Origin of the sequence: Microbacterium sp. Leaf288 (assembly GCF_001422925.1) — a bacterium.
In the GTDB taxonomy this organism is placed as follows: domain Bacteria; phylum Actinomycetota; class Actinomycetes; order Actinomycetales; family Microbacteriaceae; genus Microbacterium.
Genome location: NZ_LMNI01000012.1, coordinates 742,753 through 800,423, shown reverse-complemented (window position 1 = coordinate 800,423; position 57,671 = coordinate 742,753). Strand labels below are relative to the sequence as shown.

The 57,671-nt window shown below is 71.0% G+C and carries 48 protein-coding genes (2 of these 48 only partly in view); 32 read left to right on the top strand and 16 right to left on the bottom strand.

Annotated features, from left to right (window positions below; all coding sequences use genetic code 11):
* From ASF40_RS17135 to ASF40_RS17115, 5 genes are all read left to right on the top strand, one after another.
* Nucleotides 1–661, top strand: partial view of a carbohydrate ABC transporter permease gene (locus ASF40_RS17135; protein ID WP_056371181.1) — the 3' portion only. It extends 293 nt beyond the left edge of the window; the window shows 661 of its 954 coding nt (coding positions 294–954); the start codon falls outside the window, past its left edge; its stop codon occupies nucleotides 659–661.
* Entirely contained in the window at nucleotides 658–1,617 is a 960-nt protein-coding gene (locus ASF40_RS17130; RefSeq protein ID WP_200919514.1) for a carbohydrate kinase family protein, read from the top strand. Before ASF40_RS17135 ends, ASF40_RS17130 begins: the two co-directional genes overlap by 4 nt.
* Nucleotides 1,618–1,705: 88 nt before the next feature.
* On the top strand, nucleotides 1,706–2,671 hold the full coding sequence (locus tag ASF40_RS17125; RefSeq protein ID WP_056371179.1) for a family 43 glycosylhydrolase: 966 nt from the start codon (nucleotides 1,706–1,708) through the stop codon (nucleotides 2,669–2,671).
* An 85-nt stretch (nucleotides 2,672–2,756) separates the two neighbouring features.
* Nucleotides 2,757–4,775 carry a glycoside hydrolase family 32 protein gene (locus tag ASF40_RS17120; RefSeq protein ID WP_200919513.1) on the top strand — a complete coding sequence of 673 codons (2,019 nt, stop codon included), beginning with the start codon at nucleotides 2,757–2,759 and terminating at the stop codon, nucleotides 4,773–4,775.
* 229 nt (nucleotides 4,776–5,004) lie between these two features.
* The gene (locus tag ASF40_RS17115; protein WP_235560270.1) at nucleotides 5,005–5,766 is read left to right on the top strand and encodes a hypothetical protein; all 762 of its coding nucleotides are present in this window, start codon (nucleotides 5,005–5,007) and stop codon (nucleotides 5,764–5,766) included.
* Between the two features lie 9 nt (nucleotides 5,767–5,775).
* Here ASF40_RS17115 and ASF40_RS17110 read toward each other — a convergent pair whose 3' ends face one another.
* Nucleotides 5,776–6,720: a Ppx/GppA phosphatase family protein gene (locus ASF40_RS17110; protein WP_056371177.1), complete on the bottom strand. Its 945-nt coding sequence runs from the start codon at nucleotides 6,718–6,720 to the stop codon at nucleotides 5,776–5,778.
* Nucleotides 6,721–6,800: 80 nt separating this feature from the next.
* The gene (locus tag ASF40_RS17105) at nucleotides 6,801–8,288 is read right to left on the bottom strand and encodes a peroxidase family protein (protein ID WP_056371619.1); all 1,488 of its coding nucleotides are present in this window, start codon (nucleotides 8,286–8,288) and stop codon (nucleotides 6,801–6,803) included.
* 171 nt (nucleotides 8,289–8,459) lie between these two features.
* On the opposite strand from ASF40_RS17105, the gene coaA reads away from it, so the two are divergent.
* The 9 genes from coaA (at nucleotide 8,460) to ASF40_RS17060 (ending at nucleotide 16,681) form a co-directional block, all read left to right on the top strand.
* Complete coding sequence (gene coaA, locus ASF40_RS17100; protein ID WP_056371175.1) at nucleotides 8,460–9,413, top strand: type I pantothenate kinase; 954 nt, start codon at nucleotides 8,460–8,462, stop codon at nucleotides 9,411–9,413.
* A gap of 92 nt (nucleotides 9,414–9,505) precedes the next feature.
* Complete coding sequence (gene glmS, locus ASF40_RS17095; RefSeq protein ID WP_056371173.1) at nucleotides 9,506–11,356, top strand: glutamine--fructose-6-phosphate transaminase (isomerizing); 1,851 nt, start codon at nucleotides 9,506–9,508, stop codon at nucleotides 11,354–11,356.
* Nucleotides 11,357–11,456: 100 nt separating this feature from the next.
* The gene (locus ASF40_RS17090) at nucleotides 11,457–11,837 is read left to right on the top strand and encodes a holo-ACP synthase (protein WP_056371172.1); all 381 of its coding nucleotides are present in this window, start codon (nucleotides 11,457–11,459) and stop codon (nucleotides 11,835–11,837) included.
* Complete coding sequence (alr, locus tag ASF40_RS17085) at nucleotides 11,834–12,958, top strand: alanine racemase (RefSeq protein ID WP_200919512.1); 1,125 nt, start codon at nucleotides 11,834–11,836, stop codon at nucleotides 12,956–12,958. Before ASF40_RS17090 ends, alr begins: the two co-directional genes overlap by 4 nt.
* 104 nt (nucleotides 12,959–13,062) lie before the next feature.
* A complete protein-coding gene (gene tsaE / locus ASF40_RS17080) occupies nucleotides 13,063–13,509 on the top strand; it encodes a tRNA (adenosine(37)-N6)-threonylcarbamoyltransferase complex ATPase subunit type 1 TsaE (protein WP_056371615.1) in 447 nt (148 codons plus the stop codon).
* 220 nt (nucleotides 13,510–13,729) lie between these two features.
* On the top strand, nucleotides 13,730–14,389 hold the full coding sequence (gene tsaB / locus ASF40_RS17075) for a tRNA (adenosine(37)-N6)-threonylcarbamoyltransferase complex dimerization subunit type 1 TsaB (RefSeq protein ID WP_056371170.1): 660 nt from the start codon (nucleotides 13,730–13,732) through the stop codon (nucleotides 14,387–14,389).
* Nucleotides 14,386–14,871, top strand: a complete 486-nt coding sequence (gene rimI, locus ASF40_RS17070; protein WP_056371168.1) for a ribosomal protein S18-alanine N-acetyltransferase — start codon at nucleotides 14,386–14,388, stop codon at nucleotides 14,869–14,871. Before tsaB ends, rimI begins: the two co-directional genes overlap by 4 nt.
* Nucleotides 14,868–15,935 carry a tRNA (adenosine(37)-N6)-threonylcarbamoyltransferase complex transferase subunit TsaD gene (gene tsaD, locus ASF40_RS17065; RefSeq protein ID WP_157549738.1) on the top strand — a complete coding sequence of 356 codons (1,068 nt, stop codon included), beginning with the start codon at nucleotides 14,868–14,870 and terminating at the stop codon, nucleotides 15,933–15,935. The genes rimI and tsaD overlap by 4 nt, the downstream gene beginning before the upstream one ends.
* 329 nt (nucleotides 15,936–16,264) lie before the next feature.
* Nucleotides 16,265–16,681: a hypothetical protein gene (locus ASF40_RS17060; protein ID WP_235560269.1), complete on the top strand. Its 417-nt coding sequence runs from the start codon at nucleotides 16,265–16,267 to the stop codon at nucleotides 16,679–16,681.
* 6 nt (nucleotides 16,682–16,687) lie between these two features.
* On the opposite strand, the gene ASF40_RS17055 is transcribed toward ASF40_RS17060, so the two are convergent.
* On the bottom strand, nucleotides 16,688–17,875 hold the full coding sequence (locus ASF40_RS17055; protein ID WP_056371158.1) for a class I SAM-dependent methyltransferase: 1,188 nt from the start codon (nucleotides 17,873–17,875) through the stop codon (nucleotides 16,688–16,690).
* 186 nt (nucleotides 17,876–18,061) lie between these two features.
* On the opposite strand from ASF40_RS17055, the gene ASF40_RS17050 reads away from it, so the two are divergent.
* The 4 genes from ASF40_RS17050 (at nucleotide 18,062) to ASF40_RS17035 (ending at nucleotide 23,374) form a co-directional block, all read left to right on the top strand.
* Nucleotides 18,062–19,309: a hypothetical protein gene (locus ASF40_RS17050; RefSeq protein ID WP_056371156.1), complete on the top strand. Its 1,248-nt coding sequence runs from the start codon at nucleotides 18,062–18,064 to the stop codon at nucleotides 19,307–19,309.
* Between the two features lie 116 nt (nucleotides 19,310–19,425).
* Nucleotides 19,426–19,656, top strand: coding sequence for a hypothetical protein (locus ASF40_RS17045; RefSeq protein ID WP_056371155.1), 231 nt, complete (start codon nucleotides 19,426–19,428; stop codon nucleotides 19,654–19,656).
* 116 nt (nucleotides 19,657–19,772) lie between these two features.
* Entirely contained in the window at nucleotides 19,773–21,749 is a 1,977-nt protein-coding gene (locus tag ASF40_RS17040; protein WP_082497131.1) for a dynamin family protein, read from the top strand.
* A complete protein-coding gene (locus tag ASF40_RS17035) occupies nucleotides 21,746–23,374 on the top strand; it encodes a dynamin family protein (protein ID WP_327037411.1) in 1,629 nt (542 codons plus the stop codon). Before ASF40_RS17040 ends, ASF40_RS17035 begins: the two co-directional genes overlap by 4 nt.
* A 467-nt stretch (nucleotides 23,375–23,841) precedes the next feature.
* Here the strand turns inward: ASF40_RS17035 and ASF40_RS17030 are convergent, their stop codons facing one another.
* The 3 genes from ASF40_RS17030 to ASF40_RS17020 form a co-directional block, all read right to left on the bottom strand.
* Entirely contained in the window at nucleotides 23,842–24,702 is an 861-nt protein-coding gene (locus ASF40_RS17030; protein ID WP_056371153.1) for an IniB N-terminal domain-containing protein, read from the bottom strand.
* Between the two features lie 109 nt (nucleotides 24,703–24,811).
* Nucleotides 24,812–27,451, bottom strand: coding sequence for a helix-turn-helix transcriptional regulator (locus ASF40_RS17025; protein WP_056371152.1), 2,640 nt, complete (start codon nucleotides 27,449–27,451; stop codon nucleotides 24,812–24,814).
* A 33-nt stretch (nucleotides 27,452–27,484) separates the two neighbouring features.
* Nucleotides 27,485–29,365 carry an Hsp70 family protein gene (locus tag ASF40_RS17020; RefSeq protein WP_056371149.1) on the bottom strand — a complete coding sequence of 627 codons (1,881 nt, stop codon included), beginning with the start codon at nucleotides 29,363–29,365 and terminating at the stop codon, nucleotides 27,485–27,487.
* A 413-nt stretch (nucleotides 29,366–29,778) separates the two neighbouring features.
* Here ASF40_RS17020 and groES point away from each other — a divergent pair, with 413 nt between their 5' ends.
* Together groES and rarD are read left to right on the top strand one after the other, a co-directional pair.
* Complete coding sequence (groES, locus tag ASF40_RS17015) at nucleotides 29,779–30,075, top strand: co-chaperone GroES (RefSeq protein WP_045275440.1); 297 nt, start codon at nucleotides 29,779–29,781, stop codon at nucleotides 30,073–30,075.
* A gap of 383 nt (nucleotides 30,076–30,458) precedes the next feature.
* Complete coding sequence (gene rarD / locus ASF40_RS17010) at nucleotides 30,459–31,373, top strand: EamA family transporter RarD (protein WP_056371611.1); 915 nt, start codon at nucleotides 30,459–30,461, stop codon at nucleotides 31,371–31,373.
* Nucleotides 31,374–31,376: 3 nt separating this feature from the next.
* Here the strand turns inward: rarD and ASF40_RS17005 are convergent, their stop codons facing one another.
* The 3 genes from ASF40_RS17005 to ASF40_RS16995 are packed head-to-tail and all read right to left on the bottom strand — an operon-like array spanning nucleotide 31,377 to nucleotide 34,218.
* The gene (locus ASF40_RS17005; protein WP_056371148.1) at nucleotides 31,377–31,706 is read right to left on the bottom strand and encodes a metal-sensitive transcriptional regulator; all 330 of its coding nucleotides are present in this window, start codon (nucleotides 31,704–31,706) and stop codon (nucleotides 31,377–31,379) included.
* 11 nt (nucleotides 31,707–31,717) lie between these two features.
* Nucleotides 31,718–34,012 carry a heavy metal translocating P-type ATPase gene (locus ASF40_RS17000; protein ID WP_056371146.1) on the bottom strand — a complete coding sequence of 765 codons (2,295 nt, stop codon included), beginning with the start codon at nucleotides 34,010–34,012 and terminating at the stop codon, nucleotides 31,718–31,720.
* Nucleotides 34,009–34,218, bottom strand: a complete 210-nt coding sequence (locus ASF40_RS16995; RefSeq protein WP_056371143.1) for a heavy-metal-associated domain-containing protein — start codon at nucleotides 34,216–34,218, stop codon at nucleotides 34,009–34,011. The genes ASF40_RS17000 and ASF40_RS16995 overlap by 4 nt, the downstream gene beginning before the upstream one ends.
* A gap of 307 nt (nucleotides 34,219–34,525) precedes the next feature.
* Between ASF40_RS16995 and ASF40_RS16990 the strand changes: the two genes are divergently transcribed.
* Nucleotides 34,526–35,806 (top strand): ABC transporter substrate-binding protein, encoded by a 1,281-nt coding sequence (locus ASF40_RS16990; RefSeq protein WP_056371142.1) that lies wholly within the window; start codon nucleotides 34,526–34,528, stop codon nucleotides 35,804–35,806.
* Between the two features lie 177 nt (nucleotides 35,807–35,983).
* On the opposite strand, the gene ASF40_RS16985 is transcribed toward ASF40_RS16990, so the two are convergent.
* From ASF40_RS16985 to ASF40_RS16970, 4 genes are read right to left on the bottom strand one after another with little or no spacing between them, the layout of a single operon-like run.
* Nucleotides 35,984–36,724, bottom strand: a complete 741-nt coding sequence (locus ASF40_RS16985; protein WP_056371140.1) for an ABC transporter ATP-binding protein — start codon at nucleotides 36,722–36,724, stop codon at nucleotides 35,984–35,986.
* Entirely contained in the window at nucleotides 36,721–37,725 is a 1,005-nt protein-coding gene (locus ASF40_RS16980) for an ABC transporter ATP-binding protein (RefSeq protein WP_056371137.1), read from the bottom strand. Before ASF40_RS16980 ends, ASF40_RS16985 begins: the two co-directional genes overlap by 4 nt.
* Nucleotides 37,715–38,695, bottom strand: a complete 981-nt coding sequence (locus tag ASF40_RS16975; RefSeq protein WP_056371135.1) for a branched-chain amino acid ABC transporter permease — start codon at nucleotides 38,693–38,695, stop codon at nucleotides 37,715–37,717. Before ASF40_RS16975 ends, ASF40_RS16980 begins: the two co-directional genes overlap by 11 nt.
* A 9-nt stretch (nucleotides 38,696–38,704) precedes the next feature.
* Entirely contained in the window at nucleotides 38,705–39,997 is a 1,293-nt protein-coding gene (locus ASF40_RS16970) for a branched-chain amino acid ABC transporter permease (RefSeq protein WP_056371133.1), read from the bottom strand.
* Between the two features lie 306 nt (nucleotides 39,998–40,303).
* On the opposite strand from ASF40_RS16970, the gene guaB reads away from it, so the two are divergent.
* The gene (gene guaB, locus ASF40_RS16965; protein ID WP_056371131.1) at nucleotides 40,304–41,806 is read left to right on the top strand and encodes an IMP dehydrogenase; all 1,503 of its coding nucleotides are present in this window, start codon (nucleotides 40,304–40,306) and stop codon (nucleotides 41,804–41,806) included.
* Between the two features lie 75 nt (nucleotides 41,807–41,881).
* Here guaB and ASF40_RS16960 read toward each other — a convergent pair whose 3' ends face one another.
* Nucleotides 41,882–42,988, bottom strand: coding sequence for an FAD-dependent oxidoreductase (locus ASF40_RS16960; RefSeq protein WP_056371129.1), 1,107 nt, complete (start codon nucleotides 42,986–42,988; stop codon nucleotides 41,882–41,884).
* 138 nt (nucleotides 42,989–43,126) lie between these two features.
* Between ASF40_RS16960 and ASF40_RS16955 the strand changes: the two genes are divergently transcribed.
* A complete protein-coding gene (locus tag ASF40_RS16955) occupies nucleotides 43,127–43,750 on the top strand; it encodes a TMEM175 family protein (RefSeq protein WP_056371127.1) in 624 nt (207 codons plus the stop codon).
* An 18-nt stretch (nucleotides 43,751–43,768) separates the two neighbouring features.
* Here the strand turns inward: ASF40_RS16955 and ASF40_RS16950 are convergent, their stop codons facing one another.
* Nucleotides 43,769–45,235 carry an MFS transporter gene (locus tag ASF40_RS16950; protein ID WP_056371125.1) on the bottom strand — a complete coding sequence of 489 codons (1,467 nt, stop codon included), beginning with the start codon at nucleotides 45,233–45,235 and terminating at the stop codon, nucleotides 43,769–43,771.
* A gap of 87 nt (nucleotides 45,236–45,322) precedes the next feature.
* On the opposite strand from ASF40_RS16950, the gene ASF40_RS16945 reads away from it, so the two are divergent.
* The 9 genes from ASF40_RS16945 to ASF40_RS16905 all read left to right on the top strand — a co-directional run bounded on the left by ASF40_RS16945 (nucleotide 45,323) and on the right by ASF40_RS16905 (nucleotide 55,006).
* Nucleotides 45,323–45,997 carry a TetR/AcrR family transcriptional regulator gene (locus ASF40_RS16945; RefSeq protein WP_082497128.1) on the top strand — a complete coding sequence of 225 codons (675 nt, stop codon included), beginning with the start codon at nucleotides 45,323–45,325 and terminating at the stop codon, nucleotides 45,995–45,997.
* Between the two features lie 60 nt (nucleotides 45,998–46,057).
* A complete protein-coding gene (locus ASF40_RS16940; RefSeq protein ID WP_056371121.1) occupies nucleotides 46,058–46,342 on the top strand; it encodes a DUF2277 domain-containing protein in 285 nt (94 codons plus the stop codon).
* A gap of 101 nt (nucleotides 46,343–46,443) precedes the next feature.
* Nucleotides 46,444–48,132 (top strand): ABC-F family ATP-binding cassette domain-containing protein, encoded by a 1,689-nt coding sequence (locus ASF40_RS16935; RefSeq protein WP_056371120.1) that lies wholly within the window; start codon nucleotides 46,444–46,446, stop codon nucleotides 48,130–48,132.
* Between the two features lie 253 nt (nucleotides 48,133–48,385).
* A complete protein-coding gene (locus ASF40_RS16930; protein ID WP_056371118.1) occupies nucleotides 48,386–49,504 on the top strand; it encodes a GuaB3 family IMP dehydrogenase-related protein in 1,119 nt (372 codons plus the stop codon).
* An 80-nt stretch (nucleotides 49,505–49,584) separates the two neighbouring features.
* Nucleotides 49,585–50,370: an SURF1 family protein gene (locus ASF40_RS16925; protein WP_082497179.1), complete on the top strand. Its 786-nt coding sequence runs from the start codon at nucleotides 49,585–49,587 to the stop codon at nucleotides 50,368–50,370.
* Nucleotides 50,371–50,380: 10 nt separating this feature from the next.
* Complete coding sequence (locus tag ASF40_RS16920) at nucleotides 50,381–50,881, top strand: DUF3817 domain-containing protein (protein WP_056371116.1); 501 nt, start codon at nucleotides 50,381–50,383, stop codon at nucleotides 50,879–50,881.
* On the top strand, nucleotides 50,878–52,461 hold the full coding sequence (gene guaA / locus ASF40_RS16915) for a glutamine-hydrolyzing GMP synthase (RefSeq protein ID WP_056371114.1): 1,584 nt from the start codon (nucleotides 50,878–50,880) through the stop codon (nucleotides 52,459–52,461). The genes ASF40_RS16920 and guaA overlap by 4 nt, the downstream gene beginning before the upstream one ends.
* Before the next feature lie 94 nt (nucleotides 52,462–52,555).
* Nucleotides 52,556–53,992, top strand: coding sequence for a glycosyltransferase (locus tag ASF40_RS16910; protein WP_056371112.1), 1,437 nt, complete (start codon nucleotides 52,556–52,558; stop codon nucleotides 53,990–53,992).
* A 27-nt stretch (nucleotides 53,993–54,019) separates the two neighbouring features.
* Nucleotides 54,020–55,006, top strand: coding sequence for a helix-turn-helix domain-containing protein (locus ASF40_RS16905; protein ID WP_056371110.1), 987 nt, complete (start codon nucleotides 54,020–54,022; stop codon nucleotides 55,004–55,006).
* A 17-nt stretch (nucleotides 55,007–55,023) separates the two neighbouring features.
* Here the strand turns inward: ASF40_RS16905 and ASF40_RS16900 are convergent, their stop codons facing one another.
* Nucleotides 55,024–57,671, bottom strand: the 3' portion of a protein-coding gene (locus ASF40_RS16900) for a S8 family peptidase (RefSeq protein ID WP_056371108.1). It continues 1,054 nt past the right edge of the window; 2,648 of the gene's 3,702 nt are visible here — the last part of the coding sequence; its start codon lies off the right edge, out of view; it ends in the stop codon at nucleotides 55,024–55,026.

Here is a 57,671-nt window from a genome sequence, read left to right as displayed (position 1 = left end):
GTTCATGTTCAACTCGGTGCTCGTGACGGTGCTCACGGTGGGGCTCGGGCTCATCGTCAACTCGATGGCGGGCTTCGCGCTGTCCCGGCTGGCGTGGAAGGGCCGGATCGTCGTGCTCGCGCTGATCATCGCGACGCTGATCGTCCCGTTCGAGACGATCGCGGTGCCGATGGTCTACTGGGTCGCCCAGCTTCCCACCCTCGTGATCGAGGGCGGCGTGCCGAAGTACGACTTCGGCTGGCTCAACACCTACGAGGTGCAGATCGTGCCGTTCATCGCGAACGCGTTCTCGATCTTCCTGTTCACGCAGTACTTCTCGACCATCCCGAAGTCGCTCGACGAGGCGGCCCGCATCGACGGCGCGAGCTGGTTCACGATCTACCGCCGCATCCTGGTGCCGCTGTCGGGCCCGGCCTTCGCGACCGTGGCGATCCTGACTTTCCTGCCGGCGTGGAACCAGTACCTCTGGCCCCTCATGGTGGTGCAGAAGGAGGAGCTGCGTCCGGTCATGGTCGGCATGCAGTACTTCTTCCAGCTGAACACCGCGTGGGGCGAGGTGATGGCCTACACCTCGCTCATCACGATCCCGGTGCTCATCGTCTTCCTGGTGTTCCAGCGGGCGTTCGTCAGCAGCATCGCGGCGAGCGGGGTGAAGGGATGACCGAACGGATGCCGCGCATCGTGGTCGTCGGCGAGGCCCTGGTCGACATCGTCCATCGTGCCGACGGCGCTGTCGAGGAGGCGCCCGGCGGCGGCCCCGCGAACACCGCGCTGACGCTGGGCAGGCTGGGGCGGCGCCCGACGCTGATCACCCGCCTGGCGGAGGACGACCGGGGTCGCGGTGTGCGACGGTGGCTCGGGGAGTCCGATGTCGAGGTGGTCGCCGTCGCGTCGGCGCGCACATCGACGGCCACCGCCCACCTCGATGCCGGCGGTGCCGCCTCGTACGACTTCGACCTCGAGTGGGACCTCGGGGCGGACGCCGCGAGCCTCGAGGCGCTCGTGAGCGCGGCCGATGTCGTGCACGTCGGCTCCGTCGCGGCGGTGCTCGAACCCGGCGCGGACCACGTCCTCGCACTCGTGCGGTCCGTGCGCGGACGGGCGATCGTGACCTATGACCCCAACATCCGGCCGTCGCTGGTCGACGACCCGGACCGCGTCCGGGAGCGCGTCGCCGGGCTGATCGAGCTCGCCGACGTCGTGAAGGCGAGCGATGAGGACATCCGGTGGCTCCACCCCGGACGGGACGTCCGGCAGGTCGCACGGGAATGGGTCGCTCGGGGCCCGCGACTCGTCGTCGTCACCCTCGGGTCGGAGGGTGCGATCGGCGTGACCGCCGACGGCGAGGTCGCCGTGCCCGCCGTCGTGACCGAAGTGGTCGACACCGTCGGGGCCGGCGACACGTTCATGGGCGTGCTCATCGACAGCATCGTCGGCAGCGACGAACTGCGGGCATCGCTCCGGGCGGCGGGTGGCAGCTGGGGCCGTGGGGACCGTTCGTCCGTCGTCGAATCACTCCTGCGGAGATCCGCCTACGCGGCGGCGATCACCGTCTCGCGGCCAGGCGCCGATCCTCCCCGACGTGCCGAACTCGCCGCGCCGGCGACGGCACGGTAAGCCGCATCTGACACTCGCACTCCCCGCCCGCCGGGCGGAGGGGCTCACCATCGCGCGATTCCCGCGCACGACTCTTGAAGGAACTCTCGTGTTCGACCTCCCCGATTCCTGGGTATGGGACTACTGGTTCGCCGACGACGGCGAGCGTTACCACCTCTTCTTCCTGTACGCCTCGCGGGCGCTCCACGACCCCGAAGCCCGCCACTACCGCGCCTCGATCGGGCACGCTGTCTCGACGGACCTCGTCGAGTGGACGCGGGTGGCCGATGCGCTGGTGCGCAGCGACGCCCCCGCTTTCGACGAGCTCGCCACGTGGACCGGATCTGTGGTGCGTCACCCGGACGGGACATGGTTCATGTTCTACACCGGCGCGACTCTCGCTCCCGGCGGTCAGAACGTGCAGCGGATCGGCTACGCCACGTCGCCGGACCTCTTCACGTGGACCAAGGCCGACGGCCCGGTGCTCGAAGCGAACGGGCCGTGGTACGAGAAGCTCTCGAGCGGCGCGTGGCACGACGAGGCCTTCCGCGACCCGTGGGTGTTCGCCGACCCGGGCGGGGACGGCTGGCACATGCTCATCACGGCCCGCTCTCCCGAGGGACCGGTGGACGGACGCGGTGTCATCGGGCACGCCTGGTCGGCGGACCTGCGCACATGGGAGCTGCGCGAACCGCTCAGCGCGCCGAGCGTCGAGGGATTCGGGCAGCTCGAGGTGCTGCAGGCCGAGATCGTCGACGGGCGCCCGGTGGTGATCTTCTCCTGTCTCAAGGAGCAGAGCACCGAGTCCCGGCGCGCCGCTGCGGCCGGCACCTGGGCGGTTCCGGCGGAGAGCCTGCTCGGACCGTTCGACATCGACGCCGCGTATCCGCTGACCGACGAGCACCTGTACGTCGGGCGCCTGCTGCAGCGCCGTTCGGACGGCGAATGGCTGCTGTTCGCGTTCCGGAACATCGGCGAGGACGGACGGTTCGTGGGCGGCGTCACCGACCCGATGCCGGTGCGTTGGGATGGCGGGCGACTCGTCCGCCATGAGGCGGTGGCTGTCTCCGCCTGAGGTTCGAGGCCGGGGCTTCGCGGACGAGCCCCGGCCGGCCCGCCTCTCGGCGGGCGGTGTCCGCGCCGACAGAAGGATGACGATGATGTCAGTTTCGAAGCGACGCTCCGCGCGTCTGACGGCCGGCGCGCTGGCCGTGATCGCGGTGGGGATCGGCGGAGGGGTGGCGGGAGGCGTCGGCGATGACGCCGCGGCTGCCGATTCCGCCGCCGACTACCGCGCGCAGTACCACTTCACGGTGCCCGACCATTGGAAGAACGACCCCCAGCGGCCGGTCTTCGTAGACGGCAAGTTCCACTACTACTACCTCTATAACAGCGACTACAACGCGGACCCGACGGCGAACTTCGGCACGGAGTGGCGGCTCGCGACCTCGTACGACGGGGTCGTGTTCGCCGATCAGGGTGTCGCCGCACCCAAGAAGACGAACGCGAACTACGACCTCTGGTCGGGGTCGACCGTGGTCGACGAAGCGAACACCGCCGGCTTCGGGGCCGGCGCCGTGGTGATGCTCGTGACGCAGATGGACCATCCGACACCGGCTCAGCAGGCGAACGCCTCAGGGCCGCAGGCGCAGTTCCTCTGGTACTCGACGGACGGCGGCCGCAACTTCCGGCCGTACGGCGATCAGCCCGTCATCCCGAACGGCGGACGCGCGGATTTCCGCGACCCGAAGATCGTGTGGGACGCCGAGCGCGGCCGATGGCTCGCGCTGATCGCCGAGCGCGACCGGGTGAGCTTCTACACGTCTCCGGATCTGAAGACATGGTCCCGCACCTGGGAGTACGTGAACCCCGGCATCGGCACGATCGAGTGCCCGGATCTGTTCCGGATCCGCGCCGACGACGGCACGATGAAGTGGGTGTTCGGCGTCAGTGCGAACGGGTACGCCACCGGAGAGCCGGCGACGTTCGCGTACTGGACGGGCGCGTTCGACGGCACGTCGTTCACCTTCGATTCGAGCGCCCCGCAATGGCTCGATCACGGGTTCGACTGGTACGGCGCGGTCACGTGGGAAGACCCCTCCGCGCCGCTGGACCGCCGCTACGCCGTGGGCTGGATGAACAACTGGGACTACGCGCACTCGACCCCGACCTGGACCGCGGCCGGCTTCAACGGCACGGACTCGATCACCCGAGAGCTGCGCCTCACGCGTTACGGCTCCGCGTTCAGCCTGGTGTCGCAGCCGGTGGCGGCCCTCGCCGACATCGCGACGGCTCGGACGGAGCTCGGCGACGTGACCGTGGACGGCTTCCTGCCGCTCGCCTACGAGGGCGACGCGTACCAGGTCGAGGCGGACGTGACGTGGGAGACCGCGACCAACATCGGCCTGCAGCTGCGGCGCTCCGCCGACGGGACGCGTCACGCCGATGTCGGTGTGACCGGCACCTACGCCTACCTGAACCGCGGTCAGACCGGCTACCCGGCCGGAACCTGGAAGACCGAGAGTCGCACGCCCTTCGCCGGCGGTGCCGGCACCGTGCACCTGCGCATCCTGGTCGACCGCACGACGATCGAGGTCTTCGTCGACGACGGAAGATACGTCCATTCGAGCCAGGTGTTCGCCCCGCCGGGTGACGACGGCATCGCTCTCTACTCCTCGGGCGGCCCGGCTGTGTTCCACGATCTGACGATCACCGAGTTCGGCAGCGTCGTGCAGCGGCCGGCCCGGGTGATCGCCGATTTCGAGGGCGACACGTGGGGTCAGGGGTGGACGGCGACGGGGGGCTTCATCGGCGCAGGACCGAGCGCGGCCGACCTGCGCGGACGAGTCGGCGCGCGGGTCGCCGACACCTTCGCGGGCGGGGGAGACCCGGCCACCGGCACGATCACCTCGCCGGCGTTCACGATCGACAGGAACTTCCTGCACTTCCTCGTCGGCGGCGGGGATCATCCGCTGGGCGTGGAGCCCGCCACCTCGGTGCAGCTGCTCGTCGACGGACGGCCGGTGCGCACCGCGACCGGCGCGGACTCGGCGGACCTGCGGCACGTGCAGTGGGACGTCCGCGATCTCGCCGGGCGCTCGGCGCAGTTCCAGATCCTGGATGACGCGACCGGACAATGGGGTCATCTCATGGTCGACCAGGTCGTCCTCTCAGACTGACAGCGGTCTGATGGCCGCGCATTCTCGAGTCGACTTGAGATATGAGACTCCTAGTCTCTAGTCTGGAACGCGTGCACGAGTCGGGGGGCTCATGCACGCCGATCTTACCGGCGGCCCCATGCCGTCGTGTTCGATCTAGTCGGTGCCGGGTTCTGGGGACCCGGCACCGCGAGTTTCTGCGGAGGCGAAGGGGCCTACCGGACAGCGCGCCGAGGACGATAATCGAGTGGTGGAGCAACCCGAATCCCGATCGCGGCGGCCTGCCGGCGAGACGCGAGCCCTCATGCTGGCGGTCGCGGTCGACCGCGTCAAAGAGGAAGGTCTGCTGCTCGACTACGCCAACATCGAGCTCGAGGACCTGATCCGTACGGCCGGCGTGCCGCGCTCGACCGTCTTCCGCATCTGGCCCGACCGCGTGGCGTTCGTCGCCGACCTGGTGCGGGCCCTGTTCGAAGCGGATCCGGGCTTCGACAAGGGGTTCGACGGCGAAACGCTCCGTCACCTCGAGGACGCGGTGGCCGGCGACCCCCAGGTGATGAGCACTCCCGTGGGGCGGCAGATCGCGCTCCGCGAGGCTCTGCGGGTCACCGTGTCGCACAACATGACCGCCGTGGAGCACACCGTGGCCTTCCGGGCCTATCGCGCCATGTCGGCTGCGCTCTCCAGTGGCGACGCCGTGCCCGGCGGGGAGGAGGTCCGTGCGCTGCTGTCCGAGATCGAGGACCGCTACCTGACCCACATGGCCGAGACGTACCGGGGGCTCAATGCCGCCTTCGGGCTCCGCATGCGCGACGGCGTCGACGAGCGCGACCTCGCCGTGGCCATCATGGCGATGGTCGACGGCATGAGCGACCACCGCCGCATCAACCCGGCCATGGTCGACGCGCCTCGTGTCACCGCCCTCGGGCCCGAGGGTCCGCGCGACTGGCACCTCGCCGGCATCGCGGTCTACGGCATCTACACCGCGTACACCGAGGCGATCGAGGCGTAGCCCGCAGGCTCAGGCGCTCGGCGCGCTCCAGCTGAGTGACTCGATGTAGCGCAGCAGCACGCCTTCCCGGAGGGCCCACGGCGAGACCTCGAGCTCGTCCACGTCCATCGCGCGCATGGCCTCGTGCAGCACGACGGCACCGGCGACGATCTGGAACGTCCGGTCCGGCGTGATGCCGGGCAATTCCTGACGCGCCGACGCGGGGATGCGGGCCAGGCGCGGGATCCACGAGCCGAGTGAGGCGCGGGGGAGCAGCATCCGTTCGATTCCCGACCAGCCCGGAACCGGATAGCCGACGAGCTTCGCCAGCGAGCGGATCGCCTTCGACGAGCCCACCACGTGGTCGGGGTTCGCGAGCGAGCCGAACGACGCGGCGACAGGGGCGAGGGTGGCGCGCGCGTGGTCGCGCAGCTGCTCGACGGCGGCTTCGCCCGGCGGGTCGTCGGGAAGGAACTGCACCGTCATGCGCCCCGCGCCGAGAGGGACGGATGCTGCCTGCTCGGGAAGTTCGTCGGCTCCGGCCGCGATCTCGAGCGAGCCGCCTCCGATGTCGAACAGCAGGATCTGCCCTGCCGCCCACCCGAACCAGCGGCGCACCGCCAGGAACGTGTACCGCGCCTCGGTCTCGCCGCCGAGGACCTGCAGCGGCTGGCCCAGCGCCTCTTCGATGAGCGCGATGACCTCGGGCCCGTTCTTCGCCTCCCGGACGGCGCTCGTCGCGGTGGCCAGGAGTTCGTCGACCGATTCGGCGGACGCGATCTTGCGCGCCTCGGTCACCGCGGCGACGAGCGCCGTGACTCCCTCCTCGGTGATGGAGCCGTCGGGAGCGAGGTAGCGCATCAGCCGCAGCACCGTGCGCTGACTCGTCGCGGCGAGCGGCCGGCCGCCGGGGCGGACGTCGGCGACCAGCAGGTGGACGGTGTTCGAGCCGATGTCGAGAACTCCGAGGCGCACGCAAGAAGAGTAGCGGTACCGGACACACGGATGCCTCGGCCCGGCCGGAACGGCCGGGCCGAGGCATCCGTGTCCCGTCCTTACGCGACGCCCGCGTAGCGGAGCAGGTCGATCATCAGGAAGTCGTCGCCCGTGCGACCGGGGTCGATCGTCGGGAGGGACGGCTGCCAATCGGGATCCTGCGCGAGGTACGACGCGCGGTCGCCCTGCAGGAGGCCGAGGAACACCTCGGCGACGATCCGCGCGCCGACCGGGCCGAGGTGCTCGCCGTCTTCGACGATGTCGGCCTCGCGGAGGATGTAGAACCACAGCGGCGTGCGGTCGTCCATGCCGTACTGCTGGAGGTCGTCGAGGTCGCGCCGTGCGAGCTCGGGCAGATTCATCGCCCGGGCGACCCGCTGCCCCGACGGCAGCGAGAACGTCAGGTGCCGCAGCAGGTTGCGCTGCGCGAGCGACGCCGGATTCGTCGTGGCGTCCGGGCGGGCGACGACCGAGCCCGGCAGCGCGAAGAGCGCCGACGAGAGGGTGGTGTCGATCTTCTTGTTCGGGCGGACGTTGCCGTCGCCGAAGTCGAAGAACGTCGGCCAGTCGATGAAGCGGCGCGGGGCGCGGCATCCGCCCGACAGGTCGTCGGGGTCGCCCGCCGGGCCCCCGGCCGGAGTGAAGATCATGCCGAAGAACGGCGTGCCGCCCGGGTTGCCCGTGAAGTTCGCCCGGTAGGACGGACGGATCTGGCTGTGGCCGAACCGGTAGGCCGCGACCGAGAACTCGACCGGGATGAACGGCTCGTTGTGCCACGCGTAGAACCTGCGCCCCTTCTGGAGCACGTCGTCGACGACGGCCGACCCGCAGAGCTTGCGGAGGAAGTGCTGCACGACGATCCACTGGTAGTGCCAGCGGACGATGCGCTGCGTCTCGGCGAACAGCTCGCCCGGCGCCGTGATCCCGAGGTCGGTGCGGACGTGCTCGGCGACGGCGTTGTGGAACCTCAGCATCGCGGTCTGCAGCTGCGACACGATGAGGTTCTCGTCGTTGCGCGGATCGCCGATCAGTGCGACGCCCTGCGCGTTGCGGGGGAGGTCCGACCTGCCCGGCGTGCCGCACTCCTCGACCAGCATCGTGACGCCGTGACCGGCCTGCTGGTCGTAGAGGAACGGCGACGCGTTCGGGCCGGACCCGTACACGTTGTCGAGGCCGAGGCTCGGGGTGCGGAAGTTCGAGATGTATTCGGGATCCGCCTGGCGCTCGAGGCTCGACGTCGGATCGAACGTGATGTCGTGGTCGATGAACTGCCCGAGGAACGTGTCGCCGGCGACATGCGTCGTGCTGTTGCGGTTGCCGTGCGACAGGGCGGGATCGACGATGAGCTGCACGGGACCTGCTGCCAGGTCGTCGCGGGCGTCCATGATGCCCTCCGGCTTGCCGATGTCGAGCAGGGCCGCGCGCACCTCCGGAGTGTCGGCGGCGAACGGTGGCAGCTTGCCGAACATGCGGCCGAAGCGTCCCGAGTCGTAGTACTTCGACCGGGGCGGCACGATGTCGACCGGATACGAGCCGTGGCGGGTCATGATCATCTCCTTCGAACGGACTCCCCCTGCGCGCGAACACGCACTCTGGGAGAGCGGTCTCCGTCGACGTGAGATACATCGGCACCACGGATGCTGCGCGCCGGCGCCCGCGCGGAGCGCCTGTGGACGCAGCATCCGTCATCTCCCGCGCCAGCGGTTACGATGGGCGCGATGTCCGCCGACGAAGCGACCGCTGTCGCCCCCGCACTCTCGCTGTACCGCGAGATCGACCGCGCCGACTGGGCCCGCCTGGCGTCGGGCCTGACGCAGCCGCTCACCGAGACCGAGATCGTGCAGATCCGCGGGCTCGGGGACCGCCTCGACATGGCCGAGGTCGCGCAGGTGTACGTGCCGCTGTCGCGCCTGCTGTCGCTGTACGCGGAGTCGACCAAGCGCCTCGGCCAGGAGGAGTCCGGGTTCCTCGGCGAGGCGGACTCCACCACCCCCTTCATCGTCGGCGTCGCGGGCTCGGTCGCCGTGGGCAAGTCGACGATCGCGCGCCTGCTGCGAGAGCTCACCTCGCGCTGGCCGGGAACCCCCCGCGTCGAGCTCGTCACGACCGACGGGTTCCTCTACCCGAACGCCGAGCTCGAGCGCCGCGGCCTCATGGAGCGCAAGGGCTTCCCCGAGTCGTACGACCGTCGCGCGCTCGTGTCGTTCCTCACCGAGGTGAAGAGCGGCGCCCCCGAGGTGAAGGCGCCGTTCTACTCGCACATGCGGTACGACATCGTGCCCGACGCCGTCATCACCGTGCGCCGCCCCGACATCGTCATCGTCGAGGGCCTCAACGTGCTGCAGCCGCCCCCCACCCCGAACGACGTCGCCGTCAGCGACCTGTTCGACTTCTCCATCTACGTCGACGCGGATGCCTCCCATATCGCGCAGTGGTACGTCGACCGCTTCCTCGCCCTGCGCCGGGCCGCATTCAGCAACCCGAAGTCGTTCTTCAACGTCTTCGCGCAGCTGTCGGACGAGGAGGCGGTGGAGCGCGCGCTCGGCTTCTGGAACTCGATCAACTTCCCGAACCTCGAGGAGAACGTGCTCCCGACGCGCCACCGCGCGAACCTCGTGCTGCAGAAGGCGGCCGACCACACCGTGGAGACAGTGCTCCTGCGCAAGCTTTGACGCGTGTCGGTGGAGCATCCGTTTCCCGCCGTGAACGGGGAGTGCGGATTCGTAAGGGTTCCTAGCGAAACCCGCCGCCTACCATTGACGGCATGTGTGGAATCGTCGGATACGTGGGCCCGCGGCAGAGCCAGGCCGTCCTGATCTCAGGCCTTTCGCGCCTCGAGTACCGCGGCTATGACTCCGCAGGCATCGCCGTGATCGACGGCGACGGCGGATTGGGGATGCGCAAGCGCGCTGGAAAGCTGAAAGTGCTGCGCGACGACCTCGCCGCCCACCCGCTCGCCGACGGGACGACTGGCATCGGCCACACCCGCTGGGCGACGCACGGCGGACCGACCGACGGCAACGCGCACCCGCACCTCGCCGACGACGACAAGCTCGCCGTGATCCACAACGGCATCATCGAGAACTTCTCCGAGCTCAAGGACGAGCTCCTCGCCGACGGGTTCACCTTCCGCAGCGAGACCGACACCGAGGTGGCCGCCGTGCTCCTCGGCCGCGAGTATCAGCGTGCCGGCGACCTCGTCACGGCATTCCGCGCGGTCGTGTCCCGCCTCGAGGGTGCCTTCACGCTGCTCGCGATGCACGAGGACCAGCCGGGCCTCGTCGTCGGCGCCCGCCGCAACTCGCCGCTCGTGATCGGCCTCGGCGAGGGGGAGAACTTCCTCGGTTCGGACGTCGCCGCGTTCGTCGAGCACACCCGCAAAGCCCTCGCGATCGGCCAGGACCAGATCGTCGCGATCACGCCCGAGGCCGTCACCGTCACCGACTTCAGTGGCAACCCGGTCGAGGTCGAGCCGTTCGAGGTGACGTGGGACGCGTCCGCCGCCGAGAAGGGCGGCTGGTCGTCGTTCATGGCCAAGGAGATCTCGGAAGAGCCCGAGGCCGTCGCCAACACGCTGCGCGGCCGCGTCCGCGACGGCGAGGTCGTGATCCCCGAGCTCGACGGACTCGACGAGCTCTTCGCCGGCGTCTCGCGCATCATCGTCATCGCCTGCGGCACCGCGGCGTACGCCGGCCAGGTCGGCAAGTACGCGATCGAGCAGTGGACGCGCATCCCCGTCGACGTCGAGCTCGCGCACGAGTTCCGCTATCGCGACCCGGTGATCGGCCCCGACACCCTCGTCGTCTCGATCAGCCAGTCGGGCGAGACCATGGACACGCTCATGGCCGTCAAGTACGCCCGTGAGCACGGCGCGAAGACGCTGTCGGTCTGCAACACGCAGGGCGCCACGATCCCGCGCGAGTCCGACGCGATCGTCTACACGCACGCCGGCCCCGAGGTCGCGGTCGCCTCGACCAAGGCGTTCGTCGCGCAGATCACCGCGCTGTACCTCATGGCCCTGCACATCGGTCGCGTCCGCGGCACGATCAGCGCGGCCGACGCCGCCGACCACGTGCGCGAGCTCGAGGCGGTCCCCGGCAAGATCGCGCAGATCCTCGAGCGGGAGCAGGCGCACATCGAGCAGTTCGCCGGCTGGATGGCCGACACCCGCTCGGTGCTCTTCCTCGGTCGCCACGTCGGCTACCCGATCGCGCTCGAGGGAGCGCTCAAGCTCAAGGAGCTCGCGTACATCCACGCCGAGGGCTTCGCCGCCGGCGAGCTCAAGCACGGTCCGATCGCGCTCATCGAGCCCGGCCAGCCCGTGTTCGTCGTGGTCCCGTCGCCCCGCAAGTCGTCGGAGATGCACAAGAAGGTCATCTCGAGCATCGAGGAGATCCGCGCCCGCGGCGCCCGCGTCATCGCGATCGCCGAAGAGGGCGACGCGGCGGTGCTGCCCAAGGCCGACGAGGTGCTCCGCATCCCGCTGGCCGGCCCGTTCTTCGAGCCGCTCCTCGCCGTGGTGCCGCTGCACATCTTCGCGATGGGCCTCGCCACGGCCAAGGGCCTCGACGTCGACCAGCCCCGCAACCTCGCGAAGTCGGTCACGGTCGAGTAGCAGCATCCGTTCCTCCTGCCGTGCGCTGCGCGGCAGGCGGCGGTGACGCGCCCGCGCGATAGGGTGGCGGATGCTGCGGCCGCAGCACGCAGGAGGACACATGATCGTCGGTATCGGCGTCGACCTCGTCGACATCCCTCGGTTCGAGCGGACGATCGAACGCACCCCGCAACTGCTGCGGCGCCTCTTCTCGGAGGCGGAGCAGCAGCTCAAGCCGCACTCGCAGGCCGCGCGGTACGCGGCCAAAGAGGCGCTCATCAAGGCGCTCGGCGGCTCCCACGGGGTGCACTGGGCCGAGATCGAGATCGCGTCCGAGGCATCCGGTCGTCCCGTGTTCTCCCTGTGCGGATCGACGGCCGCGGTCGTCGCGGAGCGCGGCATCACGGCGCTGCACCTCTCGCTCTCGCACGACGCGGGCCTCGCGACCGCGTACGTCATCGCCGAGGCGGTGCCCGCCGGCGAGTCCGAGGAGAGAGCGTGAGCCGCCTGCCCGCCGGAGCCCTGCGTGAGGCCCTGATCGACGTCGGCGCGATCGAGGACAACGTGCGGCACCTCCGCCGGCTCACCGGGTCCGAGATCATCGCGGTGGTCAAGGCCGACGGATACGGACACGGCGCGGTGCGCTCGGCGCTCGCGGCACTCGCCGGCGGCGCGTCGCGGCTCGGCGTCTCCGACATCACCGAGGCGCTGGGCCTCCGCCACGCCGGCATCGACGCGCCGATCGTCGCGTGGCTGCACGCTGCGGGCGCCGACTTCGCCGAAGCCGCCGCGCGGGGGATCGAACTCGGCATCTCGAGCCTCGACCAGCTGCAGAAGGCGGCGGCCGCAGCATCCGCCGATCGTCCCGTCGGGGTGCACCTCAAGCTCGAGACCGGGCTCTCGCGCAACGGCATCGCGCCCGAAGACTACCGCGTGGTCTTCGCCGAGGCGGCGCGCCTCGAGCGGATCGGCCGCGTCCGCGTCATCGCGCTGTTCAGCCACCTCTCGAACGCATCGACCGAAGACGACCGCGCGGCGCTGCGCGCCTTCGAAGACGGCGTCGCCGCCGCCGCCTCGCTCGGTCTCGCGCCGCCGCTGCGGCACATCGCGGCGACGCACGCCGCGATCGACCTTCCCGAATCACGCCTCGGCTGCGTGCGGATCGGCATCGGGATCTACGGACTCTCGCCGTTCGACGACCGCGCCTCGGCGGATCTCGGCCTGCGCCCGGCGATGACCCTGCGCGGCGCGGTGGCCGCCGTGCGACGCGTGCCCGCGGGCAAGGGCGTGTCGTACGGCTACGACTACCGCGCCGAGCGCGAGACGACGCTCGCGCTCGTGCCCCTCGGCTACGCCGATGGGGTGCCGCGCCAGGCGTCGGGTGCCGGGCCCGTCGTGATCGGCGGGCGTCGGTTCACCGTGGCGGGCCGCATCGCGATGGACCAGTTCGTCGTCGACGTGGGTGACGCTCCCGTTGCCGTGGGCGACACGGCCGTGCTGTTCGGAGACCCGACCCTCGGGGCGCCGTCGGCGACCGACTGGGCGGAGGCCGCGGGCACCATCAACTACGAGGTCGTCACGCGCATCGGAGTCCGCGTGCCCCGCCGGCAGGTGTCGGAGTGAGCGGGAAGGAAGGCGACGCCTCCGGTGTTGCACGGGGCGTGGACACCACGGCACAAGGATTGGACGCCCTCGTCGGCACGCGCGAGATCACCTCGCCGGACGCGATGGAGGCACTCGGCGAAGAGATGGGACAGATGCTGCGCCCCGGCGACATGGTGGTGCTCACCGGTCCGCTCGGCGCGGGCAAGACCACCCTCACCCGCGGCATCGGCCGGGGGCTGGACGTGCGCGGACCCATCCAGAGCCCGACGTTCGTGCTCGCCCGGACGCACCCGTCGCTCTCGGGCGGAGCGCCGCTCGTGCACGTCGACGCGTACCGCCTGGGCTCGGCGGCCGAGCTCGACGACCTCGACATCGACTTCGACGGCTCCGTCGTGATCGTGGAGTGGGGCCGCGGTCTGGTCGACGGCCTGCGCGAGCAGTGGTGGGAGGTCGAGCTCGAACGCGAGTGGCACGGCCGCGGCGTCGACAACGCCTGCGGCACCGTCGCCCATGAGGCCGACCTCGACGCCGACACCCCTCGCCTGGTGAAGATCACCCGGCACCCCTAGCCGACGTCGGCTCGCGACATCCATCCCCGCCTCCTCAATTGAGGATGTGTGCCGAGGTGACAGGCGATCGGTCCCCAGCCCCGCCTCCTCATCTGAGGATGTGTGCCGAGATGCGGATCGCACCACCGGTTCAGCTCCTCGACTCGGCCCTCGTCCTCAAATGAGGAAGCGGGGAGCGTCGGGCGGAGAGGCTCCCGTGGCGCCCGACTACCCTGGAAGGGTGATCCTCGGCATCGACACGTCCCTCGGCTCCGCGGTGGCGGTGGTCGAGCCGGACGGCGTGATCCGCTCCCAGGTCGAGAGCGCAGACCCGCGCGGGCACGCCGAGGTCATCGGCACGCTGATCGAGCGGGCGCTGGCGGAGGCATCCGTCTCCCCGTACGATGTCACGCATGTCGCCGCGGGTATGGGACCCGGCCCGTTCACCGGGCTGCGGGTGGGCATCGCCGCCGCGCGCACCTTCGCCCTCGGGCGCGGTGTGCCGGTCGTGCCGGTCGCGAGCCACGACGCGGTCGCCCTCGAGCTGCTCATCCACGACGCGCTGACGGGCGGATACGAGGATGCCGTCGACGAGACGTTCGCTGTCGTCACCGACGCGCGCCGCCGCGAGTTCGCCTACACGCTCTACCGCGGGCTCGACGACGACGGCCTGCCCGTGCGCGTCACGGAGCCCGCGCTCGCGCCGCGCGACGATCTCGATGCGGTGCTCGCGAACGTCGGTGCCGCGCGCCGCGACGCCGACCGCATCCCCGCGGGCATGCTCGGCCTCGCCGCGGCCCGCGCGCTCGCCGCCGGACGCACGATCGGCCCCGCCGACGCGCTTTATCTGCGCTCGCCCGACGTGACGCTCCCGCACGCTCCGAAGCGGGTGGGCTCGTGACCCTCCGCCCCGCGACCGGCGAAGACCTCGCCGCCATCATGACGCTCGAGCGGACCTCGTTCCCGACCGACGCGTGGTCCGAGGCCATGATGCGCGAAGAGCTCGCCTCGCCGCACGGCTGGTACGTCGTCGACGAGGAGGCCGGCCGTCTCGTCGGGTACGCGGGACTGCGCGCCGTCGCCGGGGCGCGGGATGCCGACGTCCAGACGATCGCGATCGCCGAGGTGTCGAGGGGCCGCGGCCGCGGTCGCGCGATGCTGCGTGGACTGCTCGAGGAGGCCGCCCGCCGCGGGGTGACGGACGTGTTCCTCGAGGTGCGCGCCGACAACCCGGTCGCGCAGGCGCTGTACGTATCGGAGGGCTTCGCCGAGATCGGCCGCAAGCCCCGCTACTACCAGCCCGACGACGTCGACGCCGTGGTGATGAAGCTCGACCTGCGCGGGTGGGCCCGCCGCGACGCGGACGGAGGGGTGTGCACGTGAACCGTGCCGAACCGCTGGTGCTCGGTATCGAGACGAGCTGCGACGAGACCGGGATCGGGATCGTGCGCGGCCGCACCCTGCTGTCGAACACGATCGCGAGCTCGATGGACGAGCATGCCCGCTACGGCGGCGTCGTGCCCGAGGTCGCCGCGCGGGCGCATCTCGAGGCGCTGCAGCCGTCGATCGAAGCGGCGCTCGCCGAGTCGGGCGTCGCGCTCGCCGACCTCGACGCCGTGGCCGTGACGTCCGGGCCGGGGCTCGCCGGCGCGCTGATGGTCGGCGTGGGCGCCGCCAAGGCGCTGTCGGTGTCGCTCGAGAAGCCGCTCTACGCCGTCAACCACCTCGTCGGGCACATCGCCGCCGACATCCTCGATGCCGACGCGCCGCCGCTCGAGTACCCGACCGTCGCGCTGCTCGTCTCGGGCGGGCACACCTCGCTGCTCCTGGTCCGCGACCTCACCACCGACGTCGAGCTCCTCGGTGAGACCATGGACGACGCCGCCGGCGAGGCCTTCGACAAGGTCGCGCGCCTGCTCGGGCTGCCGTACCCCGGGGGTCCTGAGATCGACCGGGCCGCAGCATCCGGTGATCCGAAGGCCATCCCGTTCCCGCGCGGGCTGTCGCGCGCGTCGGACATGGCGAAGCACCGCTACGACTTCTCGTTCTCGGGGCTCAAGACGGCGGTCGCCCGCTGGGTCGAGCAGCGCGAGGCGGCGGGTGAGCCGGTGCCGGTCGCCGACGTCGCTGCGAGCTTCCGCGAGGCCGTCGTCGACGTGCTCGTCACCAAGGCCCTCGCCGCGTGCCGCGACCACGGCGTGCCGCGCCTGCTGCTGGGCGGCGGCGTCATCGCCAACCGCCGGCTGCGCGACGTCGCTCTCGAGCGCGGCGCCGCCGAAGGCGTCACCGTGCGCATCCCGCCGCTGTCGCTGTGCACCGACAACGGCGCGATGATCGCGGCGCTGACCTCCGAGCTCATCATGTCGGGCCGCGCGCCCTCGACGCTCGAGTTCGGCGCCGATTCGACCCTTCCGGTCACGGAGATCCAGGTCGCGGAGTCGGCATGACGGACGAACGGATGCCGCAGCCCGGCGACGCCGGGAAGCCCGAGGTCGCGACGCCCGGGACTGATCAGGCCGATCTCGACCCGGCGCCTGCGGATGCGGCAGGCGTTTCGACTGCGGGCGCCAGAGCGCCCTCCGCTCAACGAGCGGGAACTTCGGATGGAGTGGATGGACCCGACGCCGCATCCCGCTCGTCGAGCGAGCCTGCGAGTCCAAACGCAGAGACGACACGCCCCGAGGATCCGGGCGACCTCGACTCGGCGACTTCGGAGACCTCAGCGTCTGTTCCGCCGGAGGCACCGGCCCGGCCGGCCGGGCCGACGGTGACGTCCGTGTCGCCCGACGTCGACATCGCGCAGGACGCGTCGCCGCTGCCGGGGGCTCACCGCGGAGGGTTCCTCCGGCTGCCGACGGCGCCGGTCGCCGTCACGGTGGAGACCGCACCGGCGGAGCCGGGTGGCGAGTTCGCGCCCGACGCCACATCGTGGACGGCATCGGACTCGGCGTTCCACCGCGGGCTGGCGGGCTGGGCGCTCGGATTCGCGATCCTCGGACTCCTCGTGTCGATGTTCGTCGGCTGGGGCTTCCCGATCGGGCTCGTCGCGATCGTGTCCGCGATCATCGCGCTGCGCCGTCCGCTCGAAAGCCGCGCGGTGGCCGTCTGGGCGATCGTGCTCGGCACGCTGTCGATCCTCTACAGCGCCGGCTGGCTCCTCTACGCCGCGGCGCGCGCCGACATCATCGGCTGATCCGCGTCAGACACGGTCGGCGAGGATCGCGGTGCGGCGGGTGCCGATCCGCGTGAGGACGAGGGTCGCGGCCGCCGAGCCACGGAGCTTCAGGCGTGTGCGGAGGGCGGCGGGGTCCACGTCCACGCCCCGCTTCTTGATCTCGAGGCGGCCGATGTCGCGCTCACGCAGCGCCTTGCCGAGAGCCTTCTCGTCGGCGGGCAGCACCTCTCGCACGCGGAACGTCGAGACGAACGGCGACGTGAGGGCGGCGTCCGAGGTGAGATAGGCGATGTGCTCGTCGAGCATCCCCGCTTCGAGCGTGCGTGCGACGTCGCCGATCAGGCGCGCGCGGATGACGGCGCCATCGGGCTCGTGCAGGAAGGCGCCGAGTTCGCGGGCGGGTTCGTCCGCAGCATCCGTCTCCGCCGTCATCTCGTGAGCCTGGTCGCCGCGGATGACGAGCGCAGCGCGGCGCACGCCGGGGCGCGCGAGCGCGCCCGACCACAGCACGAGCTCGATCGTCGAGCCGTCCGCGCTCACCCACTGGGCCTCGACGTCGTCGGGGATGAGATCGCGGTCGAGGCCGGGGCCGAGCTTCACGCCGACGGGCATGCGGCGCGCGAGGTCGAAGACCCAGTCGAGCGAGGGCGACCAGTCCTGCGGGCGCGTGCGCGCGGTCTCGGAGTGCCCGGCGGTGCGGCGTGCCGGGTCCAGCCACACGGCCTCGATGCCGTCGAGGTCGGCGTCCTCCGCGGTGCCGAGACGCACCTCGGCGTCCGCGCCGAAGGGCGCGAGGTTGTAGGCGGCGATGCCGGCGGTGACCTCGTCGGCGTCGACCGCGGTCACGCGCAGACCGAGCCCCGCGAGCCCGAGGGCGTCCCCGCCGATGCCGCAGCCGAGGTCGGCGACGCGCGCGAAGCCCGCGGAGCGGAACCGCGCCGCGTGGCGGGCCGCGATGCCGAGCCGCGTCGCCTGCTCGAGCCCGGCGCGGGTGAACAGCATCCGCGCCGCCAGCTCGCCGAACTTCGCCCGCGCGCGCGTGCGGAGGCGTGCCTGGCCGACGACCGCCGAGACGAGGTCGGGCGAGTGGCCGTCGCGGCGCAGCCGCGTCACGGTGCGCGCGACATCGTCGGAGGAGTCCACCGGCGGCATCGCGTCGAGCAGGCGCAGGCCCTCGGGTGTCAGGAGCGCTTCGAGTTCGGACAGTTCCACCCGCCGAGCCTACGGCGCGGGCGCCCGCGCGGGCACCGCGGACCCCGCAGCGCCCCCCCCGGAACCCCCGTCCGAATCCCCCTCTCATCGGGGGCAAGCCCCGGGAACACCCCCGATGTGCGGGTTCGCCCTCCTCGGGACACTCATCTGGAAGCGGTTTTTCGGCACTCTGAGAGAAGGAAGATCATGGCCGACGACAACAACAACCTGCTGGGGATCCAGACCGTCACGGACGACATCCTGTCGAACAACGATCTCCTCTCGAACAACGACAACTCGACCGACATCGGAGTCGGCATCACCGACTCGTTCAACGACAACTCGGACAACTCCGACAACTCGGACAACTCGGACAACTCGGACAACTCCGACAACAGCGACAACAGCGACAACTCGGACAATTCCGACAACAGCGACAACTCGGACAACAGCGACAACTCGGACAACTCGGACAACTCGGACAATTCCGACAACTCGGACAACTCCGACAACTCCGACAATTCCGACAACTCCGACAACTCGGACAACTCCACCCACATCGACGTCGACATCGAGGACGCGTTCAACGACAAGTCGGTCCACGACTCGGCCAACGACTTCTCGGTCAACGCCGGCGTGCGGCAGTACAACGTCGGATTCGAGGACCTCAACATCATCGGCTCGACCGGCGACGGCGGCGGTGGCGGCGGCGCGGGCTTCGCGGCTCTCGACGACGGCGGCGGCGCGTTCAACCTGTCGATCGACAACCGCTCGACGAACGTCGACAACTCCGTCAACCAGAACATCACGACGGCGTCGGGTTCGGGTGGAGCGGCGTGGGCGATCGGCGCCGACGGCGGGTCCGGCACGGGCGGCCTGGGCACTGGGGGTTCAGGCGGCTCGGGCACGGGCGCAGCCGGCGGTGCGGGGACGGGCGGTTCAGGCTCCGGCGGGACCGCGACGGCCACGGTCGGTCTCGGCACGGGTGCCGACGCTGCGGCCAACGGCACCGGAGGCTCGGGCACGGGCGCGGCAGGAGGTGCCGGGACGGGCGCAGCCGGCGGTGCGGGCACGGGTGGCGCGGGCTCGGGTGGCGCAGCCGGCGACACCGGCGCTGCCGGCGGCTGGGCCACGGGTGGCAACGTCACGCAGGTGTTCAGCAACGACAACGTCGTCGCCTCGGGGGACGGGTCGGCTGCGGCCGGCGGAGACGTCAACATCGACAACTCCACGTTCGAGGTGAACGTCGGCGACGTCGCGATCGGCAACACGACCGACTCGTACAACGACGACTACGACTACTCCGACAACTGGACTGTCGACGTCAGCGATGCCTTCAACGACAACTCGGTCGACAACTCGTGGGAGGACGACCACTCGGTCGATGTCGACGTCGAAGACGTGAACCTGCTCAGCCCCGGTGCTGACGCGAACGACTTCGATCTCGACCTCTGACACCCGAGCGACAGGCCCGGCCGCCAGTTCGGCGGCCGGGCACGTCGCACTTCACCGGACGCCCCGCCGAGACGGGGCGAGGCTAGAGTCGGAGCGGCGCGAGAGAGGTGCATGGCATGACGGACTGGCGGATCCCCGGCGACCCGACGCCGGACGACTCCGTGCCGTTCGAGCCTGACGCCTGGACAAGCGCCGCGGAGCCCGCGACGGACGGGCTCGCGGATCCGGTGTTCGCCGATCCGTTCTCCGATGAGATCGCCGACGTCGACGGCTCTGAATGGGATGCCGACCTCCTCTGGGGGCCGGATCCCCTCGTCGACGGCGGCGATCTCGACCTCCCGCTCTGAGCCGGTCATCCGATCCGCGCCGACCGGCGCATCGCACCCGGTGCATCCCGCCCCTCGCTCTGCCAGCATGGGGTGGGGAGAGGCGCTGACGCACGCGACCTTTTGAGGAGGCCACGATGGCCGAGACCCCGGAACCCGCAGGCCACCCGAACGCCCCCGCACCGGCAGTCCGCCGCACGACGGAGCTGATCGAGGTGGCCTCCGGCGTCGAGAAGATCGCGTCCGAGACCGGGCGGGCCGACCTGTTCCGCCGTCTCGAGCAGACCCGGGCGCGCCTGCTCGACCCGGATGTGCGTGTCATCATCGTCGGCGAGTTCAAGCAGGGCAAGAGCAAGCTCATCAACGCCCTGGTCAACGCCCCCGCCTGCCCCGTCGACGACGACATCGCGACGAGCGTGTCGACCTCCGTCGGCTACGCGGCGGAGCCGTCGGCATCCGTGCTCATCAGGGAGACGGATGCTGCGGACGCAGTCGAGCGGCGCACCATCCCGATCTCGTCCGTGGCCGAGTACGTCTCCGAACGGGGCAACCCGGGGAACGAACGCCGCATCGTGTCGGCCGAGGTGCTGCTGCCGCGCGAGATCCTCAAGGGAGGGCTCAAGCTCGTCGACTCGCCCGGCGTCGGCGGCCTCGAGTCGTTCAACGCCCTCAGCACGCTGTCGGCCCTGTCGACCGCACATGCGGTGCTGCTCGTCTCGGATGCGTCGCAGGAGTACACCGAGCCCGAGATGCAGCTGCTCAAGCACGCGATGCGCATCTCGCCGAACGTCGCCGCCGTGCTCGCCAAGACCGACCTCTACCCGTCGTGGCGCGAGATCGAGTCGATCGACAAGGGGCACCTCGAGGGAATCGGCGATGTGCCGCTCTACTCGGTGTCGAGCGACCTGCGCCTGCTCGCCGCGGAGCTCCAGGACGGCACCCTCAACGCCGAGTCGGGCTTCCCGGCGCTCGTCGCGCACCTGCGGCGCGACGTGCTCGCCCAGGCGGAGCTCATCCATGAGCGCAGCGCCGTGCACGACCTGACCTCGGTCGTCGAACAGCTCGCGATGTCGCTGCGCACCGAGCTGAGCACGATCCTCAACCCCGAGGGCACGCCGCAGATGATCGCCCAGCTCGAGGAGGCGAAGGCGCGCGCCGACGAGTTCCGCAGCCGCTCTTCGCGGTGGCAGGTCACCCTGACCGACGGCATCGCCGACCTCATCGCCGACATGGAGCACGACCTTCGTGATCGGCTGCGCAAGGTTCAGCGCGAGGCCGAGAACGCGATCGAGGACGGCGACCCCGGGCCCATCTGGGACCAGTTCTCGGAGTGGCTGAGCCAGCGGGTGGTCGCGGCGGTGTCGGAGACCTTCGTCTGGACCGACGAGCGCTCGAAGTGGCTGTCGGAGGAGGTCGCGCAGCTCTTCGCCGAGGGGGAGCTCTCGCTGCCGCACATCGACGTGGGCGACACGCGGGGCGTGATGGATCCCGTCGAAGAGCTCGCGGGCCTCGACCCCGGACGCATGAACGCCGCCGAGCGCATCTACATCGGCGTGCGCGGCTCGTACGGCGGCGTGCTCATGGTGGGCCTGGCCACAGGCCTCGTGGGCCTGTCGCTCATCAATCCCTTCTCGCTGCTGGCGGGCGTGCTCGTCGGACGCCGCGCCTACCGCGAGGACATGTCGGCGCGGCTGTCGCGCCGGCAGCACGAGGCGAAGACCCTCGTGCGCCGGTACATCGACGAAGTCAGCTTCCAGGTCGGCAAACAGCTCAAGGACCGCCTGCGTCTCGTCCAGCGCGCGGGACGCGACCACTTCGGCGCCATCGCGGACGAGCTGCACCGGTCGCTGACCGACGCCCTCAACGCGGCGAAGCAGTCCGCGGTCACCTACACCTCGCAGCGTGACGAGCGCGTCGCCCAGCTGCGCGCACAGCTCGGGCGCCTCGAGACGTTCGGCAGAGCGATCCCACCGCTGCCGAAGGGCGACGCGCGGGCGGCGACGCCCCCGCCACCGCCCCCGCCGCCGCCCGCGGTGACGCCCGCGGCGCCGGGACCCGCCGTGACGCCCGCGGCGCTGCCGCACGCGCCGCAGCCCGCGGCGGCCGACCGGTGAGCACGTCGATGCGGGAGGACGCACGGGCGCTCTTGGCCGAGGCGCGCGACGCGTACGCCGGTGATGCGACCGCGCTGAGTGTGCTCGACGAGCTCGACCGGCGTCTCGCCGAGCCCCTGCGGCTCGCGCTCGCCGGCATGGTCAAGGCGGGCAAGTCGACGCTCCTCAACGCGATGCTGGGCGAGCAGATCGCCCCCACCGATGCCGGGGAGTGCACGAAGGTCGTCACCTGGTACCGCTACTCGATGACGCCGACGATCACGCTGCACCTGCGGAGCGGACAGACCCGTCGGATGCCGGTGCGTCGCGATGACGGCCGCCTCGTCCTGGACCTCGGCGACACGGTCGCGGAGGACGTCTCGTGGATCGACGTCGGGTGGCCGTTGGATGCCTTGAAATCCGTGATCCTCATCGACACACCCGGCATCGCCTCGCTGTCGGCCTCGACCTCCGCGCGCGCGGCGACCTTCCTCGCGCCCGAGGAGTCCGCCTCCGGCGCGGACGCCGTCGTCTACCTCCTTCGCCATCTGCATCCGTCGGACGTGAAGTTCCTCGAGGCCTTCCGCGACACCGCCGCCGGCGCCGCGCAGACGATCTGCGCCGTCGGCGTGCTGTCGCGCGCCGACGAGATCGGGTCGGGCCGCATCGACTCCCTCCTCTCGGCCGGGAAGGTCGCGCGGCGTTACGCGCGGGACAGCTCGCTCGCATCGCTGCTCCTGGGGGTGATCCCTGTGGCGGGGCTCCTCGCCGAGGGCGCGCGCACGCTGCGCGAGCGGGAGTACGCCGCGTTCCGCGAGCTCGCCGGTCTCGAACGGGCCGACCGGGAGCGGCTCCTGGTGTCGGCCGACCGGTTCGTCCGCGACACCGCCCTCACCACCCTCGGCGCCGACGAGCGCGCCGCCCTGCTGGAGCGGTTCGGCATCTTCGGCGTGCGGCTGGCGACCGCGCTCATCCGGGGAGGGGCGCGGACGTCTTCCGACCTGTCGCGCGAGCTGGTCGAGCAGAGCGGCCTCATCCCGCTGCAGCAGTTCGTCCACGATCAGTTCCGCACCCGCGAGGCGACGCTCAAGGTCCGCGGTGTCCTCCTCGGGCTCGAGCGGCTCATCGACGAGCGCCCCGTCGCCGGTGCCGTCGTCATCCGCGCCGGCATCGAGAGGCTGTCGGCCGGTGCCCACGCCCTGCGCGAGCTCTCGCTGCTCGCGACGGCACGCGCCGAAGGACTCCCGCTCGCGGCGCCCGACGCGGCGCAGGCCGTCGCGATCATCGGCGGCGACGGGACGCCCGCGACCACCCGGCTCGGGCTCCCCGAGGACGCGGGAGCGGAGGCCGTGCGACAGCGCGCCCTCGCGCAGCTCGACCACTGGCGGCGGCTGAGCGACTCGCCGCTCACCGACCGCGCCGCGGTCGCGGTGTGCCGCGTCGTGATCCGCAGCCTCGAGGCGATCGTGTCAGAAGTCCCCGAGGGTGGGGGAGTCGGCTCCGTGGCGGACGTCGTGACGCCGGGCGGACCAGGCGATCGCTCGGGGGAGCGCGCTGATGAGGAGAGCGAGCACGACGAGTCCGCATTGTCCGGCGAGCACGGGAAGGAGCGGCTCGCCGCGCTCGCCGATCGCGACGACCTCTGACGCCAGCAGCACCACGATCACCTGCAGCAGCAGGGTGCCCAGCTGCCACCACCGCACGTGCGGCTTGCGGCTCATGAACGACACGAGCAGCGTGACCTGCGTCAGCAGCACCGCCACCAGCGTGCCGAAGACCGACCAGAAGATGATGTCGGCCGCCGTCTCGTAGGTCTCGTCGCTGCGCCCCTCCGCGACGCCACGCACCACGTCGGCCATCAGGGGAAGCTGCGTCTCGCGGATCACGAACATGTAGACGATCGCGAACGCGCCGACCGCGAAGCTCAGGATCCAGCAGAGCTGGCTCAGCCTCACCGAGAACGGCGGCGTCAGCTTCACGATCACCGGCGCCGTGCTCGGTCGGGCGACAGGTGGGCGCTCCGGCGCGGGTCTCGCCGGATAAGAAGCGGGCGGGGACGACGCCGCGGGTGCACCGGGCGGAGGCGTCGTGGGGTCGGTCACGGCCGGATTGCTCATTGATCCTCGAGCGGCTCGTCGGGATATGCCTCGGGCTCGGGCGGCGTCAGCGGCTCCGCGGCGTCGACGCCCGATGTGTCCGTCATGTCCGCCATGAGCGGTGCCGCGTCCTCCGCGGGTGCGGGCTCGGCGGGCGCCGGCGCCTGCGTCGCAGCGGTGGCAGCGGCATCCGCTGCCGTGTCCACCGCGTCGGTCACCTGCGACAGGCCGTCGTCGAGCACGGGATCCGCGAGGACGGATGCTGCGGCATCCGTGTCCGCCGCGTCCGCGTCCGGGTCCGCGACCTCGGCGTCGACGGGCGCGTCGGCCTCGTCGTCGGCGTCGCCGGTGGTGGTGGTGTTGTGGCTGCCGGTGGTGTTGCCGACCGCGACGTCGCCGACGCCGATCGTCGTCTCGGACTCGTCGACCAGGACGTCGTCGCCCGCGGCCACGGATCCGTCGCCCGCGGCGACGACCGCGCTCTGGTCGAAGATCTGGGTGAGGTCGCCGCCCTGCGTCCAGATGTTCTGGTTCGTGGACTGGTCGACGATGGTCGAGCGCGCGTCGATCGTCGTGAACTGGTTGATGATGCGCGAGATCTCGCGGACCACCTCGGGATCGGTGCTGCGGGGGGTGGGATCGGGGACGGACTCTCTGACGACCGTCTGCTGGCTCGCAGGCCGCGGTGCCACCGACGGGTGGTCGACGATGACAGGAGCGACGCTGCGGACGTCGGCGGCGCACGCGCCCTGGATGCCGCGCGCGGCCATCGCGCCGTCGGGGTCGTCGTTGAACTCCTCGACCGCGTGGGGATCGCGCAGCAGGCTCAGGATGAACGCGATCAGCGCATCCGCGACCGTCTCGATCGGCGTAGTCATGGTCCCCTCCAGCGTCGGGTGCTTGCGGCACAGGTGTCCGCAATACTGAACGTGTTGCTCACGGTATTCAGATGTCGTGGGGTCGGCATCGGGGCTAACCCCTATGGCGTCACGCGGTCCGATGGGGGTCCGCGTCGGTCTCCGTGCCCGGTGCGTCCGCCGCCGAGGCGGTTTCGCTCATGAGCAGGCGCAGCTTCGCGATCACGTCCGAGCGCGACGTCGCGCCCAGGCGACGGCGGATGTGTGCGATGTGGTGCTCGGCGGTGCGCGGCGAGATGAAGATGGCCTCGCCGATCTCGGCGTAGGTCTTGCCCTGCAGCACGAGCCGCGCGACCTCGCGCTCGCGCTCGCTGAGCACCTCGGCGGCGGGCGACGCGTCGCTGTCGGCGCGGGCGGCCGCGGGCTCTCCGGCGGCGGGCGCCGTGGTCCGCTCCAGCTCGATCGGGTGCAGCTCCCGTGCCCGGGCCAGCAGCCGCGCGCTCACGCGCCGATCGGTCGAGCGTGCGGCTCCGTGACCGGCCAGGCGCGCAGCATCCCATGCCATCCCGAACGAGGCGAGCTGCTGGGCGGCCGTTTCCACGGCGTCGGGATCGACGGTGCCGGCGAGCACCGACGTCCAGATGCGGCCGGCCTTCGCCATCGCGGCGGCCACGGCGCTGCGATGGCCCGCGGCGACGAGGGCGTGCGCATGCGGGATCAGCTCATCCGGACGACCGAGAAGGATGCTGCGCTGCACGCCCGCCCATCGCACGGCGGCCGTCCACAGCGGCGAACCGCCCAGTCCATCGGCGACCTCGAGAGCCCGCTCCAGCGCCTGCGCGGCGCGATCGGCGTCGCCCGCCTTCGCGGCCGCGGACACGAGTTCGGTCACGGGCAGGAAGAGGAAGGCGTCGACGTCGACGCGCAGGAGCGCGGTGTGGGCGGTGCGCCAGGCGGCGGCGAGATCGGCGGCGTCGCCGTATCGGCGTGCGAGCGCCACCTCGACCGCCCGCGCGAGGAGCCGGTCGCGGGGTGAGCGCACGCCGGGCTGCGCGTCGGCCTGTGCCAGCGCGAGGCGGGCGTCGTGCGGGCGCACGCGCTGCACGGCGATCCAGGCACGCCACAGCAGCAGCCGCGGGCGCGCCCACTGCCCGCCGTGCCCGCCCGCGATCGCATCGTCGACGATGGACTGCGCCGTGACGGTGTCGCCGAGGTTGAGCGCGACGATCGCGGCGATCACCGCGGGCGGCTCGGCGATCGGCGCCGACGTGCGTGCGGAGGTGTACATCTCGGACGCCCGGATGAGGTCGACGAGCACCGCGTCCGTCGCGTCGGCGGCGAGCGTCGCGCGCAGGCCCCGGTCGACGAGGTTCATCGCGGTGCCGAGGGTCGACGGCATGGCGGCGAGCTCGTCGGGCTCCGTCTTCGCAGCGGCGAGGACGGTGCCGTCGCCGACGCCCAGCGCCGCGATGGTCGCGCGGGCCGATGCGGCCGCGGTCCACGGTGGCATCGCGCGGTAGGTCGCAGCGCTCTGGGCCAGCATGCCCCGCGCGGCCCAGACGGCCGCGGCGAGGTCGGTGAGACGGTCGGCATGCTCGCGGGCGCCCGCGTCGCCGGTACCGGGCTCGTCGTCCGCCCGGGTGCGTGCGGCCTCGGTGAGGACCGCGGCCTCGTCGAGATCGCCCACGGCCCAGGCAGCCTGAGCCCGGCGTTCGAGGAGCGCCGTCGCCTGCAGACCCGCGTCCCACGCCGCCTGGTACAGCTCCCGCGCGCGCTCGGGGTGGCTGTCGAGCAGCCGGTCGCCCTGGTCGGCCAGCGCGGCACCGAGCCCGGGCGTGTGCAGGCGCGACAGCATCGCGGCGTAGTCCGGGTCGTCGCTCGCGACGGCGAGCGTGAGGCCGTCGCCGAGCTCCGCCGTCAGCAGGGCTATGGTCTGCGCCGACGCCGCGGACCGCACGGCTGAGCGCACCGCCGGCGCCGCGCGTCCGCCCCGCAGCAGCAGCCCTTCGGCGTACGCGCGGAGAGCGAGTTCGTCGTCCCCCTCGCGGTCCGCCGGCGCAGGGCCGTGGGCCGCGACGAGGCAGCGACGCTCGACGAAGGTGCGGATGTCGGCGTCGACGGTCTCGAGCCGGTGCGCGACGCGGTCGTCGAGCACGCGCGACAGCGCGCGATGGGAGGCGTCGTCGACGCAGTCGCGCTCGTCGTGGGCGGCGATGGCCTCGGCGACGAGCCACGACACCCCGTCGGTGAGCGCGAGGACGCGATCCACGCACGCCGTCGGGATCGACAGTCGACGCGTCTCCAGATCGTCGAGCACGTCCGAGCGCGAGACATGCCCCAGGACGATCGCGGGCTGCGTGTGCTCGAGCAGGCGCGCGATGGTGACCGTGGCGTCCGTCGTCGGCCACGGCCTGCTCGCGACGATAAGGCCCGCGTCGGGGTCGTCGGCCCGACGGCGCACGGCGGCGAGCAGTTCCGGTCGCAGCAGGTGCAGGTCGTCGACGAGGAGCACGTGCGCGGCGGGAAGACGCACGATCTCACCCGCGGTGTCCGGCATCACCGCGACGTCGCGCTCGCCGGCGACGAACGCGTCCTCCAGTCGCTGCAGCAACGTCGTCTTGCCCGAGCCTGCCGTGCCCACCACCAGTGCACGCGGTGCGCGCTCTGCCCGGGCGGCCAGCGCGTCCACGACGGGCCGGAGTCGCCGGGGGAGGCCGGGGGCGCCGCTGCGAGCGGCCATGGCGGCCGGGCGATCTGTCGCGAGGAGCATGTCGAACCCTTGCGTGTCGTGTGCGTCACCCGCTCACTGCGGGATCGGCACGTCCGTCGGTTCGGGGCTCGGGGCGGGCTCGCTCGGGGCGGGATCGGGGGGAGGGTCGCTGGGGGCCGGGTCCGCGGGCGGGTCCGCCGGAGGATCGGTCGGGGTGGGGTCCGCCGGCGGGTCGGTCGGCGTCGGATCCGCGGGCGGATCGCTGGGCGTCGGGTCCGCCGGTGGGTCGGACGGAGGGGGATCGGCGGGCGGGTCGGTCGGCGTCGGATCGGCCGGCGGATCGCTCGGCGTCGGGCCGGCGGGCGGATCGTCCGCCGTCGACCCGCCGGGAGCGGTGCTCGTCGCAGGGCTGGTCGACGCGGAGTTCGACCCCGACCCCGACCCCGAACCGGACCCCGAACCGGACCCCGAGCCCGTTCCCGAACCGGACCCCGACGACGGCGACGCGGCCTTGGCGGCCTGGCTCGGACTGGTGGCGGGAGTGCGCGCGTCCGACTCCGCCATCGCCTTGGTCGCGGTCGCCTTGCGGGGGTTCGCCGACTTCGGCGCGGGCGTGGTGGTCTGCTCCTCGACCGGCGAGGCGGCGTGCTCGGCGAGGGGCGCCGCGGCCGACACCGGTGCCGCCTTCGGCAGCGCCGCGGGCGGGGCCGACGACGGTTCCTCCTCGTCCGCCGTGCGGGTGGGCGCCGGGCGCGGATCCTCCGCCTCGGCCAGCGACCCGGCGGCCATCGTGCCGGCGAAGACGAGGCCGCCCGCCACCGCCACCGCGGCGGCGCTGATCAGCAGTGACAGTCCGCGCTTCGCAGCGTGCTCCGGTCGCGCTGCGGCGCCTGCTGCGCGCGGCGGAAGAAGATCGAGCCCGTGTGCGGCCTGTGACACGAGGTCGTCGAACGTCGCCGGCGTCTCCGGAACGATAGCGAGCGCGCGCTCCTCGAGGCGCGCGAGCGCCGTGCGCGCGGCGCCGAGCGAGATGGATGCCTTGGGATCGGCGTCGATCGCCACGGGGCGGTCGAACCTCTCCGACAGCTTCTGGGCGACCAGCGGGATGCGCGACGAGCCGCCGATGAGCACGAGCGCCGCGAGCTGACCGGGCGCGAGGTCCGCCGAGTCGATCGTCCGATCGAGGGCGTCCACCGTGCGCTCCAGCGCCGGCTCGATCATCGCCTCGAACTCCGCCCGCGTCACCCGGATACTCGAACGTGCGCCTCCGACGAACACCGGGATCACCGCATCCGAGTCGAACGAGAGCGCCTCCTTCGCCTCGACGCAATCGCGTCGCAGCTGCTGGAGCGCGAGGCGTGTGTCGGGGTCGTCGAGCGACAGCGCGCTCGCCGCGATGCCCGAGACCGTGAGGGCGTGGCGCAGCACCGCGTCGTCGAAGTCGGCGCCGCCGAGGTCGTCGATGCCTGCGGCCTCGCCGCGCACCGCGAACGCCGATCCGCCCCCCTGCTGGAGCACGACGGCGTCGAACGTGCCGCCGCCCAGGTCGTAGACCGCCAGCGCCTGGCCGGCCGCGAGCGGGCGCGTCGCGCCGTAGTGACGGGCCGCGGCCTCCGGCTCGGGGATGAGCTCGACGTCACGGATGCCGAGACCGCCGAGCGATTGCGTGACGAGGGCGAGCCGGTGCGGTCCCCACGCCGTGGGATGCGTCAGCGCGATCGCCGCCGGGGGAGCGCCTTCGCGCTCGCTCACGGTCTGCACGACCGCGGCGAAGGCGCGCGCGAAGAGGTCCTCGGATCTGAGCGAGCGTCCCCCCACCGCGATCGGGACGTCGTCGCCCACGCCGCGTTTGAACTCGCGGATCAGGCGTTCGGGCTGACTCAGGCCGCGGCGCTCGCCGGCGTCGGCGAACAGGAGGTCGCCGTCGTCCGTGACGAAGGCGACGGAGGCGACGTTGTCGCCTCTTCGGCCCAAGGGCACAGGTGTGACCGTTGTTTCGCCGCTGGATCCGGTTCGGGCCGTAGCGGCGGCCGTTCTACTCGTGCCGACATCGACCGCGAGTGCGTACTCATGCGAAACCATCGCTGAAACTCCCCCAAAGAGTTCAGGACGAGTCTCCCCCCGGCCACTGGTCTACCACCGCGGGTGCGCCAGCGCGAGGGGGTGCTCGCAAAACAAGGACACATCCACGGAGACGCCCGGCGCGATTCTGATACATCGTCGTGCGAGTCGGCGTCCGGTTCGGCGCAACGGCGGGGCGCAGCATCCGTGTGACGACTCATTGGCACTCACGTTGCATGAGTGCCAGCCGGTTGCCTAGACTGACGTAAGCACTCTCAACGTCAGAGTGCTAACGAGTCTTAGTCTCAAGAAAGAAGAGGTAGACCGTGTCGGTTTCCATCAAGCCGCTCGAGGACCGCATCGTCATCAAGCAGGTCGAGGCCGAGCAGACCACGTCCAGCGGTCTGGTCATCCCCGACACCGCCAAGGAGAAGCCCCAGGAGGGCGAGGTCGTGGCGGTGGGCCCGGGTCGTATCGACGACAACGGCAACCGCATCCCGCTCGACGTCGCCGTCGGCGACCGCGTGATCTACAGCAAGTACGGCGGGACCGAGGTCAAGTTCGGCGGCGACGAGTTCCTCGTCCTGTCGGCTCGCGACGTCCTCGCGGTCGTCGTTCGCTGAGTTCTCGCGCACCACGCGCACCCCGAAAGGGTCGGATGCTTCGGCATCCGGCCCTTTCGTCGTCTGCGTGCACGACACGATGTGCTCCGCAGTCACAAAGGGTGGGAGCCGGTGGCCCGCAACGCACCAGAAGCGACTGCGGAGCAGCGAGGCGAGGCGAGGGGAGGGGAGGAGCGGGTCGTCCGACGGTGGCAGGAATGACACCATGGACGACGGAGAACGGATGCTGCGTCCCTTCGGCTGCGGGCCGCGCCCCGGCGGTGCGGGCGTAGGCTGACCCGGTGAGTCACGAGCAGTCCGCCCTTCCCGATCGCGACGTGGTGGACGGGCTCGACGACTCGACGGCGCTCGACCTGGGCGTCACCACCGGGACCCGCAGGGCCGTGTCCGATGCGGCCGCGGCGAGGGAGCGCCGGCTCGGCGGGGTCTTCACGTTCTCCGCGTACCTGCTGTGGGGCTTCCTGCCGCTGTACTTCCTGCTCCTGGCGCCCACCGGGCCGTGGGAGATCGTGGCGTGGCGCATCCTGCTGTCGCTGGTCTTCTGCGCGCTGCTGCTCACGGTGACCCGCACGTGGCCGCGGCTCGCAGCGATCTTCCGGCAGCCGCGCGTGCTCGGCCTCACCGTGATCGCGGGCCTCTTGATCTATGTCAACTGGCAGGTGTTCATCTACGGGGCCTTGAACGGTCACGTGATCGAGACCAGCCTGGGCTACTTCATCAACCCGATCGCGACGGTCCTGCTCGCCGTGCTCGTGCTGCGCGAGCGACTGCGGCCGACGCAGTGGGTCGCCATCGGCATCGCCGCGGCGGCGGTCGCAGTGATCGTGATCGGCTACGGCGCCTTCCCGTGGATCGCGCTCACGCTCGCGGCATCCTTCGGCGTCTACGGCCTCGTGAAGAAGAAGGTCGGCCCGTCGGTCGACGCCGTGAGCGGGCTGACCCTCGAGACGCTGTGGCTCACGCCGATCGCGGTGGTCGTGCTCGTGATCGTCGGCGCGACCGAGGGGCTCACGATGGGCGCGGACGGCTGGCAGCACACGGTGCTCCTCAGCCTGACCGGCGTCATCACCGCGGTGCCGCTGCTGCTGTTCGCCGCGGGCGCGCGCCGCGTCTCGCTCACGACCATCGGGCTGCTGCAGTTCGTCGCGCCGGTCCTGCAGTTCCTCGTGGGCTGGCTCGTACTGGGTGAGCCGATGCCCCTCGAGCGCTGGATCGGCTTCGGGCTCGTGTGGGTCGCGCTCACCGTGCTCACGGTCGATTCGCTCATCCACGCCCGCCGCAGCCGCGTCGCGGCGTAGCGCTCAGCGCACCAGGCGGGCGATGGCCTGCGTGGCCTCGGTGATCTTGGCGTCGGCCTCGGCGCCGCCCAGGCGCGCAGCATCCACCACGCAGTGGCGCAGGTGGTCGTCCAGCAGACCCACGGCGACGGCCTCCAGTGCGGAGGTCAGCGCGCTGATCTGCGTGAGGATGTCGATGCAGTACTTCTCGTCCTCGACCATCTTGTGGATGCCGCGGGCCTGCCCCTCGATGCGCTTGAGGCGATTGAGGTACTTGTCCTTGTCGGTGATGTAGCCGTGGTGGGAGTGCTCGCCGGAGTCGGAGTGCGTGTGCTCGAGGGCGGTGTCGGTCATGTCGGGCTCCTTCAACGGTGAGCGGTCGAGAGGCTGCGGAAGCGACGCAGGCGCAGGCTGTTGCCCACGACGAAGACGCTCGAGAAGGCCATCGCCGCTCCGGCGATCATAGGGTTCAACAGGCCCAGCGCCGCCAACGGGATCGCGGCAACGTTGTACGCGAAGGCCCAGAACAGATTGACCTTGATCGTGCGGAGGGTCGCGCGCGAGAGACGGATCGCGTCGGCCGCGCTGCGCAGATCCCCGCGGACCAGGGTGATGTCGGATGCCTCGATCGCAGCATCCGTCCCGGTTCCCATCGCCAGACCGAGGTCGGCCTGCGCGAGGGCGGCGGCGTCGTTCACGCCGTCGCCGACCATCGCGACGACGCGGCCATCGCTCTGGAGCTCGGTCACGACGGCGACCTTGTCCTGCGGAAGCACCTCGGCGATCACGCGCTCGATGCCGACCTCGTCGGCGATGGCCTGTGCCGCGGCGGCGTTGTCGCCGGTGAGGAGCACGGGCGCGAGACCGAGGGCCTTGAGCTGCCGCACCGCCTCGCGGCTCGTGGGCTTGACCTGGTCGGCGACGACGAGGAGGCCCTGCACCGCGCCGTCCCAGGCGGCGAGGACCGGTGTGCGTCCCAGCGCCTCGGCCGCGGCCTTGGCGACAGCCAGGTCGTCGGGGAGGGTCAGCGCCCAGTCGGTGAGCAGGGCCTCGCGGCCGACGAGCACCGCGTGCCCCTCGACGACGCCCGAGACGCCCTTGCCCGGCACGTTCTGGAACGACTCGACCGGCGGCAGCTCTCCGGACTCGGCGGTCGCAGCGCGGGCGATCGCCTGCGCGATCGGGTGCTCGGAGGCGTGCTCCAGGGCGCCCGCGAGACGCAGCAGCTCGGCGCGAGCCGCGGACGCCTGGTTCGTGTGCGGGTCGGCGGATCCGGTGATCATGACGTCGATGAGCGACATGCGTCCGCTCGTGACGGTGCCGGTCTTGTCGAGCACGACAGTGTCGACCGTGCGCGTGGACTCGAGCACCTCGGGGCCTTTGATGAGGATGCCGAGCTGCGCACCGCGGCCGGTGCCGACGAGCAGGGCGGTGGGGGTCGCGAGCCCGAGCGCGCACGGGCACGCGATGATGAGCACCGCGACGGCCGCGGTGAAGGCCATGGAAGCCGGGGCGCCGGTGAGGAGCCAGGCCACGAGCGTGCCGAGCGAGATGAGCAGCACGATCGGGACGAACACGCCCGAGATGCGGTCGGCCAGGCGCTGCACCTTGGCCTTGCCCGACTGGGCGTCTTCGACGAGCCGCGCCATCTGCGCGAGCTGCGTGTCGTCGCCGACGCGCGTCGCGCGCACGACCAGCCGGCCGCCCGCGTTGACGGTGGCGCCGACGACCGCATCGCCGGGGGAGACCTCGACGGGGACAGATTCGCCCGTCACCATCGAGGCGTCGACGGCGGAGGTGCCGGAGGTCACGACGCCGTCGGTGGCGATCTTCTCGCCGGGTCGCACGACGAACTCCTCGCCGACGCGGAGGTCGGTGACCGGCACGCGCACCTCGGCGACGCCGTCGCCGGAAGCGCGGAGCACGGCGACGTCCTTCGCGCCGATCTCGAGCAGGGCCCGCAGTGCGGCACCCGCGCGGCGCTTCGACCGCTGCTCGAAGTACCGGCCCGCGAGCACGAACGTCGTGACGCCGGCGGCGACCTCGAGGTAGATGTCGCCTGCGCCGCTCTCGGGTGTGACGGACCACTCGAACGTGTGCGTCATGCCCGGCATGCCCGCGTGGCCGAAGAACAGCGCGTACAGCGACCACAGGAACGCTGCAGAGACGCCGAGCGAGATCAGCGTGTCCATCGTGGCCGCGCCGTGGCGCAGGTTGATCCAGGCGGCCCGGTGGAACGGCCACGCGCCCCACACCACCACCGGCGCCGCGAGCGCCAGCGACGCCCACTGCCAGTAGGTGAACTGCAGGGCCGGGATCATCGCCAGGACGATCACCGGGACCGACAGCACGATCGACCCGATCAGTCGCTGCCTGAGGCTCGTGAGCTCAGGGTCGGCGGGCTCCTCAGCCGTGGGCTCTGTCGCCGGCGGTGCGGGGAGAGCAGCCGTGTACCCGGTCTTCTCGACCTCCTGGATGAGCGCCTGCGGGTCGAGTCCCGCGGGAGCCGTGACGGTCGCCTTCTCGGTGGCGTAGTTGACGGATGCCTCGACCCCGTCCATCCGGTTCAGCCGCTTCTCGATCCGCGCGGCGCACGACGCGCACGTCATCCCGCCGATCTCGAGTTCGAACCGGGCGGCGGGGGTCGAGGTCTCGCTCATGCGCGGACCGCGCTGTACCCGGCCTCGTCGACGGCCGCGATGACGGCGTCGTCGGCGAGCTCGGCGGCGGAGACGATCTTCAGCGTGCCGGCGGCCGCGCTCACCTGGACGTCCTTGACGCCCTCGAGCTTCGACACCTCGCCGCGCACGGACGCCTCGCAGTGCCCGCAGCTCATTCCCGTCACCGTGTACTCGGCCTCAGCCATGATTTCTCCTCTGGGTCGTGAGGATACCCCTCAGGGGTACCCAGTCGCTCCAGTGTATACCCACAAGGGGTATGGGAGGCCGGCGCCGGCCTCGGAATCGGTTCCGGCGGTGCGCGCGAACAGGCCGACGAGTTATCCACAGCGGAGGAACCCGGCGAGCGTCTGGAATTACGGTCCGATCACGGTTTTCAAGCTGTTACAGATCGTTAACGAAAGGCAACATTGGCGACGCTTGACGGCGATTAGGTTTAGTGCACTGGGTCGGCGCCCGAGCCGTTCCCGTTGTAATCGCACAGCAAGGAGCAACATGAGCGTCTTCACCCGCTCGCGCACGACCACCGTCCTCGGTGGCATCGCGCTCATCGGCGCCAGCGCCCTCGTCCTCGCCGGTTGTTCCGGCGGCGGTGGCGGCACCGGTGGCGAGGCCAGCGAGAGCGCAGGTCCCGTCGAGGAGCTGAGCCTCAAGATCGGCACGGCACTTCCCCAGACGGGCAACCTCGCGTTCCTCGGCCCGCCCGAGGAGGCCGGCGTCGCGTACGCGGTCTCGCAGATCAACGAGGCGAGCGCCGACACCGGACTCAACCTCGACGTCGTCTACGGCGACTCCGGTGACACCGACAACAAGGCCTACGAGACCGAGATCCCGCGCCTGCTCGGCGAGGACGTCTCCGCCATCCTCGGTGCGGCGTCGTCGGGAACGTCGCTGCAGTTCATCGACCAGGTCACCGGTGCCGGGGTCATCCAGTTCTCGCCGGCGAACACGTCCGACGCGTTCACGACGTACGACGACAACGGACTGTACTTCCGCACCGCTCCGTCGGACGTCCTCCAGGGCGAGGTGCTCGGCAACCTCATCGCCGAGGACGGCCACCAGACGCTCGGCATGATCGTGCTGAACGACTCGTACGGAACCGGTCTGGCGAAGTACGTCACCGAGGCGTTCGAGGCCGCCGGCGGCGAGGTCGTCGCGGCTCCCACCTACAACACGGGTGACACGAGCTTCGACGCGCAGATCTCGGAGGTCCTCGCGGCCGACCCCGACGCGATCGCCCTGATCACGTTCGAAGAGGTCAAGACGATCCTGCCCAGCCTGTTCGGTCAGTACCCCGCGGAGGACCTGTACTTCGTCGACGGCAACCTCGCCAACTTCGGTGACCAGTTCCCGGCGGGCTCGCTGACGGGAGCGAAGGGAACGTTCCCGGGCCTGTCGCTCGACGCGATCACGGACTTCACCGACGCGCTGCAGGAGTTCAACGAGGGCGAGGGCAACGCGCCGCTCACCGAGTTCACCTACGCTGCGGAGTCCTACGACGCCACGATCCTGATCGCGCTGGCCTCCCTGGCGGCGAAGTCGACCGACGGAACCGCGATCGCCGAGAAGCTCGTCGAGGTCTCGGGCGGCTCCGGCGAGGGTGAGAAGTGCACCACGTACGCCGAGTGCGCGGCCATCATCGTGGGTGGCGGTGTCGCCGACTACGACGGCATCTCCGGCCCGATCACGTTCGACGAGGTCGGCGACCCGACCGAGGCGTCGATCGGCATCTACCAGTTCGGCGACGACAACAAGTACGTCCCGTACGAGGGCTGATCGTCCCCAGATGTGAACGGCCCCGGGTCCTCGGACCCGGGGCCGTTCCTCTTCTGGTTCGGGGGCCCGCTCGGCTTCCCGTCACTCGCAGGGCACGTGGTCGGCGTTCGCACAGGGAAGAAGGAGGGGACCGGATGCCGCGGCATCCGGTCCCCTCCTGCTGAGGCGCTGTGACAGCTACTTGCCGAGCGTTCCCAGGTAGAGCTCCGTGACCTTCGGGTCGTTCAGCAGCTCGCGGCCGGATCCCGTGTAGGCGTCGCGGCCCTGATCGAGCACGTAGCCGCGGTCGCAGATCTGCAGGCAGCGGCGGGCGTTCTGCTCGACCATGATGCACGTCACGCCGGCGCGGTTGATCTCCGAGACGCGGATGAAGGCCTCGTCCTGCCGGACGGGGGACAGGCCCGCCGACGGCTCGTCGAGCAGCAGCACCTTCGGGTCCATCATCAGAGCGCGGCTCATCGCGACCATCTGGCGCTCGCCGCCCGAGAGCGATCCGGCACGCTGCTTGAGGCGCTTGCCGATCTCGGAGAAGATCCCCGTCACGAACTCGAGACGCTCCTTGTAGGCACTGGGGCGCTGGTAGAGCCCCATCTGCAGGTTCTCCTCGATGGTGAGGCTCGGGAACACGTTGTTGGTCTGCGGGATGAACCCGACACCACGCGCCACGAGCTTGTTGGCGCGCAAGCCGGTGATGTCGTCGCCTTCGAGCGTGATCGTGCCGCTGCGGACGTGCACCTGCCCGAAGATCGCTTTCAGCAGCGTCGACTTGCCGGCGCCGTTGGGACCGATGATGCCGATCAGCTCGCCCTGGTGGGCGACGAGGCTGCAGCCGTTGAGGATGTTCACCCCGGGCAGATAGCCGGCGTGGACATCGTCGATGACGACGACGGGAGTGCCCGTCGCGGTGGGAGCGGTCATCTGCCGTCCTCCTCTTCCTCTTCTTCGGCCACGCCCTCGTCGACGAGCGCTGCGGCGTCCGCTGCGGCCGAGGCATCGGCATCCGTCGTCGGGTCGGCCTGGACGACATCGATGCGGCCCGTCACGACGCCCAGGTCGAGTTCCTGATGGGCGCCGAGGTACGCGTCGATCACCGCGGGATTCTTCATGACCGTATCGGGGTCGCCCTCGGCGACGATCTTGCCTTCAGCCATGACGACGACCCAGTCGGCGATGTGGCGCACCATGTGCATGTCGTGCTCGACGAACAGGACGGTCATGCCGAGGTCCTTGAGGTCGAGGATGTGGTCGAGCAGCGACTGCGTGAGGGCAGGGTTGACGCCTGCCATCGGCTCGTCGAGCATGACGAGCGTCGGCTCGGTCATGAGCGAGCGCGCCATCTCGAGCAGCTTGCGCTGGCCCCCCGACAGGCTGGCGGCGAAGTCGTCGGCCTTGGCATCGAGTTTGAACTTCTCGAGCAGCACCATCGCGCGGTCTTCGAACTCCGCATCCTGCGATCGCCACAGCGCGGGGATCAGGCTGCCCCAGAACTTCTCGCCGCGCTGGTTCTTCGCGCCGAGCTTCATGTTCTCCATCACCGTGAGCAGGCCGAGGGCCTTGGTGAGCTGGAAGGTGCGGACCAGCCCCATGCGCGCGACCTTGTAGGCGGGCACGCCCGAGAGCGATGTGCCGTCGAAGGTCCACGTCCCATGGTCGGGTCGATCGAACCCGGTGAGCAGGTTGAACAGTGTCGTCTTGCCGGCGCCGTTCGGCCCGATGAGGGCCGTGATGGCGCCACGCGGGACCTCGAGGTGGTCGACGTCCACCGCGTTGACGCCGCCGAACGAGCGGCGCACGTCGTCGGCGATGATGATCGGGTCGACCTTCGCGACGCCGGGGGCGGCGTCGCCGACATGGAGGCCGGTGGTCTTCGGGCGGGCGACCGGCGCGCCCCCGGTCACCGGGGCGGTTTCACTTGACAAAGGTCAGCTCCTTCTTGTTGCCCAGGAGGCCCTGCGGCATGAAGATCACCAGCAGCATGAGCGCGACGCCCACGAGGATGAACCGGAGCGTGCCTGCCTGGATCTGCGAGAGGCCGAACAGCAAGCCGGCTTCGGCCATCGCCGGCAGAACGTTGGACAGGAACGTCTGCAGCGCCCAGAAGATCAGCGAACCGAGGATCGGGCCGAACACCGTTGCGGCACCGCCGAGGAGGAGCGCCGTCCAGACGAAGAACGTCAGCGACGTCACGTAGACGCCGGGGCTGACGGCTGAGGGCAGCGCGTACACGATGCCGCCCGCGGCCGCCAGGACACCGCCGAGCACGAGCGCCTGCATCTTGTAGGAGAAGACGTTCTTGCCGAGCGAACGGACGGCGTCTTCGTCCTCGCGGATGCCCTTCAGTGTGCGCCCCCACGGGCTGCGCATGAGCATCCACACGACGAGCACCGCGATCGCGACGGTGATGATGCCCGTGATGCGCACCCACCACCCGGTCTCGTTGTAGACCCAGGGGCCGAAACCGTACTCCCCGGGCGGGATCGGATTCGACGCCCGGAAGCTCTCGTGGTAACCGCTGAGTCCGTCGGCTGAGCCTGTGACGCTGTCGAACGCTGTCGTGAGGAACATCAGCCGGAGCACTTCCGCGGCTGCGATCGTCACGATGGCGAGGTAGTCGCCCCGAAGGCGCAGAGTCGGGATGCCCAGGATCAGCGCGAAGATCGCCGCCGCGGCCAGACCGATGAGGGCCCCGGCCCACCAGGGAAGGCCGAACGAGAGGATCGAGATCGCGTAGCCGTATGCGCCCACGGCCATGAAGCCGGCGATGCCCATGTTGATCAGACCCGCGTAGCCGAAGTGCACGGCGAGGCCGAGGGCGGCCAGTGCGTAGCCGATCGTTGCGGGGCTGAGGATCGAGGAAAGGGTGTTGGAGAGAATCTGCAACCAGTTCATGCGCGTGCCTTAACCAATCCGCTCTCGTCTGCCCAAGATGCCCTGTGGTCGGAACAGCAGGATGACGATGAGGATGAACAGTGCGCTGGCGTACTTGAGGTCGGCCGGGATCCACAGGCTCGACACCTCCACCAGGATTCCGACGATCAGCGCGCCGATGAGCGCGCCGTACGCGGTGCCGAGACCGCCGAGGACGACCGCGGCGAACATGAGCAGCAGGATCTGCGCGCCCATGTCCCACTTGATGCCGGGGCGGTAGTACGCGTACAGGATGCCGGCGAGGCCGGCGAGGCCGCCCGCGACGATCCACACGACGCGCACGACATGGTCCACGTCGATGCCGGATGCGGCGGCCAGCGGCGCGTTGTCGGAGATGGCGCGGGTGGCCTTGCCCGTCCGCGAGCGGGTGAGCCACAGCGCGAACGCCACGATGACCACGATCGAGATGGCCAGCGAGACCAGGTCGATGACGCTCATCTGCACCGCGCCGAACAACGGGATCTTCGCCTCGGACGAACCCGGAAGCTGCAGCGTCCCGCCGCCGATGAAGAGCTGGAACGTGTAGCGCAGTGCGAGCGAGAGGCCGATGCTCACGATCATGAGCTGCACGACGCCGACTCGGCGCCGGCGCAGCGGTCGCCAGAGGATCACGTCGAGGAAGAGGCCGAAGAGTGCGCTGAGGACCACGGCGATCGGGTAGCCGAGCCACCACGGGAGCGCCACGGTCGCCGGTCCCACGAGCAGATAGGCGGCGATGGCGCCGAAGGTCACCATCTCGCCGTGCGCGAAGTTGGAGATGCCGGTCGTGCCGAACACCAGTGAGAGGCCGATCGCAGCGAGGGCCAGCATGAGTCCGAAGCTGATGCCCTGGATGACGCGCTGGACGAGCTGGTCGAAGAAGCTCGTGACGTTGCGCTCGCCCTCGCCGATGAAGAAGTTGACGCTGACGCGGCCGCCCTGGCCTACCTCGACCTCTTTGACGTTCGGGGTGTCGTCCTCGGCATCGACCACGGCGATGCCTTCGGGAAGCGTCTCCTCGTCGAGCGTGACGACGTAGGTCTCGCCGCGCTCGGGGACGTTCACGTGCCATTGGCCGTTCTCGTCGGTCTCGACCTCTTGTTCCCCGCCGGGGCCGTCGACGGTCAGGACGACGCCTTCGAGCGGCTCACCGTCGAGTTGGACGTTGCCGCTGATCCGATAGGGATCGTCTTCGTCGGCCAGTGCGGGCGTCGCGGTGGCGAACAGCCCCAACAGGACGAGCAGCAGTCCGAAGACAGCGGCGATCGCCCGCCTTCCAGACACATGTCTCGTGGTCACAGTCGCAGGACCCACAGAACCTCCAGTTCGCCGCCGACGAGCGCACCGATGTCCGGGTCGCATCGGCTGTGATGAACGACGGTACGAGCGTAATGTGTCGCGGGTGTTTCGCCTATCGCACCCTGTGGATACGTGACCCGATCGCAACGAGGGTGGGACCGCGTCTCAGGTGGCTGTATTCGGGAATCATTTCCAGGTTCGCCGCCTTAGAATCGAGTACGGAGCGTCACGAGCGCACCGGCCGCCGCCGTCCACCCCCGAGCACGCGCGCGCCCGCGCGAGGAGACCCCCATGGAGCACAACGACCCCTTCGGCTTCGTCGGACTGACCTACGACGATGTGCTGCTGCTGCCCGGCCACACCGACGTGATCCCCAGCGAAGCCGACACCTCGTCCCGGGTGACGCGACGCATCACCGTCGCGACCCCGCTCATCTCGAGCGCGATGGACACGGTGACGGAGTCGCGCATGGCGATCGCGATCGCCCGCGAAGGCGGCCTCGGGATCATCCACCGCAACCTCGCGATCGAGGACCAGGCCTCGATGGTCGACCGCGTCAAGCGGAGTGAGTCGGGCATGATCACCGACCCGATCACGACCACCCCCGACACCACGATCGAAGAGGTCGACTCGCTCTGCGCGCAGTACCGCATCTCGGGCCTTCCGGTCGTCGACGATGAGAACCACCTCGTGGGCATCGTCACGAACCGAGACATGCGCTTCGTCTCGGGCTTCGAGCGTCAGACCACCAAGGTGCGCGACGTCATGACGACCGACGGGCTGGTCACCGGTCGCGTGGGCATCAGCGCCGGCGAGGTCATCGCCCTCTTCGCGCAGCACCGCGTCGAGAAGCTCCCGCTCATCGACGAGCACGGCAAGCTCGCGGGCCTCATCACCATCAAGGACTTCGACAAGAGCGAGAAGTACCCCCTCGCCACCAAGGACGAGCAGGGCCGCCTCCGCGTCGGTGCCGCCATCGGCTTCTTCGGCGACGCCTGGCAGCGCGCCGAGGCCCTCCGCGACGCCGGCGTCGACGTCATCGTGGTCGACACCGCCAACGGCCAGTCGCAGGGTGTCATCGACATCGTCCGCCGGATCAAGGCCGACACGAGCTTCGACCACATCGACGTCATCGGCGGCAACGTCGCCACGCGGGAGGGCGCACAGGCCCTCATCGACGCGGGCGTGGACGCCGTCAAGGTCGGCGTCGGCCCGGGCTCGATCTGCACCACCCGCGTCGTCGCCGGCGTCGGCGTGCCGCAGGTCACGGCCGTCTACGAGGCCTACCTTGCCGCGCGCGAAGCCGGCATCCCGGTGATCGCCGACGGCGGACTGCAGTACTCGGGCGACATCGCCAAGGCGCTCGTCGCCGGTGCCGACACCGTCATGCTCGGATCGCTCCTCGCCGGCACCGACGAGTCGCCGGGCGAGATCGTCTTCCAGGGCGGCAAGCAGTTCAAGCAGTACCGCGGCATGGGCTCGCTCGGTGCGATGCAGACTCGCGGCAAGAAGACGTCGTACTCGAAGGACCGCTACTTCCAGGCCGACGTCCCCACCGACGACAAGCTCATCCCCGAGGGCATCGAGGGTCAGGTCGCCTACCGCGGTCCGGTCTCGGCCGTCGCGTACCAGCTCGTCGGCGGGCTGCGTCAGTCGATGTTCTACGTCGGCGCCCGCACCATCGACGAACTCAAGGCCAAGGGCAAGTTCGTCCGCATCACCGCGGCCGGCCTCAAGGAGTCGCACCCGCACGACGTCCAGATCGTCGTCGAGGCCCCCAACTACAAGAAGTAACCCGCTCCGGAGACGGATGCCTCGGCCCCGCGCACTGCGCAGGGTCGAGGCATCCGTCGTTTCCGCCGGACCGGCTCAGGGGAGGCGGAAAGGGGCGGCGGCCCGGAAGCCGTCGTCGGTCGCGAGGGCGGCGAGGACAGAGCCGACGGCCGGCGTGAACTTGAAGCCGTGGCCGGAGAAGCCGGCGCCGACGACGATGCGGCCGCGCCGGTCGAGGAGGAAGTCCTGCGAGTCCGTGGACGTGTAGGTGCAGCTGATGGGCTCGGCCGACCCGGCGTCGAGACCCGGGAACCACTCAGCCACGTAGTCGCGCAGCTGCGCGGCGAGGGCGGGAACCGGACGGAACGTGCGGGCATCGGGGTCGACCACCGGCCCCACGAGGTGGAAGCCCACCTTGACGCCCTCGCCCGGCGTCGGCATGCCGTAGACGTTCGCGGGGTACCGCTCGGCCGGCAGGAGGTGGTTGAACGACGGCCACAGCGCATCCGGCGTGATCGGGGCGAAGTGGGCGGGGCTCTCCTCGGTCACGGTCAGCCGGGGGAGGGGGAAGGACGGGGGAAGGATGCCGCGGGTCCAGGCTCCGGAGGTCACCACCACGGTCTCGGCCACGATGTCGTGACGCTCGCCGCCGGCGTCGACCGTGAGTGCGACACCATCCCTCCGCTCGTCGAGGGAGACCACGCGGTGCCCGAAGCGGACGTCGGCGCCGTGACCGCGGGCGCCGCGCTCGAGCGCCTCGAGGGCGGCGGACGCGCGCACCACCCCGGCGTCGGGCGTGAACAGCACGTCGCCGGTGAATCGCATTCCGCTCCAGCGCCGTGCCGCCTCGTGCGCGGCGAGCACCTCGGCGCGCTCGCCGCGGGCGATGAGCGCGCCGTGCACATCCGCGACGACGGCGTCGTCGCCGTGGGTCACGAGCCCGTGCAGGCGCAGCAGCGGTTCGCCGGTCGCGCGCGAGAGCTCGTCCCATTCGGCGCGCGCCAGCGTGAGCAGATCGAGGTAGTGGGCGGCGCCGTAGGCGTTGTTGAAGTTGCGGGTGGCGCCGTGCGAGGCGCCGCGGGTGTGGCCGCGTTCGAACCGCTCGAGCGCGACCACGCGGTGGCCGCGACGCGCGAGCTGCCACGTCGTCGCGAGCCCCATGGCACCCCCGCCGACGACGACGTACGGAACATGCTCGGTCACGGGGGCCTCCAAGGTCTCGGATGCCGAGGGGCGCGGCATCCGTCTCCGCCTCCATCCAATCGCACCGCGCACCGCTGCCGAGGGGAGGTCACGGAGTGTGACGGGCGCCCCAGCGGGTGGTGTCGCTACCCTGGCGCCATGATCAGGCAGCGGCGGCACGCTCTGGCTACGCAGCGCACCACACGTCTCGAGGCGTTCACCGACGGGGTCTTCGCGATCGCGGCGACGCTGCTCGTGCTCGACCTCACCCAGTACTCGCCTGGCAAGGTCGACTCCGACGCCGACATGTGGGCCGCCCTCGGCGGCATGTACGAGCTGTTCCTCAATTTCGGGCTGAGCTTCGTGCTGCTGTGCCTGATGTGGATGGTGCACGTCCAGCAGTTCGAGCACCTCGCGCGCGTGGATTCGACGACGGTGTGGCTGAACAACGCACGGCTGCTGTTCATCGTGCTCGTGCCGTTCGCGACGAACCTGACGACCGAGTACTCCGAGTGGCTCGCGGGCCGGCTCGCGATGCCGGTGACGTTCTTCCTCGCCATCCTGTTCAGCTGGCTGCAATGGGGGTGGGCGGTGCGGCAGCGCGAAGCGCTGATGCCCGACATGAGCAGGGCGGATGCCGTGGCCTACGGCCGCAGCTCGCTGAGCGCCCTCCTCATCTCGGCCGCGGTGGTGGTGCTGGCGCCGTGGGTCGGCTCGGCGGCGTTCCTGCTCTTCTTCCTCGACGGTCTGCTGACCCGCGTCCTGCGAGGCAAGGGCGACTGATCCGGGCCGAGGCCGGGGTCAGGGCACGGGGACGGCTTCGGGCTGGGCGGCCCGTGTCTCGGCCTCGGACGAAGTCAGGGAGGTGGCATCCGTCCCCTTGCCGGAGGGGAGCCACAGCGCCACGATCGTTGCGGCGAACAGGACGGCCGCACCGGTGAAGACCGCGGGGCGGGCGGCGTCGACGTACATGCCGGGCAGGAGCTCGCCACCGGCGCTCACGAAGATGGCGGTCATCACGGCGGTGCCGAGGGCGACGCCCAGCTCACGGACGGTGGAGTTCACGCCGGATGCCTTGGCGTGGTCGATGAGTCCGAGGGTCGCGAGCAGCGCCGTCGCCGACGGCGCGAACACGAGCGCCATGCCGACGCCGGCCATGATGAACGGCGCGATCAGCGTCGGGTAGTCGAGGTCGGTCGACATGACGGCGGCGATCCACGTGAGCGCGATGCCCTGCAGGGCGAGGCCGAGGACGAGCAGGATGCGCGTCCCGACGCGGGGAGCCAGGATGCCGGCGATCGGGGCGACGATCATGGGCGCGAGCGTCCAGGGGGTGGTCTGCACGGCGGCTTCGAGGGGCGTGGATCCCTGCACGACCTGCAGGTACTGGATCAGGATGAACACCGCGCCGAACGTGCCGAAGCTGAACGCGAATCCGACGATGTTGGTGATCGAGAACGAGCGGTCGCGGAAGAGGCGCAGCGGCAGGAGGGGCGCCTGCGTGCGGGTCTGCCACCAGAGGAACGCGGCGATGAGCAGCGTGCCGAGCACGATCTCGGCGATGACCCCGATCGAGTCCCAGCCGTCGTCGTTGCCGCGCACGATCGCGTGGACGAGGGCGAGCACACCGGCCGCGGCGAGCAGTGCACCCGGAACGTCGATGCGGGCGCGCGCGCCGAAGTCGTTGTTCAGCACGACGAGCGCGAGGGGGATGGCGATGATCGCGACGGGCACGTTGATCCAGAAGATCGCCTGCCAGTTCCAGCCCTCCATGATCGCTCCGCCGACGAGCGGGCCGACCGCGACGCCGAGCCCCGAGACGCCGCCCCAGATGCCGATCGCGAGGGCGCGCCTGGCCGGTGGCACCGCCCCGCTCAGCAGTGCGAGGGAGAGGGGCATCACACCCGCGGCGCCCAGACCCTGCACGGCGCGCGCGGCGATGAGCTGACCGGGGTCGGTGCTGAGCGCGGCGAGCACCGAGCCCACGCCGAACACGGCGATGCCGATCGCGAAGAGCGTGCGGCGGCCGAACCGGTCGCCGAGCGCCGAGGCGATGAGGATCGCGCCGGCGAACGCCAGCGTGTACGCGTTGACGAACCACTGCAGCTCTTCGACGCTCGCGCCCATCTCGCGGTGCAGCACCGGGAGCGCGTTCGTCATGACGAGGTTGTCGAGCGTGGCCATGAACATCGGGAGGGATGCCGCGGCCACCACGAGCGCGAACGGCCGCGCGCGACGGGGGGCCCTGGTGAGGGGTGATTCGGTCATGGGAGGCTCCGGTTGTAATCGAATGATTACCACAATGTAGTAATCGACTGATTACAAAGTCAAGTCATTCGCTGATAACCTTTCGGCATGACATCTCCGGCAGTGGCAGGCAGCGGCGCCTCCGTGGACGAGGCGCCGGCCGACCCGGGCAAGCGCCTGTCGTCCCAGGAGCGGCGCCGTCAGATCCTGGCGGCCGCGCTCGCCGTGTTCGGCGCCCGCGGCTACGAGGGCGCGACGACCGATGAGGTGGCCCGCGCCGCCGGCGTCAGCCAGCCGTACGTCGTGCGGCTCTTCGGCTCGAAGGAGAACCTCTTCCTCGCGGCGATCGAAGACGCCCTGACGCGCATGCTCGCCGGCTTCCGGGCGGCGCTCGCCGACGACTCCCCGCACGACCCCGACATCACACCGGAGAAGGCGGCGGCCAAGCGCATCGGGCAGGCCTACGTCGACCTCATCGCGGTGCGCGGCCTCCACCAGACGCTCGCGCACGCCTACCTGCTCGGGAGTCATCCCGTGATCGGCGCGGCCGCGCGCCAGGGCTTCGCGAAGGTCTGGCGGTTCTTCCGCGACGAGATGGGGCTCGACGCCGACGAGTCGCGCACGTTCATGGCCGAGGGCATGCTCATCTCGACGATGATCGGCCTGCGCATCGTCGACGACTACGGCTCCGATCCGCAGATCACCGAGCTCTTCCGCTCCTGCTTCCCGACCGAGCTGCCCCACGTGCTCGAGGTCCTCCCGCGCGGCACCGACCGCTGGTAGGTCGCCGGGACGGATACTGCCCCCTGCCCCGCGTCGGGGGCGCGGCGTAGGGTCGGGGGCATGTGCCGGAACATCCACACACTCCACAACTTCGAGCCCGCAGCCTCGTCCGCCGAGGTCCACGCCGCTGCGCTCCAGTACGTGCGCAAGATCGCGGGCACGACCAAGCCCTCGAAGGCGAATCAGGAGGCCTTCGACCACGCCGTGCACGAGATCGCGCACATCACGCAGCACCTGCTCGACGACCTCGTCGCGGTGACGCCGCCCAAGAACCGCGAGATCGAGGCCGCCAAGGCGCGCGAGCGCGCGATCCGCTCGGGCAGGTACGCCGCGCCGGCCGCCTGAGCTCCGTCCTCCGGTCGTTGAGCGGAGCGGAGCGGGGTGGGGTAGTCTGGTCGGCTCCCTGAACGGCGACGGATGCCGCACCGGAGCAGACAGGGAACACCGTGGGGTACATCGACATCGCCGCCGTCTCGTATGCGCTGCCGGACGGCCGGCCGCTGCTCGACGAGGTCTCGTTCCGCGTGGGCGAGGGGTCGACGACGGCGCTCATCGGCCAGAACGGCGCGGGCAAGACAACGCTGCTGCGGATCATCCGCGGGGAGACCCCGGCGCTCTCCGGTGTCGTGTCCATCGACGGCGGCCTCGGCGTCATGGACCAGTTCGTCGGCCACGGCGAGGTCGGGCAGACCGTCCACGACCTCCTCATCGCCGTCGCGCCTGACCGCGTGCGTCGCGCCGCGCGCGAGCTCGAGGACGCCGAGGCGGCGATCATCGAGCTCGACGACCTCGAGACGCAGATGCGCTACGCCGGAGCGCTTGCCGACTACGCCGAAGCCGGTGGCTACGAGTACGAGACCGTCTGGGACACGTGCACGACGACGGCCCTCGGCATCCCGTTCTCGCGTGCACGGTTCCGCGAGCTCACCACGCTGTCGGGCGGCGAGCAGAAGCGGCTCGCGCTCGAGGCGCTGCTGCGCGGCCCCGACCATGTGCTGCTGCTCGACGAGCCCGACAACTACCTCGACGTTCCCGGCAAGCGGTGGCTCGAGGAGCGCCTGCGCGAGACGCAGAAGACGGTGCTGCTGGTGTCGCACGACCGCGAGCTGCTGGCCCGTGCGGCCGACCGCATCGTGACCCTCGAGGCGGGCGGTGCGGGGAGCACCGCGTGGGTGCACGGCGGCGGCTTCGGCACCTATCACCGGGCACGGGAGGACCGGATGCTGCGCCTCGACGAGCTGCGCCGCCGCTGGGACGAGCAGCACGTCAAGCTCAAGGAGCTCGTGGCGACCCTCAAGGTCAAGGCCACGGCCAACGACACCTTCACCTCTCGGTACCGCGCCGCTCAGACGCGGCTGCGCAAGTTCGAGGAGGCGGGTCCACCGCAGGAGCGCCCGAGGGAGCAGGACCTCGATGTGCGCCTGCGCGGCGCGCGCACCGGCCGGCGGGCGGTCGTCGCCGAGCAGCTCGAGCTCACGGGGCTCATGAAGCCGTTCGACCTCGAGGTGTGGTTCGGCGACCGGGTCGCGGTGCTCGGATCGAACGGCTCGGGCAAGTCGCACTTCCTTCGGCTGCTCGCCCGCGGCGGCACCGACCCCGATGGGAGGCTCGGGCACCTGACCACGACCGGCGCGGGGCTCGACCCCGTGGCGCACACCGGTCGCGGGATCCTCGGCGCGCGCGTCGTGCCGGGATGGTTCGCGCAGACCCACCGCCACCCGGAGTTCGACGGCAAGACGCTGCTCGACATCCTCCATCGCGGCGAGGACGCCCGAGCCGGTCTGCCCCGCGAAGCCGCGAGCAGCGCGCTCGACCGGTACGGACTCGTCGCCCAGGCCGAGCAGACGTTCGACAGCCTGTCGGGTGGGCAGCAGGCGCGGTTCCAGATCCTGTTGCTCGAACTGTCCGGCGCGACGCTGTTGCTCCTCGACGAGCCGACCGACAACCTCGACCTCGTCTCGGCCGAGGCTCTGCAGGACGCGCTCGCCCGGTTCGAGGGCACCGTGCTCGCGGTCACGCACGACCGCTGGCTCGCGAAGTCCTTCGATCGTTTCCTGGTCTTCGGCTCCGACGGCCGCGTGTTCGAGTCGAACGAGCCGGTCTGGGACGAGGCACGGGTGGCCCGCACCCGCTGAGGCTGACGGGATCGCCGCCGCGACGGTGCGTGATGCCCCGCTGCCGTTCGCACAGGACTCGCGAAGCTGCGCTCGGCGACTCCTGGGGATAAGGACACCGGTCGGCGTCCTTGTCCCCAGGAGCGCCGGCGCGGAGGAAGCTCATCGGGCTGGTGACGGGCGGGGGACGGATGTCGCGTGAAGTCCGGGGCGGTCGGCCGGCCGGGCGGAATCCGGCGCCGCGAGGCCCGCCGGGTAGGCTGGTCGGGTGAGCATGGACATCGAACTCGGCCGGGCCAAGAGGGCGCGTCGCGCCTACACGTTCGACGACATCGCGGTGGTGCCGTCGCGGCGCACGCGCAACCCCGAGGACGTCTCGACCACGTGGACGATCGACGCCTTCAGCTTCGACATCCCGGTGCTGGGCGCCCCGATGGACTCGGTCGTGAGCCCGCGCACGGCGATCATGCTGGGCCAGCTCGGCGGCCTGGGCGTCCTCGACCTCGAGGGCCTGTGGACCCGCTACGACGACCCCGAGCCGCTGCTCGCCGAGATCGCCGGCCTCGAGAAGGCCGCCGCGACCCGCCGCATGCAGGAGCTCTACGCCGAGCCGATCAAGCCCGAGCTGGTGCGCGATCGCCTCGCCGAGATCCGCGCCGGCGGCGTGACGGTCGCGGGGTCCCTGACCCCGCAGCGCACCCAGGAGCTCTACGAGACGGTCGTCGCCGCCGGCGTCGACCTCTTCGTGATCCGCGGCACCACGGTTTCGGCCGAGCACGTCTCGAGCGTCGACCAGCCGCTGAACCTCAAGAAGTTCATCTACGACCTCGACGTCCCCGTCATCGTCGGTGGCGCCTCGACGTACACCGCCGCCCTGCACCTCATGCGGACGGGAGCCGCCGGCGTGCTCGTCGGCTTCGGCGGGGGAGCCGCGTCCACCACGCGTGCGACCCTGGGCCTGCACGCCCCGATGGCGACCGCAGTCGCCGACGTCGCCGGCGCGCGCCGCGACTACCTGGACGAGTCGGGCGGCCGCTACGTGCACGTCATCGCGGACGGCGGCGTGGGCACGTCGGGCGACATCGTCAAGGCGATCGCGATGGGCGCCGACGCCGTCATGCTCGGCGTGGCGCTCGCGCGCGCGACGGATGCCCCGGGCCGGGGCTTCCACTGGGGACCCGAGGCGCACCACGCCAAGCTGCCGCGCGGTCGCCGCGTGAAGGTCGACCAGGTGGCCTCGCTCGAGGAGATCCTCTACGGCCCCGCCCCGGTCGCCGACGGCACCGCGAACCTCATCGGTGCCCTGCGCAAGTCGATGGCCACGACCGGATACTCCGACCTCAAGGAGTTCCAGCGCGTCGAGGTCGTCGTCGCGCCGTACGCCGCGGGATGACGGGTGCCATGACCGACCCCGACCCGACGGGAGCGGCTGACCTCGCGCCCGAGGCCTTCCCGCCGACCCTGCGCGAGGTGATGCTGCGCCCGCGATGGATCGGGATGCTGCTGCTGTGCCTCGTCGTCGCGGGCGTGTTCGCGTGGCTCGGGCAATGGCAGCTGGGCCGTGCTGTGCAGACGAATCCGGTCCCGCCGGGTGCGACCGAAGAGGTGCAGCCTCTGGCCGACGTCGCCCTGCCCGGCGAGTATCTCCCGGAGCCGCTGGTCGGCCAGCGCGTCGAGACGCGCGGCACATGGGTCCCCGAGGACTTCATCGTCGTCCAGTCGCGCTACAACGACGGCGTCGAGGGCTACTGGGTGACCGGGCAGCTGCGCATCGACCCCGACGTGAGCGCGACGGTCGGCCCGGCCTCGGTCGCCGTGGCGCTCGGGTGGGCCGCCACCGAGGAGGACGCGCGCGCGGCCGTCGACGAGCTCGAGGGCGCAGCATCCGTCTCCGAGACCGCCGAGGTGACGGGGCGCCTGATCTCGGACGAAGGGCCGGTGCTCCCGCCTCGCGGCGAGGACCCGCAGACGCTGACCCGCATGTCGCCGGCCGCGCTGCTCGGGCAGTGGCACGAGATCGACGCCCTCTTCGTGTACCGCCCGTACATCGCCTCCGTCGACGCGGTCGCCGGGCTCGATGCGATCTCGTCGCCGGCCCCCGCCGGCGGGTCGGGCATCAACTGGCTTAACATCTTCTACGCCGTCGAATGGGCCGTGTTCGCCGGCTTCGCCTTCTACCTCTGGTACCGCCTCGCGAAGGACGCGTGGGAGAAGGAGGTCGAGGACTTCGAGGACGAGGCCGCAGAACCCCGCGGGTAGACTGGGGTTCATGCCCCGCGCCCCGAAGCTCGCTTCCTTTCCGGCGATCCGCGGAGCCCTGAAGTTCTACCAGGTGTGCTCGATCATCACGGGCACGATGCTGCTGCTGCTCGTCGCCGAGATGATCATCAAGTACGTCGTCGGCTACGAGCTGTTCCTCGGTGGTTCCGGCGGGTTCCTGTGGTTCGCCCCTGTCGTCGAGACGGCCTCGGGCCTCGAGTCGACCGGTGACGGGTTCAACCTGTCGCTCGGCATCCTCGTCGCCCACGGCTGGTTCTACGTCGTCTACCTGATCTCGTGCTTCCGCGTGTGGAGCCTCATGCGCTGGAACCTCCTGCGCCTGGGCATGCTCGCCGCCGGCGGCATCGTGCCCCTCCTGTCGTTCTTCATGGAGGCGCGCGTCGGCCGCGACGTCAAGACCTACCTGGCCGAGCGCGAGGCGGCGGAGCTGCACTCGCAGGCCGCGCACTCGACCCTCACCCACGCGATCCCGACGGAGAACAAGCGTTGACACAGCAGACCGAGACCTCTCAGCGTCCCGTCCTCGTCGTCGACTTCGGCGCCCAGTATGCGCAGCTGATCGCGCGCCGCGTCCGCGAGGCCGGCGTGTACAGCGAGATTGTGCCGCACACCGCGTCCGCCGCCGACATCGCGGCGAAGAACCCGGTCGGCATCATCCTCTCGGGCGGTCCGTCGTCGGTCTACGAAGAGGGTGCGCCGGCACTCGACGCCGGCGTGTTCGACCTCGGCGTGCCGACGCTCGGCATCTGCTACGGCTTCCAGGTCATGGCGCAGGCGCTCGGCGGCGAGGTGGCCAACACCGGGCTCCGTGAGTACGGAGCGACGGATGCCGCGGTCACGGGCGACGGCGGCGTGCTGCTGGGTGGTCAGCCGGCCGAGCAGAACGTCTGGATGAGCCACGGCGACCAGGTCTCGCGCGCCCCCGAGGGCTTCGATGTCCTCGCGTCGACCGGAGCCACACCGGTCGCCGCCTTCGGCAGCGACGAGCGCCGCTTCTACGGCGTGCAGTGGCACCCCGAGGTCAAGCACTCCGACCACGGCCAGAAGGTCATCGAGAACTTCCTGCACAAGGCGGCGGGTCTTCCCGCCGACTGGAACAGCGGCAACGTCATCGCCGAGCAGGTCGCGAAGATCCAGGCGCAGGTCGGCTCCGGCCGCGTGATCTGCGGGCTGTCGGGCGGCGTCGACTCCGCCGTGGCCGCCGCCCTCGTGCACAAGGCCGTCGGCGACCAGCTCGTCTGCATCTTCGTCGACCACGGACTCCTCCGCAAGGACGAGCGCGAGCAGGTCGAGCAGGACTACGTCGCCTCGACCGGTGTGCGCCTCGTGACCGTCGACGCCCGCGAGCAGTTCCTGAACGCGCTCGCCGGGGTCAGCGATCCCGAGCAGAAGCGCAAGATCATCGGACGCGAGTTCATCCGCACCTTCGAGCAGGCAGAGGCCGCGCTCGTCGCGGAGGCCGAGGCCGACGGCGAGCCCATCCGCTTCCTCGTGCAGGGCACGCTCTACCCCGACGTCGTCGAGTCGGGCGGCGGCACCGGCACCGCGAACATCAAGTCGCACCACAACGTGGGCGGCCTTCCCGAAGACCTGCAGTTCGAGCTCGTGGAGCCGCTGCGCACACTGTTCAAGGACGAGGTGCGCGCGATCGGCCGTGAGCTCGGACTTCCGGAGGTCATCGTCGGCCGCCAGCCGTTTCCGGGCCCCGGCCTCGGCATCCGGATCGTGGGTGAGGTCACCGCTGACCGTCTCGAGATTCTGCGCGATGCCGACGCCATCGCGCGTGAAGAGCTGACGAAGGCCGGCCTCGACGGCGAGATCTGGCAGTGCCCGGTCGTGCTGCTGGCCGACGTGCGCTCGGTGGGCGTGCAGGGCGACGGCCGCACCTACGGCCACCCGATCGTCCTGCGTCCCGTCTCGAGCGAAGACGCGATGACCGCCGACTGGACGCGCCTGCCCTACGACGTGCTCTCGAAGATCTCGAACCGCATCACCAACGAGGTGCGCGACGTCAACCGCGTCGTCCTCGACGTCACCTCGAAGCCCCCGGGGACCATCGAGTGGGAGTGAGTTTGTGACGGGTGCCTCGGCGATGCCGGGGCATCCGTCGTCTTCCGGCGCCTCGGCGGGCCGGGGCAGTGCACGGATGGGTGAGGATGGACGGGTGACGACGGACCCCGCACCTTCGCTGCCCGACGCCGACTACGTGCTGCTGGGCAGCCGCGTGGCTCTCGGACTCGACGGCGGGTTCGCGGTGGCGGTGCCGACCCGCCTGCGCCTGCTCGCCTCGGCGGGGGCTGTCGACCCGCTGCAGCTGAGCGTCGACGGGGCCCCGGTCGACGTGCACGAGGCGCAGCGCCGGGCGTTCGTCGAGGCGGGCCTCCTCGACAGCGTCGACCGCGCCCGCAACCTCTTCGACGACCTCAGGAGCGACCCCGCGTGGGTCTTCGCGGCCGGCGAGCCGTTGACGGCCGAGCCGGCGGAGAGGTCGTGGGCGGGCGTCGAGCACCGCGAGATCGTGGATGCCGCGGGCCGTCGGGCCGTGTCGCTGCCGGTTCTGCGCGACGACCCCGAATGGCACCTGTCCGACGCGCCGATCATCGTGCACGCTCCGGACGGGGATCGCGTGCTCCGCGGCTTCCGCGGCCTGTACGCGGCCTGGCTCACTCGCATCGCCGACGAGCGGCGCGCCGAGGCGGGTGACCCCGGCCGGCTGCTCGTCGTGATCTTCGAGTCGCGGCAGATCGGCGAGACGCTCGTCGACTGGGACGACCCGCGGGTGCGCCTCGTGCACACGGTGCACAACTCGCACCTGCCCGAGCCCTACGACGATCCCGACGCACCCGTCGCCGGGATGTGGCAGCGCTGGCTGTCGACCGTGGACCGCTACGACGCCGTGCTGTTCCCTACCGCCGCGCAGCGCGACGAGGTGGCGGCCCGGTTCGGCGATCCCGGCACCTTCCACGTCGTGCCCAACACGATCGAGCTCGGCGCCGAGCCGCCCGGCGTGGAGTCACGCGACCCGCATCGCGTCGTCATGCTCAACCGCCTCGCGCCGCAGAAGCGCGTCGACCTCGCCATCCGCGCCTGGCAGCGAGTGGCGCAGGCGGTCCCGCAGGCGCGGCTGGACATCTACGGCGACGGACCGCTGCGAGAGGAATTGCAGGGGCTGATCGACGGGCTCGGGCTCGCGGCATCCGTCACGCTCCACGGTGCGACGGCCGGCCGCGATGCGATCTTCGACCGCTCGGCCGTGTTCCTGACGTCGACCGCCTTCGAGGGGCAGGGGCTCTCCATCGCGGAGGCGCTCGCGCGCGGGCTGCCGGTGGTCTCGACCGACGCCCGATATGGGCCCCGTGAGGCGGCCGACGGCGCCGGGGTGCTCGTGCCGCCCGGCGACGCCGACGCGCTCGCCGAGGCCGTGATCAGCCTGCTGCGCGACCACGATCGCCGCGCCCATCTGTCGCTCCGAGCCCGCGCGGCCGCCGCCCGTTTCACGCCCGACGTCGTGCGGCCCGCACTCGTCGCCGCGCTGCGCGCCGCTGTCGAGCGGCCGTCGCACCGCGTGGCGGGGGAGCGGCCGGAGCGTCCGCTGTCCTGAGAGAGATCCGCGAACCCGGAGGAGCCGATGCAGGACCCGTTGCTGGAGCCCGTCGAGGAGAACGCGTACCGGATGCTCGTCGGGCTCGCCGGTGCGCGGGTCGAGCAGCTGGCCGAGGTCGCGGGGCTCGCCCCGGGGGTCGCCGGCGACGTGCTGCTGCGGCTGGAGGCCAAGGGGCTCGTCGTGCGGCAGGGCAAGGACCCCGTCTTCCGCCCGCAGCCGCCCGACGTCGCGCTGGGCACTGCGCTGCTGCGGCGCCAGGAGTCGCTGGAGGGGGACCGCCAGCTCGTCGCGGCGCTCAATGAGGAGTTCCGCGCCGTTGCCCGGCGTCGTGACGCCGACCACGTGGTCGAGGTCGTGATCGGCGCCGGCGCGCTGCGCGAGCGGCTGCGCGACTTGCAGCAGGGCGCCCGCGAGGAGATCCTCTGGTTCTGCCGCGCCAACCCGCTCGCGATGCAGGGCACCGACAACACCGAGGAGCGCGACGCGCTCGCCCGCGGCGTCCGCTACCGCGCGATCTACGAGCGTGCCCTGCTGGAAGGACCGGGCGAGCTCGACAGCGTGCGCGAAGGCATCTCGTGGGGTGAGGAGGCCCGCGTCGCCCCGGCGCTGCCAGTGCGGCTCGCGATCGTCGACCGGCGCATCGCCATCTGCCCGCTGACCCACGACCGGGAGCGGGAGCTCGGGCAGCCCAGCGCCGCGATCATCGGCGGCGGCCAGCTTCTCGACGCGCTCATCGACCTGTTCGAGGGGCACTGGGAGCGGGCGAGTCCACTGCCGGTGTCGGGGCTGCTCGACGAGCCGGACGCGGATGTGCCGCGAGACGGCATCGGCGACGCCGAGCGCCTGCTGCTGTCGCTCGTGGTCGCCGGCCTCCCCGACAAGTCGATCGCGAGCCAGCTGGGCGTCAGCCGGCGCACCGTCCAGCGGCGGCTCGACCGGCTGATGTCCCTCGCCGGCGTCGACACCCGCACCGCGCTCGCCTATCAGGCGGCGCGGCGCGGGTGGCTCTGACCGTCTTCGACCTCGGCTCAGCGGCGGGCGTAGGCGCGCACCACCTCCTGTGTCACCGACGCCGAGCCGTCCGTGGCGGTCACCCGCAGCGTGACGGGCGCCGTGCCGGCCGGTACCTGCGCCGAGAACCCGTGCTTGTCCTTCTTCACCGGAAGGCTCTTCCACGTTGCGCCGTCGTCGAACGACACCTCCGCCGTCAGCGTCGCGCCCGAGCGCACCTTCCCGCCCTGGTCGGTGACCTGCAGGCCGAGCCGGTGCGGTCGCTTGGTGGCGTGCCCGTCGTCGTCGGTCGGCGCGTCGTAGGCGATCTGCAACAGCGGCAGCTCGGCCGTCGTGCCCGCCGCGGGACGGGCGGATGGGAACGTCCACGCGGTCGACGAGCGGATGGCCCGCTGCCACTCGGCGTCGTCACGCGAGACATCGAGCTCGAGACGGTACGTGCCCTCGCCGGCGGGGACGTCGACGCCCTGCCGCGCGTTCGGGAGCTCGGCCAGCAGCTCGCCGTCGCGGTAGACCCGCGCGGCCGACGTGACATCGCCGACCGTCGCGTGGCCCTCGGCGTCGAGGAGATCGGCGACCCGCAGGGTCAGGCGGTCACCCGTCCGTGTTGAGGGCGCGCCCGCGACCGCACCCGGCCGCACCACCGGATCGAACCAGCGCTCGGCCGACTGCCCGACGTCGTAGCTGCGCACCGGGCCGGTCATGCCGCCCGAGACGCGGCCGAACCAGTTCTGCCACGTGTGCAGCACGCGGTGTTGCCACAGCGAGTCGCCGGCCGAGACCCACTCCTCGCGCACCTCGCCGGTGGCCACGGTGCGCTGCGCGTCGTTCCAGGCGTACTCCATCCAGGGACGCCAGCCGAAGCGCTGCTCGCGTGCGAAGGGCAGCCCGCCGCTCTCGACGTAGGTCGTGGTCACGCGGTGGCTGTTCTCTGCCGTCACCGTGTGCTCGACCACATCGGGGATCTCACCGGGGGACACGTGGATCACGTCGTACAGGTAGGGGCTGATGCGGCTCGCCTCCAGCGTGATCCGCTGCTTGCCCGGCCCCTGCGCGTGGCGGATGAGCGCGGCGCCGTCCTCGGCGGTGGTGACGACCACGGGAATCGGGGTCGCATCCATGCCCGGATCGAACACCGTGAAGATGCTGTTCGTCGGGGGCCGCACGAGGATCACGGCCTTCGCGCCGGCGTCGGCAGCCGCCTGGATCTGGCCGTCTTCGAGGCCCTGGTCCGGGGCATCCACCACCGCCACCTTGCCACGCACGCCGGCGAGGTCCGCGCCCGGGGCGACGAGCTCGGCGCGCAGCGGCTTGGACAGCACCGCGGAGTTGCCGAGCAGAGCCGTCTCCGGCTGCAGCCCGGTGCCCGGCACCGTCACGATCGCTGACGGCCGCACCAGCTGCCAGCGCGAGGTGAACTCGAACTCCCCCTCGCGCACCGGGTCCGTGGGCGTCACCCACGGCATCGTCCGCGAGAACGACATGACCCCGTGCTGGATGTCTCGGCCGTTGGGGAAGGTGCGGTGCGTGTACCAGCTGATCACGGACTGCTGCTCTGCCGGTTCGGGCGTCGTGACGGTGATGGGCACGGCGCGGCGGGCGTCGAGCACGATCTCCACGTCGGAGGTAACGTCGATGTCGGGCAGGATGATCGTGCCGGTGCGCTCGGCCTGAGCGTTGGAGTAGTCCTCGATGATCGCCTGCGCGATGTACGTGCCCTCCTCCACCTCCACGGTGCCGTCCTCGCCGATCTCGAGGTACCCGAGGATCTCGGTCCCGGGCTGGTCGCCGATGAGTGACAGCGACGGCACGAACGTGGCGCCGCCGTCGAAGCCGACGGCACGGATCGTCACGGTGTGACTGGGGCCGCGCCGCACGGCGCCGATGGCGGTGTGCACCAGGATGCCGTCGGCCCCGGTGGCGGTGAGCGCGCCGCTCCACCGGCCACGACCGACAGAGGCAGGGTCGAGCGTCACGACGACATCGGCGGTGCCCTGCGCGGGGACGGTCACCTGCTCGGGGGCCGAGAACGCGGCCGTGACGGCGCCGTTGTCGTCGAGGTTCTCCGCCTCGACCGCGAGGTCGAGCGTGACCGCCTCCGCGCCCTCGTTGTGGAAGCTCACGGTGCGCTCCTGCGCCTCGCTCTCGTCGTCGGTCACGAGCGCGAAGTCGGCGATGCCGGTGGCGGTGACCGGCTGGCCGACGGCGCGGGCGACGTCAACGCGGCCGCCGCCCTGCGCGTACACGCCGAGCTCGGGATTCGGGCTCGCGGTGCTGATCAGCGCGTCCTTGAGGCGCTGACCCGACCAGTCCGGGTTCTGCTGCGCGAGGAGCGCGGCAGCACCGGCGACGTGCGGCGTCGCCATCGAGGTGCCGTTGGCCGCGGTGTACAGCGCGTCGACCGGCGAGCCCATCGACGTGCCGGCCGCGCGCGCGGCGACGATCCCAACGCCGGGCGCGCTGATCTCGGGCTTGAGGGCGCTGTCGATCGTGCGCGGTCCCCGGCTGGAGAACTCCGCCAGTGCGTCTTCGCGGTCGACCGCCGCGACCGACAGCGCGGAGTTCGCCGTGCTGGGGGTCGAGACCGCGCCGTCCAGGCCGTCGTTGCCGGCCGCGACCACGAAGAGTGCGTCGGTCTGGGCCGAGAGCGCGTCCAGCGCCAGGC

Coding starts and splice junctions, on each gene's coding strand:
- ASF40_RS17130 (WP_200919514.1), top strand. CDS start 658: ATGACCGAACGGATGCCGCGCATCGTGGTCGTCGGCGAGGCCCTGGTC.
- ASF40_RS17120 (WP_200919513.1), top strand. CDS start 2,757: ATGTCAGTTTCGAAGCGACGCTCCGCGCGTCTGACGGCCGGCGCGCTG.
- ASF40_RS17105 (WP_056371619.1), bottom strand. CDS start 8,288: ATGACCCGCCACGGCTCGTATCCGGTCGACATCGTGCCGCCCCGGTCG.
- coaA (WP_056371175.1), top strand. CDS start 8,460: ATGTCCGCCGACGAAGCGACCGCTGTCGCCCCCGCACTCTCGCTGTAC.
- glmS (WP_056371173.1), top strand. CDS start 9,506: ATGTGTGGAATCGTCGGATACGTGGGCCCGCGGCAGAGCCAGGCCGTC.
- ASF40_RS17090 (WP_056371172.1), top strand. CDS start 11,457: ATGATCGTCGGTATCGGCGTCGACCTCGTCGACATCCCTCGGTTCGAG.
- tsaE (WP_056371615.1), top strand. CDS start 13,063: ATGGAGGCACTCGGCGAAGAGATGGGACAGATGCTGCGCCCCGGCGAC.
- ASF40_RS17050 (WP_056371156.1), top strand. CDS start 18,062: ATGGCCGACGACAACAACAACCTGCTGGGGATCCAGACCGTCACGGAC.
- ASF40_RS17045 (WP_056371155.1), top strand. CDS start 19,426: ATGACGGACTGGCGGATCCCCGGCGACCCGACGCCGGACGACTCCGTG.
- ASF40_RS17040 (WP_082497131.1), top strand. CDS start 19,773: ATGGCCGAGACCCCGGAACCCGCAGGCCACCCGAACGCCCCCGCACCG.
- ASF40_RS17030 (WP_056371153.1), bottom strand. CDS start 24,702: ATGACTACGCCGATCGAGACGGTCGCGGATGCGCTGATCGCGTTCATC.
- ASF40_RS17025 (WP_056371152.1), bottom strand. CDS start 27,451: ATGCTCCTCGCGACAGATCGCCCGGCCGCCATGGCCGCTCGCAGCGGC.
- ASF40_RS17005 (WP_056371148.1), bottom strand. CDS start 31,706: ATGACCGACACCGCCCTCGAGCACACGCACTCCGACTCCGGCGAGCAC.
- ASF40_RS17000 (WP_056371146.1), bottom strand. CDS start 34,012: ATGAGCGAGACCTCGACCCCCGCCGCCCGGTTCGAACTCGAGATCGGC.
- ASF40_RS16995 (WP_056371143.1), bottom strand. CDS start 34,218: ATGGCTGAGGCCGAGTACACGGTGACGGGAATGAGCTGCGGGCACTGC.
- ASF40_RS16990 (WP_056371142.1), top strand. CDS start 34,526: ATGAGCGTCTTCACCCGCTCGCGCACGACCACCGTCCTCGGTGGCATC.
- ASF40_RS16985 (WP_056371140.1), bottom strand. CDS start 36,724: ATGACCGCTCCCACCGCGACGGGCACTCCCGTCGTCGTCATCGACGAT.
- ASF40_RS16975 (WP_056371135.1), bottom strand. CDS start 38,695: ATGAACTGGTTGCAGATTCTCTCCAACACCCTTTCCTCGATCCTCAGC.
- guaB (WP_056371131.1), top strand. CDS start 40,304: ATGGAGCACAACGACCCCTTCGGCTTCGTCGGACTGACCTACGACGAT.
- ASF40_RS16955 (WP_056371127.1), top strand. CDS start 43,127: ATGATCAGGCAGCGGCGGCACGCTCTGGCTACGCAGCGCACCACACGT.
- ASF40_RS16950 (WP_056371125.1), bottom strand. CDS start 45,235: ATGACCGAATCACCCCTCACCAGGGCCCCCCGTCGCGCGCGGCCGTTC.
- ASF40_RS16945 (WP_082497128.1), top strand. CDS start 45,323: ATGACATCTCCGGCAGTGGCAGGCAGCGGCGCCTCCGTGGACGAGGCG.
- ASF40_RS16940 (WP_056371121.1), top strand. CDS start 46,058: ATGTGCCGGAACATCCACACACTCCACAACTTCGAGCCCGCAGCCTCG.
- ASF40_RS16930 (WP_056371118.1), top strand. CDS start 48,386: ATGGACATCGAACTCGGCCGGGCCAAGAGGGCGCGTCGCGCCTACACG.
- ASF40_RS16925 (WP_082497179.1), top strand. CDS start 49,585: ATGCTGCGCCCGCGATGGATCGGGATGCTGCTGCTGTGCCTCGTCGTC.
- ASF40_RS16920 (WP_056371116.1), top strand. CDS start 50,381: ATGCCCCGCGCCCCGAAGCTCGCTTCCTTTCCGGCGATCCGCGGAGCC.
- ASF40_RS16905 (WP_056371110.1), top strand. CDS start 54,020: ATGCAGGACCCGTTGCTGGAGCCCGTCGAGGAGAACGCGTACCGGATG.